Annotated in this window: 57 protein-coding genes (2 of these 57 only partly in view); 26 read left to right on the top strand and 31 right to left on the bottom strand. The window is 51.8% G+C overall.

Annotated features, from left to right (window positions below; translation table 11 throughout):
• Positions 1–1,654, bottom strand: partial view of an AsmA family protein gene (locus tag LH23_RS05375; RefSeq protein ID WP_039289134.1) — the 5' portion only. The gene continues 29 nt to the left of window position 1, outside the view; 1,654 of the gene's 1,683 nt are visible here — the first part of the coding sequence; the start codon lies at positions 1,652–1,654; the stop codon falls past the left edge of the window.
• 121 nt (positions 1,655–1,775) lie between these two features.
• Positions 1,776–3,167, bottom strand: coding sequence for a nucleobase:cation symporter-2 family protein (locus LH23_RS05380; RefSeq protein ID WP_039289135.1), 1,392 nt, complete (start codon positions 3,165–3,167; stop codon positions 1,776–1,778).
• Between the two features lie 229 nt (positions 3,168–3,396).
• Here LH23_RS05380 and gltS point away from each other — a divergent pair, with 229 nt between their 5' ends.
• On the top strand, positions 3,397–4,599 hold the full coding sequence (gltS, locus tag LH23_RS05385) for a sodium/glutamate symporter (RefSeq protein WP_039289136.1): 1,203 nt from the start codon (positions 3,397–3,399) through the stop codon (positions 4,597–4,599).
• Here the strand turns inward: gltS and recG are convergent.
• Genes recG through gmk form a run of 5 tightly spaced genes read right to left on the bottom strand, consistent with a single transcriptional unit; the run spans position 4,596 to position 10,467 of the window.
• Positions 4,596–6,677, bottom strand: a complete 2,082-nt coding sequence (gene recG / locus LH23_RS05390; protein ID WP_039289137.1) for an ATP-dependent DNA helicase RecG — start codon at positions 6,675–6,677, stop codon at positions 4,596–4,598. The two genes, gltS and recG, sit on opposite strands and share 4 nt — an antisense overlap.
• 3 nt (positions 6,678–6,680) lie before the next feature.
• Entirely contained in the window at positions 6,681–7,370 is a 690-nt protein-coding gene (trmH, locus tag LH23_RS23915; protein ID WP_039289138.1) for a tRNA (guanosine(18)-2'-O)-methyltransferase TrmH, read from the bottom strand.
• 4 nt (positions 7,371–7,374) lie between these two features.
• Positions 7,375–9,495: a bifunctional GTP diphosphokinase/guanosine-3',5'-bis pyrophosphate 3'-pyrophosphohydrolase gene (gene spoT, locus LH23_RS05400; RefSeq protein ID WP_039289139.1), complete on the bottom strand. Its 2,121-nt coding sequence runs from the start codon at positions 9,493–9,495 to the stop codon at positions 7,375–7,377.
• Between the two features lie 18 nt (positions 9,496–9,513).
• Positions 9,514–9,789, bottom strand: a complete 276-nt coding sequence (gene rpoZ, locus LH23_RS05405; RefSeq protein ID WP_008457417.1) for a DNA-directed RNA polymerase subunit omega — start codon at positions 9,787–9,789, stop codon at positions 9,514–9,516.
• A 54-nt stretch (positions 9,790–9,843) separates the two neighbouring features.
• The gene (gmk, locus tag LH23_RS05410) at positions 9,844–10,467 is read right to left on the bottom strand and encodes a guanylate kinase (protein ID WP_039289140.1); all 624 of its coding nucleotides are present in this window, start codon (positions 10,465–10,467) and stop codon (positions 9,844–9,846) included.
• 257 nt (positions 10,468–10,724) lie between these two features.
• Here gmk and ligB point away from each other — a divergent pair, with 257 nt between their 5' ends.
• A complete protein-coding gene (ligB, locus tag LH23_RS05415; protein WP_039296401.1) occupies positions 10,725–12,416 on the top strand; it encodes an NAD-dependent DNA ligase LigB in 1,692 nt (563 codons plus the stop codon).
• Here ligB and LH23_RS05420 read toward each other — a convergent pair.
• Entirely contained in the window at positions 12,410–13,027 is a 618-nt protein-coding gene (locus tag LH23_RS05420) for a trimeric intracellular cation channel family protein (RefSeq protein ID WP_039289141.1), read from the bottom strand. The genes ligB and LH23_RS05420 overlap by 7 nt on opposite strands.
• Before the next feature lie 186 nt (positions 13,028–13,213).
• Here LH23_RS05420 and LH23_RS05425 point away from each other — a divergent pair, with 186 nt between their 5' ends.
• Positions 13,214–13,603, top strand: a complete 390-nt coding sequence (locus LH23_RS05425) for a hypothetical protein (RefSeq protein ID WP_039289142.1) — start codon at positions 13,214–13,216, stop codon at positions 13,601–13,603.
• Positions 13,604–13,648: 45 nt separating this feature from the next.
• On the opposite strand, the gene LH23_RS05430 is transcribed toward LH23_RS05425, so the two are convergent.
• A complete protein-coding gene (locus LH23_RS05430; protein WP_039289143.1) occupies positions 13,649–14,512 on the bottom strand; it encodes a YicC/YloC family endoribonuclease in 864 nt (287 codons plus the stop codon).
• Between the two features lie 124 nt (positions 14,513–14,636).
• Between LH23_RS05430 and rph the strand changes: the two genes are divergently transcribed.
• Positions 14,637–15,353, top strand: a complete 717-nt coding sequence (gene rph / locus LH23_RS05435) for a ribonuclease PH (RefSeq protein ID WP_008457427.1) — start codon at positions 14,637–14,639, stop codon at positions 15,351–15,353.
• A 65-nt stretch (positions 15,354–15,418) separates the two neighbouring features.
• Complete coding sequence (pyrE, locus tag LH23_RS05440; protein ID WP_008457428.1) at positions 15,419–16,060, top strand: orotate phosphoribosyltransferase; 642 nt, start codon at positions 15,419–15,421, stop codon at positions 16,058–16,060.
• A gap of 37 nt (positions 16,061–16,097) precedes the next feature.
• On the opposite strand, the gene slmA is transcribed toward pyrE, so the two are convergent.
• From slmA to coaBC, 3 genes are all read right to left on the bottom strand, one after another.
• Positions 16,098–16,694 carry a nucleoid occlusion factor SlmA gene (slmA, locus tag LH23_RS05445; RefSeq protein WP_039289144.1) on the bottom strand — a complete coding sequence of 199 codons (597 nt, stop codon included), beginning with the start codon at positions 16,692–16,694 and terminating at the stop codon, positions 16,098–16,100.
• Between the two features lie 120 nt (positions 16,695–16,814).
• Positions 16,815–17,273: a dUTP diphosphatase gene (dut, locus tag LH23_RS05450; protein WP_034808728.1), complete on the bottom strand. Its 459-nt coding sequence runs from the start codon at positions 17,271–17,273 to the stop codon at positions 16,815–16,817.
• Positions 17,251–18,462, bottom strand: coding sequence for a bifunctional phosphopantothenoylcysteine decarboxylase/phosphopantothenate--cysteine ligase CoaBC (gene coaBC / locus LH23_RS05455; protein ID WP_156108083.1), 1,212 nt, complete (start codon positions 18,460–18,462; stop codon positions 17,251–17,253). Before coaBC ends, dut begins: the two co-directional genes overlap by 23 nt.
• Before the next feature lie 165 nt (positions 18,463–18,627).
• On the opposite strand from coaBC, the gene radC reads away from it, so the two are divergent.
• From radC to mutM, 4 genes are all read left to right on the top strand, one after another.
• Complete coding sequence (gene radC, locus LH23_RS05460; RefSeq protein WP_039289146.1) at positions 18,628–19,305, top strand: RadC family protein; 678 nt, start codon at positions 18,628–18,630, stop codon at positions 19,303–19,305.
• Between the two features lie 214 nt (positions 19,306–19,519).
• A complete protein-coding gene (gene rpmB / locus LH23_RS05465) occupies positions 19,520–19,756 on the top strand; it encodes a 50S ribosomal protein L28 (RefSeq protein WP_008457442.1) in 237 nt (78 codons plus the stop codon).
• A 20-nt stretch (positions 19,757–19,776) separates the two neighbouring features.
• Entirely contained in the window at positions 19,777–19,944 is a 168-nt protein-coding gene (gene rpmG / locus LH23_RS05470; protein WP_002436700.1) for a 50S ribosomal protein L33, read from the top strand.
• 68 nt (positions 19,945–20,012) lie between these two features.
• Entirely contained in the window at positions 20,013–20,822 is an 810-nt protein-coding gene (gene mutM, locus LH23_RS05475; protein WP_039289147.1) for a bifunctional DNA-formamidopyrimidine glycosylase/DNA-(apurinic or apyrimidinic site) lyase, read from the top strand.
• On the opposite strand, the gene coaD is transcribed toward mutM, so the two are convergent.
• Both coaD and waaA read right to left on the bottom strand, forming a co-directional pair.
• On the bottom strand, positions 20,823–21,302 hold the full coding sequence (gene coaD, locus LH23_RS05480) for a pantetheine-phosphate adenylyltransferase (RefSeq protein ID WP_039289148.1): 480 nt from the start codon (positions 21,300–21,302) through the stop codon (positions 20,823–20,825). It lies immediately after the preceding gene.
• Positions 21,303–21,310: 8 nt separating this feature from the next.
• Positions 21,311–22,588 (bottom strand): lipid IV(A) 3-deoxy-D-manno-octulosonic acid transferase, encoded by a 1,278-nt coding sequence (gene waaA, locus LH23_RS05485; protein ID WP_039289149.1) that lies wholly within the window; start codon positions 22,586–22,588, stop codon positions 21,311–21,313.
• Between the two features lie 434 nt (positions 22,589–23,022).
• Between waaA and LH23_RS05490 the strand changes: the two genes are divergently transcribed.
• The 4 genes from LH23_RS05490 to LH23_RS05505 are packed head-to-tail and all read left to right on the top strand — an operon-like array spanning position 23,023 to position 27,046.
• Complete coding sequence (locus LH23_RS05490; RefSeq protein ID WP_039289150.1) at positions 23,023–24,147, top strand: glycosyltransferase family 4 protein; 1,125 nt, start codon at positions 23,023–23,025, stop codon at positions 24,145–24,147.
• The gene (rfaP, locus tag LH23_RS05495; RefSeq protein ID WP_039289151.1) at positions 24,140–24,937 is read left to right on the top strand and encodes a lipopolysaccharide core heptose(I) kinase RfaP; all 798 of its coding nucleotides are present in this window, start codon (positions 24,140–24,142) and stop codon (positions 24,935–24,937) included. The genes LH23_RS05490 and rfaP overlap by 8 nt, the downstream gene beginning before the upstream one ends.
• A gap of 42 nt (positions 24,938–24,979) precedes the next feature.
• Positions 24,980–26,002: a glycosyltransferase gene (locus tag LH23_RS05500; RefSeq protein ID WP_039289152.1), complete on the top strand. Its 1,023-nt coding sequence runs from the start codon at positions 24,980–24,982 to the stop codon at positions 26,000–26,002.
• A gap of 42 nt (positions 26,003–26,044) precedes the next feature.
• On the top strand, positions 26,045–27,046 hold the full coding sequence (locus LH23_RS05505) for a glycosyltransferase family 8 protein (protein ID WP_039289153.1): 1,002 nt from the start codon (positions 26,045–26,047) through the stop codon (positions 27,044–27,046).
• Between the two features lie 46 nt (positions 27,047–27,092).
• Here the strand turns inward: LH23_RS05505 and LH23_RS05510 are convergent, their stop codons facing one another.
• From LH23_RS05510 to rfaD, 7 genes are read right to left on the bottom strand one after another with little or no spacing between them, the layout of a single operon-like run.
• The gene (locus tag LH23_RS05510) at positions 27,093–28,037 is read right to left on the bottom strand and encodes a glycosyltransferase family 8 protein (protein WP_039289154.1); all 945 of its coding nucleotides are present in this window, start codon (positions 28,035–28,037) and stop codon (positions 27,093–27,095) included.
• Entirely contained in the window at positions 28,038–29,093 is a 1,056-nt protein-coding gene (gene rfaQ / locus LH23_RS05515; protein ID WP_039289155.1) for a lipopolysaccharide core heptosyltransferase RfaQ, read from the bottom strand.
• Between the two features lies 1 nt (position 29,094).
• On the bottom strand, positions 29,095–30,105 hold the full coding sequence (locus LH23_RS05520) for a glycosyltransferase family 2 protein (RefSeq protein WP_039289156.1): 1,011 nt from the start codon (positions 30,103–30,105) through the stop codon (positions 29,095–29,097).
• Entirely contained in the window at positions 30,098–31,390 is a 1,293-nt protein-coding gene (locus tag LH23_RS05525; RefSeq protein ID WP_231560172.1) for an O-antigen ligase family protein, read from the bottom strand. The genes LH23_RS05520 and LH23_RS05525 overlap by 8 nt, the downstream gene beginning before the upstream one ends.
• A 19-nt stretch (positions 31,391–31,409) precedes the next feature.
• Positions 31,410–32,378 (bottom strand): lipopolysaccharide heptosyltransferase RfaC, encoded by a 969-nt coding sequence (gene rfaC / locus LH23_RS05530; protein WP_039289157.1) that lies wholly within the window; start codon positions 32,376–32,378, stop codon positions 31,410–31,412.
• Positions 32,378–33,427 carry an ADP-heptose--LPS heptosyltransferase RfaF gene (gene rfaF / locus LH23_RS05535; RefSeq protein WP_039289158.1) on the bottom strand — a complete coding sequence of 350 codons (1,050 nt, stop codon included), beginning with the start codon at positions 33,425–33,427 and terminating at the stop codon, positions 32,378–32,380. The genes rfaC and rfaF overlap by 1 nt, the downstream gene beginning before the upstream one ends.
• Positions 33,428–33,443: 16 nt before the next feature.
• A complete protein-coding gene (gene rfaD / locus LH23_RS05540; protein ID WP_039289159.1) occupies positions 33,444–34,376 on the bottom strand; it encodes an ADP-glyceromanno-heptose 6-epimerase in 933 nt (310 codons plus the stop codon).
• A gap of 215 nt (positions 34,377–34,591) precedes the next feature.
• Between rfaD and kbl the strand changes: the two genes are divergently transcribed.
• Entirely contained in the window at positions 34,592–35,788 is a 1,197-nt protein-coding gene (kbl, locus tag LH23_RS05545; RefSeq protein WP_039289160.1) for a glycine C-acetyltransferase, read from the top strand.
• Positions 35,789–35,798: 10 nt separating this feature from the next.
• The gene (gene tdh, locus LH23_RS05550) at positions 35,799–36,824 is read left to right on the top strand and encodes an L-threonine 3-dehydrogenase (protein ID WP_039289161.1); all 1,026 of its coding nucleotides are present in this window, start codon (positions 35,799–35,801) and stop codon (positions 36,822–36,824) included.
• 39 nt (positions 36,825–36,863) lie between these two features.
• Here the strand turns inward: tdh and LH23_RS05555 are convergent, their stop codons facing one another.
• The 3 genes from LH23_RS05555 to gpmM are packed head-to-tail and all read right to left on the bottom strand — an operon-like array spanning position 36,864 to position 40,622.
• Positions 36,864–37,754, bottom strand: coding sequence for a divergent polysaccharide deacetylase family protein (locus tag LH23_RS05555; protein ID WP_197062514.1), 891 nt, complete (start codon positions 37,752–37,754; stop codon positions 36,864–36,866).
• A gap of 48 nt (positions 37,755–37,802) precedes the next feature.
• On the bottom strand, positions 37,803–39,065 hold the full coding sequence (gene envC / locus LH23_RS05560) for a murein hydrolase activator EnvC (RefSeq protein WP_039289163.1): 1,263 nt from the start codon (positions 39,063–39,065) through the stop codon (positions 37,803–37,805).
• Between the two features lie 9 nt (positions 39,066–39,074).
• Positions 39,075–40,622, bottom strand: a complete 1,548-nt coding sequence (gpmM, locus tag LH23_RS05565) for a 2,3-bisphosphoglycerate-independent phosphoglycerate mutase (RefSeq protein WP_039289164.1) — start codon at positions 40,620–40,622, stop codon at positions 39,075–39,077.
• Positions 40,623–40,869: 247 nt separating this feature from the next.
• Between gpmM and LH23_RS05570 the strand changes: the two genes are divergently transcribed.
• The 5 genes from LH23_RS05570 to cysE all read left to right on the top strand — a co-directional run bounded on the left by LH23_RS05570 (position 40,870) and on the right by cysE (position 44,011).
• On the top strand, positions 40,870–41,301 hold the full coding sequence (locus LH23_RS05570) for a rhodanese-like domain-containing protein (protein WP_039289165.1): 432 nt from the start codon (positions 40,870–40,872) through the stop codon (positions 41,299–41,301).
• 21 nt (positions 41,302–41,322) lie between these two features.
• The gene (grxC, locus tag LH23_RS05575) at positions 41,323–41,574 is read left to right on the top strand and encodes a glutaredoxin 3 (protein WP_008457480.1); all 252 of its coding nucleotides are present in this window, start codon (positions 41,323–41,325) and stop codon (positions 41,572–41,574) included.
• A 56-nt stretch (positions 41,575–41,630) separates the two neighbouring features.
• Complete coding sequence (gene secB / locus LH23_RS05580; RefSeq protein WP_008457481.1) at positions 41,631–42,098, top strand: protein-export chaperone SecB; 468 nt, start codon at positions 41,631–41,633, stop codon at positions 42,096–42,098.
• Positions 42,098–43,117 carry an NAD(P)H-dependent glycerol-3-phosphate dehydrogenase gene (gene gpsA, locus LH23_RS05585; protein WP_039289166.1) on the top strand — a complete coding sequence of 340 codons (1,020 nt, stop codon included), beginning with the start codon at positions 42,098–42,100 and terminating at the stop codon, positions 43,115–43,117. The genes secB and gpsA overlap by 1 nt, the downstream gene beginning before the upstream one ends.
• Before the next feature lie 78 nt (positions 43,118–43,195).
• Positions 43,196–44,011 carry a serine O-acetyltransferase gene (cysE, locus tag LH23_RS05590; protein WP_008457483.1) on the top strand — a complete coding sequence of 272 codons (816 nt, stop codon included), beginning with the start codon at positions 43,196–43,198 and terminating at the stop codon, positions 44,009–44,011.
• On the opposite strand, the gene trmL is transcribed toward cysE, so the two are convergent.
• The 3 genes from trmL to cpxR form a co-directional block, all read right to left on the bottom strand.
• Positions 44,008–44,481, bottom strand: coding sequence for a tRNA (uridine(34)/cytosine(34)/5-carboxymethylaminomethyluridine(34)-2'-O)-methyltransferase TrmL (gene trmL, locus LH23_RS05595; protein WP_039289167.1), 474 nt, complete (start codon positions 44,479–44,481; stop codon positions 44,008–44,010). The genes cysE and trmL overlap by 4 nt on opposite strands.
• 94 nt (positions 44,482–44,575) lie before the next feature.
• Positions 44,576–45,946 carry an envelope stress sensor histidine kinase CpxA gene (gene cpxA / locus LH23_RS05600; RefSeq protein WP_039289168.1) on the bottom strand — a complete coding sequence of 457 codons (1,371 nt, stop codon included), beginning with the start codon at positions 45,944–45,946 and terminating at the stop codon, positions 44,576–44,578.
• Positions 45,943–46,641, bottom strand: a complete 699-nt coding sequence (gene cpxR / locus LH23_RS05605) for an envelope stress response regulator transcription factor CpxR (protein ID WP_039289169.1) — start codon at positions 46,639–46,641, stop codon at positions 45,943–45,945. Before cpxR ends, cpxA begins: the two co-directional genes overlap by 4 nt.
• A gap of 151 nt (positions 46,642–46,792) precedes the next feature.
• Between cpxR and cpxP the strand changes: the two genes are divergently transcribed.
• From cpxP to LH23_RS05630, 5 genes are all read left to right on the top strand, one after another.
• Positions 46,793–47,302, top strand: a complete 510-nt coding sequence (gene cpxP, locus LH23_RS05610; protein WP_039289170.1) for a cell-envelope stress modulator CpxP — start codon at positions 46,793–46,795, stop codon at positions 47,300–47,302.
• Between the two features lie 122 nt (positions 47,303–47,424).
• Positions 47,425–48,327, top strand: a complete 903-nt coding sequence (gene fieF / locus LH23_RS05615; protein WP_039289171.1) for a CDF family cation-efflux transporter FieF — start codon at positions 47,425–47,427, stop codon at positions 48,325–48,327.
• Positions 48,328–48,509: 182 nt separating this feature from the next.
• A complete protein-coding gene (pfkA, locus tag LH23_RS05620; RefSeq protein WP_008457500.1) occupies positions 48,510–49,472 on the top strand; it encodes a 6-phosphofructokinase in 963 nt (320 codons plus the stop codon).
• A gap of 152 nt (positions 49,473–49,624) precedes the next feature.
• Positions 49,625–50,614, top strand: a complete 990-nt coding sequence (locus LH23_RS05625; RefSeq protein WP_039289172.1) for a sulfate ABC transporter substrate-binding protein — start codon at positions 49,625–49,627, stop codon at positions 50,612–50,614.
• Between the two features lie 100 nt (positions 50,615–50,714).
• Entirely contained in the window at positions 50,715–52,019 is a 1,305-nt protein-coding gene (locus LH23_RS05630; RefSeq protein WP_039289173.1) for an SLC13 family permease, read from the top strand.
• A gap of 48 nt (positions 52,020–52,067) precedes the next feature.
• On the opposite strand, the gene tpiA is transcribed toward LH23_RS05630, so the two are convergent.
• Both tpiA and LH23_RS05640 read right to left on the bottom strand, forming a co-directional pair.
• Positions 52,068–52,835 carry a triose-phosphate isomerase gene (gene tpiA, locus LH23_RS05635; protein ID WP_039289174.1) on the bottom strand — a complete coding sequence of 256 codons (768 nt, stop codon included), beginning with the start codon at positions 52,833–52,835 and terminating at the stop codon, positions 52,068–52,070.
• 108 nt (positions 52,836–52,943) lie between these two features.
• The gene (locus tag LH23_RS05640; protein ID WP_039289175.1) at positions 52,944–53,543 is read right to left on the bottom strand and encodes a DUF1454 family protein; all 600 of its coding nucleotides are present in this window, start codon (positions 53,541–53,543) and stop codon (positions 52,944–52,946) included.
• A 117-nt stretch (positions 53,544–53,660) separates the two neighbouring features.
• Here LH23_RS05640 and LH23_RS05645 point away from each other — a divergent pair, with 117 nt between their 5' ends.
• A complete protein-coding gene (locus LH23_RS05645; RefSeq protein WP_008457512.1) occupies positions 53,661–54,080 on the top strand; it encodes a DUF805 domain-containing protein in 420 nt (139 codons plus the stop codon).
• Position 54,081: 1 nt separating this feature from the next.
• On the opposite strand, the gene fpr is transcribed toward LH23_RS05645, so the two are convergent.
• Complete coding sequence (gene fpr / locus LH23_RS05650) at positions 54,082–54,828, bottom strand: ferredoxin--NADP(+) reductase (protein ID WP_039289176.1); 747 nt, start codon at positions 54,826–54,828, stop codon at positions 54,082–54,084.
• Positions 54,829–54,927: 99 nt separating this feature from the next.
• A protein-coding gene (glpX, locus tag LH23_RS05655) for a class II fructose-bisphosphatase (RefSeq protein WP_039289177.1) crosses the window boundary here: on the bottom strand, positions 54,928–55,910 show its 3' portion. The gene runs 28 nt beyond the window's last position; 983 of the gene's 1,011 nt are visible here — the last part of the coding sequence; its start codon lies beyond the right edge, outside the window — the gene reads right to left on this strand; it ends in the stop codon at positions 54,928–54,930.

A 55,910-nucleotide genomic window follows, 5' to 3' on the forward strand; every position in this document is an offset into this window, starting at 1 on the left:
TAGTCTGCTGGATCTGTTGCCCACTGGCGCTGGTGGCCTGCAAGGTACCATTTACGGTGGGCTTCAGCGCACTGCCTGCGGCCATCTGACCGGTCGCCGAAAGCTGCAGATTTCCGTTCCCCTCCAGCGGCAGAGCAGGCCAGCCCCAGGCGTGCAACACATTCACCGGCACGCTCTGGCCCTTCAGGCTAACGCTCACTGCTCGCTGTGGCGTCTGGCTCACGTTTGCCGTGGCTTCCAGTAAGCCTTCACCCGCGAACGCACTTAGCTCCGTTATCGCCACCTGGCTCTGATTCGCCGTTAGCGACAGCGAAGGGCGCCGCACGTCAACGCGGTTAAAGGTGGCGGCCGCGGCATTAAACGAGGCATTGCCGGACCAGATACCCCACTGATGATCCCGTACCAGTTGGATATTTGTTGCGGTGCCATCCATCCCGGTGAGCTGGAATGGCCATGCCGGGTCGATATCGATAATCAGATTACGGTTAGCGGAGAATTTTTTCACCGTGACGCTGTTCAGCCAGTCAGGCAGTTTCTCCATCCACAGGGTCTTCCAGTTGGATGGGAGTGTGTATTCCAGCCCGCCCACGACCACTTCATCCATCACCGTTTGATTGCCGTCGCGTAACCATTGCCCGGAAGCACGAACCAGGCCGCCCTCCCAGCGTGAACTAAATTGCCGGAGTGTGGCACCTGCCGGGGCAAAATCGACGTTCACGATCGGATCCTGCAAATGCAGCGAGCCATTGATGAATTCGCTGGCGTTCATCGATAGCTGGCCGTCATCGCTTTGCCATCCCCCGTTTGCCAGCGTCAGATTCCGCAGGCTAAGGGCGAGGTCGCTTACCGCCCACTCTTTCCCTTCCAGCCGCGCATCGGTTATTTCAAGACGATCGATAGTTAATGAGGGAACAGATGTTACTGGCGCAAGAAAATCGGTGAGTGATTTTGCCGTTTGCAGACGAATGTCATTGAGGCGCAGGTTGCCCACCTGCCACGAGCCGTCGGCATTGCGGTGGGCATTGCCCGTCAGCGAGCCGCGAGCAACGTCCGCCCCGATAGTGGTCAGCGTGACCTGTTCATTATCCAGGTTTCCCTGCAGCAGGACGTTGCTGGCGTTGATGCCATTGAGTGTCAATGAGCCAGCGCTGAAGGCAACAGTCGCTTTATTCCCCAGCACTTTTCCCGCTTGAGGCTGCCAGGGTGAAACACCACCTTCAACGCGCTGGGCGCTGAGATCCCACTCGCTATCAGGGCTGTTAATAGCCATATCCTGCAATTGCAGTCTATCTGCCTCGAGTGGGAATGGTACGGCGTTTGCGCTGAGGTTCAGCGTGCCTTGCTGGAGCAAAATGGTGTCAACGTAGAGAGGCTGGGTGAACTGTCGCGTACTCAGGCCGATATCCACATTCTTTGCTACAAGCGTAGCGGGCTGGCCGGCGCGGCCAAAAGTAACGTTATGGAACACCAGATGGGTGGGCGAAGACCAGTCATGCGCCATCTCATTGAAAGAGAGGTGGTAATTCGTCTTTTCATTCACCCAACTGCTGATTTGGCCCGCGCCCCAGCGGGTTTGCAGCAGGATGTAAAAGGCAACCAGCGCCAGTATCACAAGGCCCAACAGGATAAGAACCAGCTTTCCGAGGAATTTCATTGCCTTCCACCCCTTTCAGTTTCGCTAAGGGTGTTATGCCCGATTTACCGGCGTAGCTCAAGGAGGGGATTGTCAAAGGAGATTTCGCGCCGGCAAAAATCATTGCCGGCGCGTGAGAGGATTATTCTTTTTCTGGCGGGAAAATCAGGTTCAGCACGATGGCCGTGATCCCACCGGCAGCAATGCCTGAAGAGAGCAGGGTTTTCAGCCAGTCAGGCGCGAACTGAAGGATCAGCGGCTGCTGGGACACGCCAAGGCCAACGGCGAGCGACAGGGCGATAATCATAATCGCACGGCGGTTCAGCGGTTCGCGGGAGACAATACGTACCCCGGAAGCGGCAATAGTGCCGAACATTACAATCGTTGCGCCGCCAAGAACTGGCTCAGGGATGTGCTGCACGAAGCCGCTTACAGCCGGGAACAGACCAAGCACGATCAGCATCAACGCGACAACAAAACCGACATAGCGACTGGCAACGCCGGTCAGCTGAATGACACCGTTATTCTGACCAAAGCAGGAATTCGGGAAGGTATTAAACACGGCAGAAACGCAGGAGTTGAGGCCGTTTGCCAGCACGCCGCCCTTGAGGCGCTTCATGTACAGCGGGCCGGAAACAGGCTGCTCTGATACGTCGGAGGTGGCGGTGATATCGCCGATGGTTTCCAGTGAGGTCACCATAAACACCAACATAAGCGGGATCAGCAGGCTCCAGTCGATACCAAGCCCGTAATACAACGGCGTAGGAACCATGATGAGGTCGGTGTTCGTGGCCTGAGTCGTGGCTGGCAGCATGCCCAGCGCCCAGGCGAGCAGATAACCCACGGCCATGGCGATGACCAGGGATGCGACGCGCAGGTACGGATTACGCTGGCGGTTCAGCAGGATTATCACCAGCAGAACGGCGCCCGCCAGCAGCAGATTTTTTGGTGCGCCAAAAGTATGATCGGCCATGGCGCCATAGCCACCGCCGATAGAAGTCAGCCCAACTTGAATCAGGGACAGACCGATAATCATGACCACCACGCCGGAAACCAGAGGGGTAATAATGCGGCGAGCAAGATGCAGTACGCGTGAAATCAGCATTTCTGTGCAACTGGCAAGCATCAGGGTGCCGAACAGCGCTGCCATCATCGTCGGCACGTCAGCACCGCCGTTTTTCAGCGCCATACCGCCCATAATCAGCGGTGAAACAAAGTTAAAGCTGGTGCCCTGAATCGACAGCAGACCTGAACCTACCGGGCCCCAGGCTTTGATTTGAATAATCGAAGCCACGCCAGAGGCAAATAAAGACATGCTGATAATGTGCTGAGTGTCCGATGCCGGTAATCCCAGGGCCTGGCAAATTAATAAAGCCGGGGTAATCACCGCCACAAACATCGCCAGCAGGTGCTGGCAGGCGGCGAAAAGCGTTTGTGGAAGCGGCGGGCGATCTTCAAGGCGATAGATTAGTTCGCTCGGATGAGTCTGCGCAACCGGTTGCGCATTTTCTGACTCTACGGCATTGACGGACATCAGAGGTATCTCGTGGCTGGAAAAGCGCTGATTTTAACGGACTGAACGGTAAAAGCAAACGATTGCTAGTCGGGGGTGATAAGAGCGAAATGTCATAAATTGAGCATTAGTTATAACGAAGGCGCATTTTTTGGTTAAAATGTGCCGGCTGATTTCATCCATGAAGGAAATAACAGCGAAGGATAATTAAGCGCGCGACCGATCGATGCGCAATAAAAGGAGCACTGCAATGTTTCATCTTGATACCCTTTCTACTCTGGTGGCCGCCACGTTAGTCCTGCTTCTTGGGCGTAAAATGGTCCACTCAGTCCCTATTCTCAAAAAATACACTATTCCTGAACCCGTAGCTGGTGGGCTACTGGTGGCGATCGCCCTGCTTGTCCTGAAAAAAAGCATGGGCTGGGAAATAGAGTTTGATATGAGCCTCAAAGATCCTTTGATGCTCGCTTTCTTCGCCACCATCGGCCTGAATGCCAATATCGCCAGTTTGCGCAAGGGCGGGAAAGTCGTGGGGATTTTCCTGTTTATCGTCGTTGGGCTGCTGATCATGCAGAATGCCATTGGCATCGGTATGGCCAGCATGTTGGGGCTCGATCCGCTGATGGGGCTGCTGGCAGGTTCGATAACGTTGTCCGGTGGGCACGGTACAGGTGCCGCCTGGGGCAAACTCTTTACCGAGCGATATGGTTTCCAGAATGCGACGGAAGTTGCTATGGCCTGTGCGACCTTTGGCCTGGTGCTGGGCGGTTTAATTGGTGGCCCGGTTGCTCGCTACCTGGTTAAACATTCGTCTACACCGAATGGTGCGCCTGAAGACAACGAGATTCCAGGCGCGTTTGAAAAGCCTGATGTCGGGCGAGTCATTACCTCTTTGGTGCTGATTGAAACCATCGCATTGATTGCTATCTGCCTGACGGCCGGGCGCGTTGTGGCGGGATTATTACAGGGCACAGCGTTTGAGCTGCCGACATTTGTCTGCGTGCTGTTTATTGGTGTGATTCTTAGTAATTTACTTGCGGCCGTGGGCTTCTATCGGGTCTTCGAACGGGCGGTTTCCGTATTGGGCAACGTTTGCCTGTCGCTGTTCCTGGCGATGGCGTTAATGAGCCTTAAACTTTGGGAACTGGCCTCTCTGGCGTTACCGATGCTGGCTATTCTGGCCGTACAAACGCTGTTTATGGCGCTGTACGCCATTTTTGTCACCTGGCGTTTGATGGGCAAAAACTATGATGCAGCGGTTCTGGCCGCCGGTCACTGTGGGTTTGGCATGGGCGCCACACCGACGGCGATTGCTAATATGCAGGCAATTACCGAGCGATTTGGCCCGTCCCATATGGCATTTTTGGTGGTGCCGATGGTGGGGGCGTTCTTTATCGACATCGTGAATGCGGTGGTGATCAAGCTGTTCCTGATGCTGCCGCTGTTTGCTTAAGCGTTGGAGTAACGTTCGGTTTCCGGCATCCAGCGTTCGATCAGCGCCTTAGCCTGTTCAGGATAGCGTTCGTGAATATGGCGCGCCAGGCGCTGAACCTGCGGGATCATCCCCTGGTCCCGCAGCAGGTCGGCCACCTTGAATTCTGCGTTACCCGTCTGGCGAGTCCCTAGCAGTTCGCCAGGCCCGCGGATCTCCAAGTCTTTTTGCGCAATCACAAAACCATCGTTGCTGTCTCTTAGCACCTGCAGGCGAAGCTGTGCCGTTTTGGATAGCGGGGATTTATACAGCAGCACGCAGTGAGAGGCTACTGCGCCACGGCCAACACGGCCGCGCAGCTGGTGGAGTTGCGCAAGCCCTAAACGTTCAGGGTTTTCGATGATCATCAGGCTGGCGTTCGGTACATCCACGCCGACTTCGATCACCGTGGTGGCGACCAGAAGATGCAGTTCACCCTGCTTGAAGGCCTGCATCACCGCCTGTTTTTCCTGCGGCTTCATTCGCCCGTGTACCAGGCCAACGTTAAGCTCCGGCAGGGCGGTTTTTAGCTCTTCCCAGGTCACTTCTGCAGCCTGGGCTTCCAGCAATTCAGACTCTTCAATCAGCGTACAAACCCAATATGCCTGGCGTTTTTCGTCGCGACAGGCGTTGCGTACCCGCTCGATTATCTCGCTGCGGCGGGTGTCCGCTATTGCTACGGTAGTGACTGGTGTTCGTCCCGGTGGTAGTTCATCGATGACGGATGTGTCGAGGTCGGCATAGGCGGTCATCGCCAGCGTGCGCGGAATCGGCGTTGCGGTCATGATCAGCTGATGTGGGTGGAAGCCCTGAATCTGGCCTTTTTCCCACAGCGCCAGGCGTTGGTGCACGCCAAAACGGTGCTGCTCATCAATGATGACCAACGCCAGCCCGGCAAACTGAACCTGCTCCTGGAAAATAGCGTGAGTGCCAACCACCATCGAAACCTGGCCGCTGGCGATGGCTTCCTGTTGCGCAATTCGGGCTTTGCCTTTTTGCTTCCCGGCCAGCCAGCCTACCTCGATTCCTAATGGTTCAAACCACTGACGGAAGTTATTCGCGTGCTGTTCCGCAAGCAACTCGGTGGGGGCCATCAGGCCAACCTGCTTGCCGTGTGCGATGGCACGAAGGGCTGCCAGTGCGGCAACCAGTGTTTTACCGGAGCCTACATCGCCCTGCACCAGACGCATCATGGGCACGTCCAGCGCCATATCACGCTCTATTTCTGCAACCACCCGTTCCTGAGCCCCGGTAGGCTTAAAGGGAAGGGCAGCAAGAAACTGGTTTTTTAGCTCGTCGTGATTCACCAGCGGCAGAGCATGGTAGCGTTGTGCCCCGGCTCGTAGCGCCAGCATACTCAGATTATGGGCCAGCAGTTCTTCAAGGATCAGTCTTTGCTGCGCGGGATGTTTGCCGGTTTCCAGATCGGCCAGTTTCATGTCCGGCGGCGGTCTGTGCAAGGTGCGTAATGCTTCCGGCAGGCTCATCATGCCCTGGCTCAGTTCTGCGGGCAGAAGTTCGGTAATCGCGCAGGTATCCAGCAGCTCAAGCGCCTGATCGGTCAACTTACGCAGCGTGGCCTGGCGGATGCCCTCGGTCGTCGGGTAAACCGGCGTGAGCGTTTCCTGCAGGTCCGGCGTGCTAAGATCGCCCTGAATGCGGTATTCAGGGTGGAACATCTCGGCACCGTATTTGCCTCGTTTGGCTTCACCGTAGGCGAGCACGCGCTTGCCGGCGGAAAGGCTGTTTTTCATTGCGGCGTTGAAATTGAAGAAACGCATCGTGAGGATGCCGGAGCCGTCGCTAATCTGGCAGGTCATCATCCGGCGGCCGCCGAAGGTGATATTGCTGTTCAGCACTTCGCCTTCCACCGTGGCGTACAGGCCTGGTTGAAGGTCGTTAATGGCGTAAAGATGGGTTCGGTCTTCGTAGCGAAGTGGCAGGTGCAGCAGCAAATCCTGGATTGTGTGCAGGCCGATTTTGGCCAGCTTGCCGCTCTGGCTGGCGCCCACTCCGGCAAGCGTGCTTAGCGGTATGGCATCCAGCAGGCGGCCTTTCATGACTTATTTCGCCGACTGCATCGTGGCCCACCATGCGGCATCAGCTTCTATCTCGCCCTGCTGATTCACATGTGGGTACGGTAAGCCTTTCCTGCGGGAAACGTTCGCCAGCACAGGATAGCCACCTTCAAATAACAGCCTCTGTTGCTCAGCTTCCGGTAACGTACTGTTTTCACGCTGATACATGCCTGCGTTTTGGCGCTGGCGCTGAGCTTCGTACAGAATTAGCGCTGAGGCGACGGACACGTTCAGGGACTGCACCATACCGATCATAGGAATGATAATGTCCTGGTCGGCAAGCGCGAGCGCCTCTTCGGTAATGCCGGTTTTTTCCTGCCCCATCAAAATGCAGGTAGGGCGCGTGTAGTCTATCTCACGGAAGTCGACGGCTTTATCTGAAAGATGAGTGGCCAGAATTTGCATGCCGTTGCTTTTGAGCTGCCGGACGGCTTCGCCGATAGTTTTATGCGTTTTAACTTCAACCCAGGAATTACTTCCTGCGGCGGAAGACGCCATCGTGCGCATACGGCTTCCCGGCCAAACGGCGTGCACTTCATGCACGCCCACGGCATCGGCGGTACGGATAATAGCGGAGACGTTATGGGGCTTGTGCACCTGCTCCATACAAACGGTCAGGTCCGGCTGGCGTCTGGCGAGCATCTCGCAAATACGCGCATAACGTTGAGGATTCATAACTCTAGTTTCTGTTGCGGGTCACTTTAATCACATCCGGCATCACGCGGATCTTGCGCATGATGTTCGCCAGATGGACGCGATCCCGGGCTGTCAGGCGAATGAAGGCGCTGTATACGCGGCCGTCTTTCTCTTCGGTATTCAGGCTCTGGATGTTAGAGCCCGCAGTGTTGATTGCTGCGGTCAGGTTCGCCAGTGCACCCTGGTGGTTAAACATGTCCACCTTGATCTCGGTGATAAATTCCTGCTCGGTCTCTTTATCCCATTCCACGGCCATAAACTTCTCGGGCTCTTTCTGGTAGCCACGAATGTTTCGGCAAGACTCATGGTGGATAACCAACCCTTTACCCGGGCTGACGTGAGCGACGATAGGATCTCCCGGAATCGGGCGGCAGCACTTGGCGAAGGTAATCAGAACGCCGTCTGCACCTTTGATTGGCAAGTTGCTGTGATTGGCTGCAGGCGCTGTGCCTGGCTGAGCAGCAACTGGCGATTCCCCCTGCAGATTTTTCGCCACGACGACGCTCATTGCGTTCCCGAGGCCAATTTCGGCCAGCAGGTCGTCAAGCGATGCAAGCTTCATGCGGTCCAACTCACGCTGGAGATTTTCGGCCGGAATTTCAGCCAGTTTACGGCTGCCACCGAGCGCATGATTGAGCAGGCGACGCCCTAAGCTAACGGAGTCATCACGCTTCAGGTTTTTCAGCATTTGGCGAATTTTGGCGCGTGCTTTGGAGCTGACGACAAAATTGAGCCATGCGGCGTTAGGACGCGCCCCCGGTGCGGTAATGATTTCGATAGTCTGCCCGCTGGTCAGCGACTGTGAAAGCGGATAAGGCTGGCGATCGACGCGTGCGCCCACGCAGGCGTGACCGATATCGGTATGTACCGCATAGGCGAAGTCCACCGGCGTTGCGCCTGCGGGCAGCTCTACAATGCGGCCTTCCGGGGTGAAAACGTAAATCTCATCCGGGAACAGATCGGATTTTACGCTCTCGATAAATTCAAACGAACTACCGGCACTTTGCTGCAGCTCCAGCAGGCTCTGCATCCAGCGTTGAGCGCGGATTTGTGCCGTCGTGCTGCTTTCGCCTTGCTCTTTATAAGCCCAGTGTGCAGCAACCCCCATTTCCGCCATCTGATCCATATCTTCAGTACGGATTTGCACTTCAACCGGAACGCCGTGCGGCCCAATCATTGAGGTGTGCAGAGACTGATAGCCGTTCGCTTTCGGGATAGCGATGTAGTCTTTCACCCGCCCTGGACGAGGTTTATAGAGGCTGTGCATCTGCCCGAGAACGCGGTAGCAGGTATCCATGTCGTGGACAATGACGCGGAACGCGTAGATATCCATGATTGAATGGAAACGCTGCTCTTTGAGCGTCATCTTGCAGTAAATGGAGTAAAGGTGCTTTTCGCGACCGCTCACGCGACAGGCAATGCCTGCTTCCTGAAGACGTCCGTCGATTTCAGAGAGGATTTTTTGAATCATCTCTTTGCGGTTACCTCGCGCCGCTTTTACCACTTCTTTAATGACGCGGTAGCGGTTCGGATAAAGCGCTTCAAAGCCAAGCTCTTCCAGTTCGGTTTTCAGGTGGTGAATACCGAGGCGGTGCGCGAGTGGGCTATAAATTTCGAGGGTTTCACGGGCAATACGGCGGCGTTTATCCGGGCGCAATGACCCAAGCGTGCGCATATTGTGCGTGCGGTCGGCAAGCTTGATCAAAATGACGCGGATATCCTGCACCATCGCCATGATCATTTTGCGGAAGTTTTCGGCCTGAGCCTCTTTCTTATCGCGGAACTTCAGTTTATCTAGCTTAGAAACCCCTTCCACCAGTTCGGCAACGCTTTTGCCAAACAGCTGTTCCATATCCTGGTAGGTGGCCGGGGTGTCTTCGATCACGTCATGCAGAAGCGCTGCCATTAGCGTTTCATGGTCGAGTTTCATCTCGGCCAGGATACAGGCAACGGCGACGGGATGGGTGATATAGGGTTCACCGCTTGAACGTGTTTGTCCCTCGTGAGCATCACGTGCGACAAGGTATGCCTGCCGGAGGCGCTTGATTTGCTCCTCTGGCAGATAGTTTTGAATCAGCTGATTCAGGCTTTCAAACAGATACAAGGGCTACCCGCAGGCTAATTAACGACGACCTTCAGCAATAGCAGTCACGGCCTGCAGTTCTGCGGCTTCCTGCTCTTGCTGTTCCTGGCGCTCACGAACATCGAGAATCTGGTTGGTGATCAACCCTTCTTCGATTTCACGCAGTGCGATAACGGTCGTTTTATCGTTTTCTTCCGGTACCAGCGGATCTTTGCCGCCAACCTGCATCTGACGAGCGCGACGCGCGGCCACAAGTACCAGGTCAAAACGGTTACCAATTTTCTCTACAGCGTCCTGAACGGTTACGCGTGCCATAATTAAAATGCTCCACAGGTGAAGAAATGACTGGGCATGATACTGAAACTGGTGTCAGTCTGCCAATAGTTTGCTGATTAAAGCGTCATGTCGCATCTTTTGGCGACCCATTCGTAGACGCTCGGCACGAATGATTATCTTTAAATCAGACAGGGCAGTGTCGAAGTCATCATTAACGATAAGGTAATCATACTCCGCATAGTGACTCATTTCTGCAACGGCTTGCGCCATGCGTTTTGCAATCACTTCTTCGCTATCCTGACCACGACCACGCAGGCGGCGGTCCAGCTCGTCTTTTGACGGCGGCAGAATAAAGATACTGCGGGATTGCGGCATTTTCTGACGAATTTGCTCTGCACCCTGCCAGTCGATATCCAAAAACACATCTACGCCGGTCGCCAGCACATTTTCGATCGCCTGGCGGGATGTACCGTAGTAGTTACCAAATACTTCCGCGTGCTCAAGGAAAGCGTCTTCCGCGATCATTTGCTGGAATTCGCCTTTGCTGACAAAGAAGTAATGTTCCCCGTGATTTTCACCTGGGCGTACACCACGAGTGGTGTGCGAGATGGAAACCTGGGTGTCATACAGCGGTTGTGTCTTTAACAAAGCCTGGATGAGGCTGGATTTACCCGCGCCACTTGGAGCGGAAACAATATAAAGCGTGCCTTGAGCCATGAGTTCTAACTTAATCGGTATGCATAAAGGGAAGAGCGTCTACCGGCATATTATACACGCCGTTGCCTCAGTACGTAGGTTTTGTCATTGCCAGGTACGTTTTTTCTCGTGTTTTACGTGATGTTTTCCACCTTTTTGTCATTCTCTATGCAACGAGATAAGTTTTTAGGGACGTATCTCGTACGTAGGATCTTTCATGCTCGTGATTGACGCGGGACAGGGTTATACCTCCACCGAGAAAGGAAATGGAGGGTGGTATGAAAGGGGGCGTGTTAGCAGTTTTTGTCATTTTACTGGGGATTTCATCTACGGTAACGGCATCGTGTCCAGCATGGTCTGATGTCAGAACACAGAAGGAGATTGAACGCCTTACGCACCAGCTATCTCTTTGGGATGACGCCTATTACCAGCAGGGTAAGAGTTTGGTGAGCGATGCCGTTTACGATGACTTAAGGGAGACACTGTCAGTCTGGCGGCGCTGCATTAAACAGGGACAAGAGGCAGAATCTGCAAGGATGGGAACAGCAGGAAACTCGTCCCATCCCGTTGCGCATACAGGGCTGAAAAAGTTACCGGATAAACGCGCAGTCGAGCTATGGGCTGCAGGCCGACAGAACTTATGGGTACAGCCCAAAGTAGATGGGGTGGCTATTACATTGGTCTATCAGCAAGGGCGGCTGGTGAAAATGCTAAGCCGTGGAAATGGTGTTAAAGGAGAGGACTGGACATACAAAGCTGCCGGTATTAATGCCATACCCCTTCATCTTGCCGGACCTCTTGCGAACAGCGTATTGCAAGGCGAGCTTTTCCTGAAACGGGAGGGCCATATTCAAAGCCAGGCCGGAGGCGTGAATGCGAGATCTAAAGTTGCCGGGGAAATGCTTCGCACCGGCAAGGTTAGCGATTCAAACGCGCTGGGCATTTTTATCTGGGCCTGGCCTGATGGCCCTGAAAGCCTTGTTGAAAAAGGCAATATATTACGTGACGCAGGATTTTCTCTGACCGCTCTATGGTCCCGGCCTGTAGCAAACATTGATGAAATTGCCCGTTTGCGAGAGGGGTGGTTTCGCCAGCCACTTCCCTTTGTCACGGATGGCATTGTGATTCGTCAGGAACGTGAACCTGAGGCTAAATTCTGGCAGCCGGGGCAGGGGGAGTGGGCCATCGCGTGGAAATATCCTCCTGCTGAGCAAATCGCGGTGGTTCGTAGCGTTGATTTTGCCGTGGGACGAACGGGTAAGGTGTCCGTCGTGCTTGAATTGGAAGAGGTTCAGCTCGACGATAAACGTGTTCGACGGGTGAATATCGGTTCACTAAAACGCTGGCAGGAATGGGATGTTGTGGCCGGTGATAAAGTAAAAATAAGTCTGGCGGGACAGGGAATACCTCGAATGGACGAAGTCGTCTGGCGCGTCAGCCAGCGAGACACATCCATACCGGAAATGGTGGCTTTTACACCGGTGACTTGCCTTTATGCTTCGTCTGAATGCGCAGAACAATTTATTGCCCGTCTGACGGGGATGAGCCAAAAGCGAGTTCTGGATTTGGCCGGCGTGAGTCAAAGCACCTGGCGGCATCTACACATGACGTCACGCTTTCAGCACATTTTTTCATGGCTGGAACTGAACAGAATGACGTTGTCTGGTTTACCGGGAATTTCAGTGAAAAAAGCCGAGCTGTTATGGCATCAGTTTTCTCTGTCCCGAAAACAGCCGTTTATTCGCTGGGTATTAGCCTTAGGGATGCCACTGCCGCGAAGTGCGCATGCCGTTCTTAAAGACAAACACTGGCAACAGCTTGGCGGCTGGGATCAGTCCCGATGGCAAACTTTACCCGGAGTGGGGGCTAAGCGGGCCAGGCAGTTAGTCGATTTTATGAAGCATCCACAGGTAGTCGCCCTTGCCGCCTTCCTTGGCCAGCATAACATCCCGGGTTTTGGTCATCAGTGATCGGCGTGCTTGTAATGAAATACGGGTAGCCCAAGCCGCAGACGCAGCGCCAGTAGCCGAGTGCTAAAGCCGAATAATAAGGTTGCTATCACCACGACGTCATGGCTACTGACGTAGTGCTGCAGCGCGATATACAGCACGGCTGAAGCAAAGGCGATACCGGCGTACAGTTCTTTCTGGAACACGAGGGGAATTCGTTTGCAGAACATATCCCTCAGTACCCCACCAAAGACGCCGGTAACAACGGCGGCAATGGTCGCAATGATTGGTCCTTCGCCCATATCCAGAGCAACCTGCGCACCGATAATAGAAAAGACAACAAGACCCAGCGCATCCAGTACCAAAAAGAGTTTGCGCAGGTGTGGCATTACGGGAGCCATGATGGTTGTGAGTACTGCCGCAACGGCAACAATCACTACGTATTCAGGGTGTTTCACCCAGCCGAGGGGATAGTGGCCCAGTAGAATATCGCGAACAGAACCACCGCCCAGCGCCGTGGCAGTGGCGATAATAATGACGCCAAACGTATCCATGCGACGGCGCCCGGCGGCCAGTGCCCCGGTCATGGCTTCCGCCGTAATACCAATCAAATAAAGAATGTGTAGCAGCATGTTAGTCCCCTCAGAATACCGGCAGAGGGTAACGTTTTGTGCACCACGTCACGATTGAGATTTTCTAAGTTGACTGATTATGGATTAGTTTAATTTATCCGAAATATAAAATTTATCCTTTGTATTTGGGTTTTGTCAGGTTCTTTTTGAATTAAATGGATTAGTAGAATTATTTAAGGAGGCGCAATGAAGATATCGGCGATGTTAAAAGCGCTAGCAAATGGCGTCAATCCAGAAACTGGAGAGGTGCTTGGCGCTGAATCAACGGCCAATAAGCCGGAAGCGATAAGAATGCTGTTTGCCCTGGCGGAGGAGCTGTTGGTGAGCCCGGAAAAACCGAAAAAATCCAGGCTAACACCTGAGGAGAGGCAGCAGCGTAACCTTGCCGAAGGGCGTCCGGCTAAGTCTCACTTTCCCTGGGCCGAAGAAGAGAAACAGATCCTCGCAGAGCGCTTTGAGCAAACTGGCACTATCGAAACCCTGGGGGATGAGTTTGAACGTTCTCCGAGAGCGGTAGCTATTCAGCTTGAAAAGATGGGGCTTATTACTGCGGAACAACTGTTGGCGTACACCTAGTACACATCAAAAGAAAAAGCCTGCTGAACGCAGGCTTATGTCACGCTATTCGATGTTCTGAATCTGTTCGCGCATCTGCTCGATCAGGACTTTCAGCTCGATAGCTGAATTGGTCACGTCGGCATTGATAGACTTGGAGGCCAGCGTATTCGACTCGCGGTTAAACTCCTGCATCATAAAGTCGAGGCGACGGCCAACGGCTTCTTTCTTTTTCAGGATGTTGTAGGTCTCTTTGACGTGGGCTTCCAGGCGGTCCAGCTCTTCCGCGACGTCAATGCGCTGTGCCATCAGCACCAATTCTTGTTCAAGGCGGTTGTTCTCAAGCTGAACTTCGGCCTCTTCCAGCTTGTTAACCAGGCGCTCGCGCTGCCATTTCACCACTTCTGGCATTTGAGCTCGGACTTTAACCACTTCGGCGCTGACGCCTTCCAGACGTTGTTCAATCAGCCCTTTCAGGGCCTGGCCTTCGGTCTCTCGGGCAACAATAAAGTCGTCCAGGGCGCCATCAAGAGCGGAAAGGATTTCAGCGGTAATCGCATCAAGATCCTGCTCCTGAGCTGCCATCACGCCTGGCCAGCGAAGAATATCAACCGGATTGATTTCGCCTTCATCGCTTTGCATTTTGACCCAGTTAGCGGCCTCAACCAGCTGCTTAGCCAGCTTTTCATTAAGGATCAGCGAGCCTTGTGCACGAGCGTCAGGCTCAAAGCGCAGGTTGCACTCAATTTTGCCGCGGGTGAGACGGTTGCGAATGCGTTCGCGAGCGACGGGTTCAAGACTGCGGAACTGTTCCGGCATGCGGATATACGTTTCGAGATAGCGCTGGTTTACCGAGCGTAATTCCCAGGAGGCGGAGCCCCATTCACCTTTTACTTCACGCCGGGCGTAGGCGGTCATACTGCGGATCATAGTACGTACCCGTTTTCAGCTAATGTATGGGGGGATTATAGCCATCAGGGGTCTTGCAGGATAGGAATAAGCGCCTGAAGTCCGTATAATGCGCAGCCACATTCGTTTTAGCCGGAGAAAGCCCATGCGTCCATCAGGTCGTAGCGCCGAACAAGTGCGCCCAGTTACCCTGACCCGTCATTACACTAAACACGCTGAAGGCTCCGTGCTTGTCGAGTTCGGTGATACCAAAGTGCTGTGCACCGCGACCCTTGAAGAAGGCGTGCCTCGCTTCCTGAAAGGCCAGGGGCAGGGCTGGATCACTGCTGAATACGGCATGCTGCCGCGTGCAACCCATAGCCGCAATGCCCGTGAAGCGGCAAAAGGAAAACAGGGTGGCCGTACTCTCGAGATTCAACGTCTCATCGCCCGTTCATTACGCGCGGCGGTGGACCTAAAAGCATTAGGTGAATTTACGATCACCCTGGATTGCGATGTTCTGCAGGCTGATGGCGGTACCCGCACCGCTTCTATCACCGGTGCCTGCGTAGCACTGGCCGATGCGTTAAACGGCCTGGTCGCTTCTGGCAAGCTGAAAACTAACCCAATGAAAGGGATGGTGGCGGCGGTTTCCGTTGGTATCGTCAACGGTGAAGCTCTCTGCGACCTGGAATATGTCGAAGACTCGGCAGCCGAAACCGACATGAATGTTGTCATGATGGAAGACGGGCGCATGATTGAGGTGCAGGGCACTGCGGAAGGCGAGCCGTTCTCCCACGAAGAGCTATTGGCGCTGCTGGCGCTGGCTCGAGGGGGAATTGATTCCATCATCGCGTCGCAGAAGGCGGCGTTAGAAAATTAATTTTTTAAAAGCGACTGAGAAGTCGCTTTTTTTATGTCCGTGTCACAATGCTAAGGAGCAAATCCATGAAACCGTATCAGCGCCAGTTTATTGAGTTTGCGCTTAACAAACAGGTACTCAAGTTTGGCGAATTCACGCTGAAATCCGGGCGCACCAGCCCCTATTTCTTCAACGCCGGGCTGTTTAATACCGGGCGCGATCTGGCGTTATTAGGGCGTTTCTATGCCGCTGCTCTGATGGACTCCGGCATCGATTTTGATCTGCTTTTTGGTCCGGCCTATAAAGGCATTCCTATTGCGACAACGACAGCAGTAGCGCTGGCTGAGCACCACGAGCGCGATGTGCCTTACTGCTTTAACCGCAAAGAAGCGAAAGATCATGGCGAAGGCGGTAATTTGGTGGGCAGTGCGCTTCAGGGCCGCGTCATGCTGGTGGACGATGTGATAACTGCCGGGACCGCTATTCGTGAGTCAATGGAGATCATTGCCGCTAACGGTGCTAGCCTTGCCGGGGTGCTTATTTCTCTCGACCGCCAGGAGCGTGGCCGTGCGGATATTTCCGCCATTCAGGAAGTTGAGCGTGACTATCAGTGCAAAGTCATTTCGATCATTACACTCAAAGACCTGATTTCTTATCTGGAAGAGAAGCCAGAAATGGCGGACAAGCTGGCGGCAGTACGTAAATATCGCGAAGAGTTCGGTGTCTAAGTCGGGATATAAATAAGGGCCTTCCGGCCCTTATTTACTAGTAAAGCTGAGCGGCAATCAGCGGCCAGCGGGTATCAAAATCATCCGTAGGCAGATAGCGGAAATCACTTCTCACAAATCGTGAGAGCATTCCTTCACAGAAAGCCAGTAGCTGGCTCGCCAGCAAGGCTTCATCGGTACTAAACCCTTCGCCTTCGCGCATTTTCTTTTCACGCATAACCTGACGCAGCTGAACCTCAATGCGTTCAAAAAGCTGGTTGATGCGATCCTGCAGGCGATCCTGCTCAAACATCAGCGCGTGCCCGGTGAGGATACGCGTCAGGCCTGGGTTCCGTTCACCAAAACCCAACACCAAAAGTACGATCAACCGCAGACGGGCCAGCGTGTCTTTTTCATCTTTCAGAATCAGGTTAATGCGGGTAATCAGGCTATCTTCGATAAACTCAATCAGGCTATCGAACATTTTCATTTTGCTGGGAAAATGCCGATAAAGTGCGGCTTCGGACACGCCAACGGTTGCCGCTAGTTTAGCGGTCGTAATGCGTTGGCTGCCGTCGCTGGATTCGAGCATTTGGGCCAGAGACTGAAGTATTTCCTCGCGACGATTCCTTTTCGCGGTCTGTTTTTCTGCCATGTTCTAAAATACCCCTGAAAAATACCTTGTCAGGTAAGCACCGAACCGCGCCCGCAAACGCCTGGTTTGCGGTCTGTTTTAACGTTATCTGCGCGGTAGGGTTACGTTGATAAAACGGTATTACTGGCGGCCTGAATGACCAAATCCGCCTTCGCCACGGTCGCTGGCGTCAAAATCTTCAACCAGGTTAAATTCTGCCTGCACAACGGGTACAAAGACCATCTGCGCAATGCGTTCACCAGGCTGAATGGTGAAGCTGTCCTGGCCGCGGTTCCAGACAGAAACCATCAACTGGCCTTGATAATCGGAGTCAATCAGCCCCACCAGGTTACCCAGCACAACACCGTGTTTGTGGCCCAGGCCGGAACGAGGCAGGATGACCGCTGCCAGAGAGGCGTCAGCAATGTGAATAGCCAGGCCGGTTGGCAGCAGCGTTGTTGCACCAGGTGCAAGTTCTACGGCGTCATCCAGGCAAGCGCGCAGGTCAAGACCGGCAGAGCCGGAGGTGGCGTAAGTTGGTAATGGGAATTGCTGACCAACTCGCGGGTCCAGAATTTTAACGTCGATTTTTTTCATCATAGCGGGTAACGATCTCGTCCAGTAAAAGGTGGCCAAGGAGTGCTTTACGCTCAAGCGGTAAGACTTTGTCTCCCTCCTGCCAGAAAAGGTGCAATGCGTTATTGTCGCTATTAAACCCTTGATTATTCTGAGATACGTCATTGGCGCAGATCAGATCCAGGTTTTTAGCGGCACGCTTTTTCCGGGCGTATTCTTCCACATTATTTGTTTCGGCGGCAAACCCTACAACATAGGGACGCCCTTCTGAAAGTGCCGCAACACCCGCAACAACATCCGGGTTTTTGACCATTTTTAGCGTAATTTCATCGCCTTGCTTTTTAATTTTCTCGTCAGCAACCACGGCTGCTCGATAGTCGGCAACGGCGGCACAGCCAATGAATATATGCTGCCCGGCGACGCGTTGTTGGACCGCCTCATTCATTTCCAGCGCCGTAGTGATGTCAATGCGGTTGACCCACGCCGGAGTAGGCAGATTTACCGGGCCTGAAATCAGGGTTACGTTTGCCCCGCGCGCTGCCGCTGCCGCAGCGATAGCAAACCCCATTTTTCCAGAGCTGTCGTTCGTAATATATCTGACGGGATCAAGGCGTTCACGCGTTGGGCCGGCGGTAATCATGACGTTCAGATGTTGCAGATCTTTGACTACGGAGAAATGTTCAACGGCCATATCAACCAGCGTTAGCGGATCCAGCATGCGACCAGGCCCAATATCGCCGCAGGCCTGGCTCCCGCTATCCGGGCCCCAAATCAGGAGACCACGAGCGCTTAGGACATCCAGATTATGTTGAGTGGCAGCCGCGCGGAACATTTGTTGGTTCATTGCCGGAACAACGGCAACTGGGGCGGCTGTTGCCAGGCAGATGGTGCTGACCAGGTCGTTTGCCATGCCTGCAGCCACGCGCGCGATAAGGTCTGCTGTCGCAGGGGCGAGTATCACTAAGTCTGCCCATTTGCCGAGTTCGATGTGGCCCATGGCGGCTTCTGCTGCGGGGTCTAGCAAACTGTCGGACACCGGATAACCGGACACTGCTTGCAAACTTAGTGGCGTGATGAAGGCCTTCGCCGCCTCGGTCATTACCACTCGTACATCCGCTCCGCGATCGCGCAGACGACGAACCAGCTCAGGTGTTTTATAGGCAGCAATACCACCGCTCACACCAAGAACAATTTTCTTGCCGGAAAGTCCCATCATGATTTTTATCCGTTGGAAGTCACAGTCGAATGGCCATTTTATCACAATCCCTGGCAGGCGACTTTTTGCAGTTTGCGAGGCGCTACGCAAGACCAAAACCCGCTCATCGCCTGACAATAAAAAAGGTCGCATTATGGGGGAGTTAAGAGAGGGAGAGGTGCGATGGACAGGGATAATGAGATTGAAAACGCGTATTTACCCAGGGAAAAACTGCTGCAATTCGGTGTAGGTTCTCTTACCGACACTGAACTGCTGGCGCTCTTTTTACGTACGGGCCACCAGGGAATGCACGTTTTGGTTTTTGCCAATATGCTGCTGCGTGAGTTTGGTTCCCTGCACCGCTTGTTGTCGGCAGATTATTCCCATTTCAAGGACGTGAAGGGGATTGGCGAAGCGAAATACACTCAACTAAACGCGATTGCCGAGCTGGCGAGGCGTTATTACTCATCTCAGGGGGTCAAAGAACTCTCTTTGCTTACGCCAGGAAAGGTGCGGGAGTATGTTCAGAGTCAGTTGACGACCGAGCAGCGTGAAATATTTATGGTGCTGTTTTTGAATAATCAGCATCAGGTTATTAAATGTGAACGGTTGTTTGCCGGAACGCTAAGTCACGTTGAAGTTCACCCGAGAGAAATTGTCCGTGAAGCGATGAAATGCAACGCCGGTGCCATTATACTGGCGCACAACCACCCATCAGGTAAGGCCGAACCCAGTAAAGCAGACCGGGCTATTACGGAACGCATCGTGAAAGTTTGCCTGTTTATGGAAATTCGAGTGCTTGATCATTTGGTTATTGGTCACGGAGAATACGTTTCTTTCGCTGAACGAGGGTGGATTTAAGCCATCAGGCGCGATCCATTGGGATCTTTGTCTGTTCGGGACTTGAGCACATGCCTCACACAGCGTATACTACGCCACCTTTGAGAATCTCGGGTTTGGCATTATGCGCCTGGCACTGTGGTTCACATTGAACCGCCAGGGACCAGGCTTGCAGCCTGACGAGGCGCCTAACCCTATACGAAGCTCGAGCTAATTTGATTTTTGGAGAATAGACATGTCCCGAGTCTGCCAAGTTACTGGCAAGCGTCCGGCGACCGGTAATAACCGTTCCCACGCACTGAACGCGACTAAACGCCGTTTCCTGCCGAACCTGCACTCTCACCGTTTCTGGGTTGAGAGCGAGAAGCGTTTTGTCACCCTGCGTGTATCTGCTAAAGGTATGCGTGTAATCGATAAGAAAGGCATCGATACAGTTCTGTCCGAACTGCGTGCCCGTGGCGAAAAGTACTAAGTACTTAGAGGAAATAAATCATGGCTAAAGGTATTCGTGAGAAAATCAAGCTGGTTTCTTCTGCTGGTACTGGTCACTTCTATACCACCACGAAGAACAAACGTACTAAGCCGGAAAAACTGGAACTGAAAAAGTTCGATCCAGTTGTCCGTCAGCACGTTGTATACAAAGAAGCCAAAATTAAATAATTCTGGTAACTTTGTTGAAGAAACCCGGCTCAGGCCGGGTTTTTTTATGCCTGCTTCCCGGAGGAGAGATGCCTGAATTACCAGAGGTAGAAACCAGTCGTCGCGGTATTGAGCCGCACCTGGTGGGTGAAACCATCCTGTATGCCGTTGTGCGCAATGCTCGACTGCGCTGGCCGGTTTCTGATGAAATACATGCTCTGAGCGATAAGCCCGTGCTGAGCGTGCAGCGGCGGGCGAAGTATTTGCTGCTGGAGCTACCGGATGGCTGGATCATCATTCACCTGGGAATGTCCGGCAGTCTGAGGATCCTCGCGGAAGAACTTCCTGCGGAAAAGCACGATCATGTCGATCTGATCATGAGCAACGGCAAAGTCCTTCGCTACACCGATCCGCGGCGTTTTGGTGCCTGGCTATGGGTCAAAGAGCTTGAGGGGAGTAACGTATTGGCTCATCTCGGGCCAGAGCCGCTGAGCGAGGCATTCAGTGCAGAATACCTGCGTGAAAAATCGGCCAAAAAGAAAACGGCTATCAAGCCCTGGCTGATGGATAACAAACTGGTTGTCGGGGTGGGGAATATCTATGCCAGCGAATCCTTGTTCGCGGCGGGGATCCATCCCGACCGTAGCGCGCAGTCGCTATCAAAAAAAGAGTCTGAAACTCTGGTCGCGGCGATCAAAGCGGTATTGCAGCGCTCAATAGAGCAAGGTGGAACGACTTTAAAAGACTTCCTTCAGTCCGATGGCAAACCTGGCTATTTTGCTCAGGAGCTGCAGGTATATGGGCGGGAAGGAGAACCTTGCAGGGTATGTGGTACGCCGATTGCTGCCGCTAAGCACGCTCAGCGTAGCACCTACTATTGCCGCCGCTGTCAGCGATAGCTATTTAAGCCTTTCGATAAGCGCTTTACAGACGTGCTCTGGCAGGAAGTGAGCGACATCCCCGTGATGGCGCGCCACTTCTTTGACCAGAGAAGAAGAAACAAATGACCACTCTTTAGATGGCATCAGGAAGACGCTTTCCAGTTCTGGCATGAGATGGCGATTCATGTGGGCCAGCTGCATTTCATATTCAAAATCAGCCGCGGTACGCAACCCACGCACCAGCACGTTTGCCTGCTGCTTGCGCGCAAAGCTTGCCATTAAATCGCTGAAACCGAGAACCTGAACGTTGGGTAAATGTGCAAGCGCCTGCTGCGCCAGCGCAACGCGTTCATCCAGCGTAAATAAAGCATTCTTGCTGGGGCTTGCTGCAATGGCAAGGATCACCTGGTCAAACATACTGGCTGCACGGGTAACGATATCAATATGGCCGTTGGTGATAGGATCGAAAGTCCCCGGATAGATTGCCCGCTTTTGCATATCTGACCTTAGTGTGTTTTAGGGGGGAGATAAGGTTCCAGTAGCTGCAACAGGCGCTGTAATGCACCCTGGTTCTGGTAAAGCACTTCCACAGCATGGCGCCCGTAGAAGTTACGATAATCCTCATCTGTGAGCAAAGACGCAATCTCTTTTACTAATGACTGTTCGTCGTTCACGGTGATTAGGCCATCTGCCTGCGACAGGCGCGCGCAGATATCTTTGAAGTTAAAGGTATGTGGGCCCATTAACACGGGAATAGCGTGTGCGGCGGGTTCGAGCGGATTATGGCCACCGCGCTCAACTAACGAGCCGCCAACAAAAGCCAGATCGGCAATTCCGTACAGTAACATTAACTCACCCATAGTATCGCCAATGACGACCTGCGTACTGGAAGACGGCACCTCTCCAGAAGAACGGGTGATGTAGCTTAATCCTGCATTTCTGACCAGATTGATAGCATCCGGGAAGCGTTCCGGGTGACGTGGTACAAGGATCAGCAATAAATTAGGAAACTGTTTTAAAAGTGACTGATGGGCCTGAACGACAATACTTTCTTCACCTTCATGCGTGCTGGTGGCTATCCAGACTGGGCGGTGTGGTGCCCACTGCCGGCGAAGCGTTACGGCACGAGCAGCAAGTTGCGGCGTCACAGAGATATCAAATTTAAGGCTTCCGGTGACCGTCAATTGACTTCGTTTTGCACCTAGCGAGATGAAGCGCTCACCGTCTTCTTCGTTCTGCGCGGCAATAAGCGTAATGCGCTGCAGCAGCGTTCGGACAAAGTCACCAAGTTTCGCGTAGCCTTTTGCCGAGCGTGCGGAAAGCCTGGCATTGGCAATCACTAATGGGATATAGCGTTTGTGCAGCGCGGCTATCAGGTTTGGCCAAAGTTCGGTTTCCATAATAAGCACTAGCTTCGGATCGACTTTATCCAGAAAACGGTTTAGCGCACACGGTAAATCATAAGGTAGATAGACGTGCTGGACGTCTTCTCCGAACGCGGACATGACCCTTTCTGAGCCGGTTGGTGTCATTGTCGTGACGGTAATCGGCAGCTCTGGATAGCGATGGCGAAGCGCGCGAACCAGAGGGATGGCGGCTAGCGTTTCCCCAACGGAAACCGAATGCAACATAATGCCACCTGGCTTGAGCGGCTTTTTATAGAAGCCGTAGCGCTCGCCAATGCGTTTGCGGTATGCAGGAGCTTTACGACCGCGCACCCATAATCGCAGCCAGATGAGTGGCTGTATGAGGTAAAGCAGTATGGTGTAAAGCAATTGGAGCATAGGACACGGCTGGCGTTATGAATGTGCTGGGGATTCTATGTATTTAACCTGAGCTTTGCCATTACTTTTGCGGAAATTGCCTGAAATCACCCCTGATTGTTCCTGGTGATATTAACCATGATGTTTTTTTCAATTTTTATTGAATACAGGATGGTGAATCTTGGGTTAGCAAACCGTGCTGGCAAGGTACTGTGCCGATGAAAATTGGAATTTATTTTCTTATTTTATAAATGGTTGCGTATCGCTTTATACGATTGATATTCATATCGGATTGCCCTCTGATAAATGCTACACTATGCAACGTTTTCAAAGGAATTTGGAACTCGTCAGTGTTGGAAAATTGAGCATTTTCCTTCCGGCATCATCGACCTGACCAGAAGGGTTTCTCCCTGTGGTTTGTCTGACTTCGGTTTAGGCCTCGCGGATATGAGTACATGATCATTGCTTTTTGCTTATACAAATACTTTCCCTACGGCGGCCTGCAGCGCGATTTTATGCGTATAGCTCAAACCGTTGCTGCTCGTGGTCATCACGTTAAAGTGTTTACCCAACAGTGGCAGGGAGAGCATCCTAAGCAGTTTGAAATTGTGCTTGTTCCGGTGACAGCTCGTACAAATCATGGGAAGAATGCGCAGTATCATCAATGGGTTGAGAATGAGCTGAAGATACATCCTGTCGATCGGGTTGTCGGATTCAATAAAATGCCCGGTCTTGATGTTTATTACGCGGCTGACGTCTGTTATGCCGAAAAGGTTGAGCGTGAAAAGGGCTTTTTCTACAAATTAACCGCACGTTATCGACATTATGCGCAGTTTGAGAAAGCCACGTTCCTGCGAGGAAAAAAAACTCAACTGTTGATGTTAACGCCGACGCAAGTAGCTGATTTTAAAAAACACTATCAGACAGAATCCGATCGCTTCCATATTATGCCGCCGGGGATTTATCCGGACAGAAAGTACAGTAACCAGATTGCCGACAGCAGGCGAGTATATCGCCAAAAAAACGGCATTGATCCGCAGCAGTTCGTGGTGCTTCAGGTTGGCTCGGATTTTAAGCGAAAAGGCGTATTTCGTTCTCTGGAGGCGATAGCCGCCTTGCCGGAAGCCCTACGTAAAAAAACACGTTATCTGGTCGTTGGGCAGGATAAACCAGGGCGTTTCGAAGCGAAGGCGCAGCAGCTTGGCATTGCAGATAATGTGCAGTTCTTTTCTGGAAGGGATGACGTTGCCGAGTTGATGGCGGCAGCAGATATTTTGATTCATCCAGCGGTTCAGGAAGCGGCTGGGATTGTCCTGTTAGAAGCTATCGTTTCCGGATTGCCAGTACTGGTTACGGAAGTTTGCGGTTATGCCCATTATATCGAGTCTGCTCACTGTGGTGAGGTCATCCCAGAGCCGTTTAATCAGGCGACGTTGAATCATGCACTTTCCAATGCTTTAGAGAACGAGGCGTTGCGTAACCAATGGGCCGAGCATGCACGGCATTATGCCGACAGTGAGGATCTGTACAGTTTGCCTGAGAAAGTGGCTGATATTATTTTAGGTTGTGAACATGATTGAGCTTAAAGAGCCGTTTGCTACGCGATGGCGTGGAAAAGACCCTTTTGCTGAGGTTGTAAAGCTGGAGGGTGAAGTGTTCCGTGCCCTGGAGTCCCGCCGGACGATCCGTTTCGAGATGGAGGGTAAAGGCTATTTTCTTAAGTATCATCGCGGCACAACGTTAAAAGAAGTGGTGAAAAACCTGATTTCACTACGTATGCCCGTGCTGGGCGCAGACAGAGAATGGTTTGCTATTCATCGGCTCAAAGCGCTTGGTGTCGACACGATGAATGGCGTCGCGTTTGGCCAAAAGGGACTGAATCCTTTAGAACGAACTTCTTTTATTATTACCGACGATCTCTCCCCGACGATCAGCCTGGAAGACTATTGTGCTGATTGGGCTGTTAAGCCACCCAAAGTTAGCGTCAAACGTGCGATTATCCAACGCGTAGCCGAAATGGTTAGAGAGATGCATCGAGGAGGCGTGAACCATAGGGACTGCTACATATGCCATTTCCTTTTGCATTTGCCGTTTGAATCGCCAGAAGCACAGTTCAAAATCTCGGTGATCGATTTACATCGGGCTCAAATTCGTCGCGCTGTGCCTCGCCGTTGGCGAGACAAAGATCTTATCGGTCTTTATTTTTCCTCTTTGCATATAGGCTTAACTTCGCGCGACATTTACCGATTTCTGAGTATTTATTTTTCAGTGCCACTACGGGACATCATTAAAAATGAGTCAGCTTTGTTTGCAACCGCGCACGTAAAAGCACAAAAAATACAGAAAAGAACGGTAAGAAAGTCATTATAATTTATTAAAATTAAAAGCTCTGTAGGCATGAGGCAAAAAAGAATGAAAATTAATTTCGATAAAGCGATACTCAAAGAAATTATTTGCGATCGTTCTATCCATACAAAAGAAAAAAAACTTAACATAGCTTATGGTATTGATCGTAATTTTTTGTTTGGGTCAGGCATCTCAATGACCTCCGTACTGATCAATAATCCAGAGATGGAGTTTAATTTCTATGTTTTCACCGATTTTGTTGATGATGATTATATAAGTTGCGTAGAGCGTTTAGCGGAAAAATATCATACGTCAATTACGGTTATTGTGTTTGATAATGAAGCATTTCGTGATCTCCCAAGTACTAAAGCATGGACATATGCAATGTACTACCGTTACTTTGCGTTTGAATATTTAAGTAACAATCTTGATTCAGTTCTCTACCTTGATGCAGATATCATCTGTAAAGGCTCATTGGACGAATTGACAGGTATACAATTTGACGGCGAATATGCCGCCATTATTCATGATATTGATGAAGTCCGTCTCAAATCAGGAGCACGTCTTGGGATTCCAGAGCTTTCACACGGATACTTTAACTCTGGTGTTGTGCTCGCAAATCTGGTTCTTTGGAAAGAACAAAAGTTACTGAGTAAAGCATTTGGTGTTTTTTCAGAAAAGAAAGACGGACTGCTTTATTTTGATCAAGATGTATTAAACATTTTGTTTGTGGGTAATACTATTTCATTACGTAGAGACTTTAACTGTATCTATGGTGTTGATCAGGAATTAGTAAATAAAAATATTAATGACGATTATAAAGATTTTATTACTGACGATACCATTCTTATTCACTATGTTGGCGTGACAAAGCCCTGGCATAGGTGGGCTAAGTATCCAGTTTCTAAGTTCTTTATAGCAGCATATGAAAAATCAACATGGTCAGGAAAAGCATTGCTTAACGCAAATACGGCTAAGCTTTATAAACGAAAATCACGACATGAAAGAGTCCAGCACAAGTATGTACTGTCTGTTTTGAGTCATATAATGTATATCAAGAGCAAACTTTTTGGTTCCCATTTGCGCTGAGTAGCATAACCCGTTAATTTTTGTGTTTAAAAGGTATGTCAGATGAATTTTGATTGTCGCCAGGCTATAAAGGAAATTGTTGCTTTCAACAACGCACCTGCTGAATATAAGCCGCAACTACATGTTGCATGGGGTGTCGATAAGAATTTCATGTTTGGTGCGGCAATATCTATGATGTCAGTGTTGCAGAATAATCGAAATGTTCCCATTCACTTTCATCTTTTTACTGACTATATTGATGATGATTATAAGACCCGTGCAGCAGAACTATCTAAGATATTTTCTACAAAAATCACGATTTATGTTATCGATGCGAACGAACTAAAAATATTACCTTTTAGCCACGCATGGTCCCATGCAATGTACTTCCGGTTTGTTGCGTTCGAGTATCTTAGCGAAGACGTTGATGCCTTACTTTATATTGATGCTGATGTTATATGTAAAGGTTCTCTTCAGGATCTGATTGATATTGATTTTGAAGATAAAGTGGCAGCGGTTGTTCGGGATGTTGATGATAGTCCAGCACGAAGAGCTGGAACACCAGACTTTAATGAGAACTATTTTAATTCTGGTGTAATGTACACTAATCTTGTTGCGTGGAGAAAATTCAATTTTCTCAGTGCAGCATTTGATATGTTGTTAGACGAAAAGCAAAAACATTCATTTCCCGATCAAGATGTTTTGAATATTCTTTTCAAAGACAAAGTCATATTTCTGCCGCGTATTTATAATGCTATTTATGGCATTAAGCAGGAACTAAAAAATAAGGATATTAATCGCTATCGGGACTATATCAAGCCGGAAACCATTTTAATCCACTATATCGGTGTGACTAAACCATGGAATTCCTGGGCGAATTACCCTTCAGCACAATATTTCACGACGGCCTGGCAAGCATCTCCTTGGGCAAATGTTCCTCTGCTTGGGCCTAGAACACCTAAGCAATTTAAGAAAAAGTCCCGACATGAAAGGTTACAAGGAAAAATGCTGGCATCTATTGTGAGTTATATCGGCTATCTTATTGCCAAACTGAAAAGTAAATAACAAAAAGCTCCCATTGGGAGCTTTTTATTTTTGAGTCATACGCATTTTACTTGCGCAGTTTGCTCTGCAAATACTTCAGATACCAACCGGCGGCAACCAGGTACTGTCTTTTACGGGCATTCTGTCGGGCATATACTCGATAATCCGTTGGTCGCATCCGTGGTGCATAGGAACGCAATGGGGCGTTTCGCCATGGCGTAAAGTGATGATAGAAAGAGTAGAGTTGCTGGGCCAGGCCAGTATGTTCCCGGTACCATGGTTTTCTGCCACCGGTGAAGTGGACGATTTTAGGTGTTGTATTTTCGTGATATAAAAACGTCTCTTTTTGTTCCTCAGTGAACCAGTTGAAAAGGAAGTTCCACTGGTTATCGATGAAGCGTATATTGCCATCCATCGCGATATTCAATGCATCCTGATCAAAATAGGGAAGGGTGTTTCCTTTTTCGAATAATACTTCGTTTGCTTTATTTTCGACGTCATGTTCTATCCAGTTATTGACATTGATATAAAGAAACCCTGCATTGAAATAATGCTTTGTTTTTAGGCCGAGACGTTTGGCATGTTTGTCGTTCTGTGTATCGAGCGAATCATGGCTGGCAGCGCAGATAACATTGCTGATATCAATATCATTTATGCTGCTGATATCGTCGAAACACAACGTATCGGCATCAAGATAAATGAAGTTTTCAACTTTTCCCTGAAGTAACCGGGGCACTGCAAGACGCATATAAGTGGAGCGGTTAAGGTGTTTAATAGCGAAATCATTGCTGTATTTCTCAATCGCGCCTTTTTCTATTTTTACCACTTGAACGCCATCACAGGTTGCTTTCAGCTTTTCGATTTCCTCATCGCTTACATCATAAACAAATACGTAGAATGCCAACTCTTGATTTAGGTTGTTCATTTTTACGGATATCATTGAGGTAGCGACATACTCCAGATAATTGGCATCCGTACACCAGGCAACATTGATTATTGAGTTATTAGCCATTTATTTGTTCTCATTGTCTTGGGTTGCCGCATTTTTCAACGTGGTATCGACAGCGTCGATGACGGCCTGCGCTGGGATCCAGGAAAGATACTTCTGCGAACGATCCAAATCTTTTCTTTCGGGCATCGGATGATAACTGCCCGCCCAAATCAGCGTTGCTTTATCTGACCACGGTCGCCATTGCTGATAGTTGGTTGCACCGAACAGGCATACTTGAGGTTTATTCAGTGCTGCAGCCATGTGCATCGGAGCGGAATCAACACCGATATAAAGGGTTGCATGGTCGAGCAGCGCTGCAAGCTGCAGGAATGATGTTTTTCCTGCAAAACGGAGGTCTGGAGATATATCGCAGAGGCCGGCAATCCGCTTTACTTGTTCCTGTTCAGTGGCTGCTGGCCCGCAGGTTAAATAGACCTTCAATCCCTGGCTATGCAGATGATTAATGACCTCAGCGAATTTATCCTCATCCCAGCACTTAAACGACTGCCGTGCGGTGGGTTGAATAACCACATAAGGCTGCAACATTAGCTCGGGATCAAGAGCACATAGCGCCTGAACATCATTTTCCTGATAACTCAGCTGCATTTGTGGCTTCAGATCACTATCGGTAAAGCCGATGCCTTTCAGTAGAGACAAATTTTGCTCAACGATGTGAGTTCCTGTCATAGGCACTACCCGGCTAAAGAGCTTGTTCCAGAGCTTTTTTTCTCGCTGAAAGGCGACAGAAGGCCGACCTAATGAAGCGACCAGTGCACCAATAGGCCACTGCTCAGTCAGGTTCACAATCAGGTCGTAGCGATTTTTTCTAAGTTCGCGCTGCAGGGTGAGGTAGTTTTTGATTGTATCGAGCAGCCCGAGCTTTTTTTCGACCAGATAAAATTGATGAATACGGTCATCTGCCGCGAGAATGGCTTTGGTATCTTTGTACAATAACAAATCAATTTTAGCGTGCGGATAGCGTGCCTGCAGACTCGCTATGACGGGAGTAATGAGCAATACATCGCCATAAAACTTAAGCTTGCAAATTAAAATGCGATCTACATGTTGTTGAGCCATCTTAACTTTCCTTGTTGATCTTTTTCTTGCAAAGCTTAAATACCTGATTGCGAGTAGCAGAAATAAATGTATCTACCCAAGGGTGTCGCATTTTATAGATTATTTTTTTATTCATGACGCTTTCGTCGCAATACTGTAATACTGTTTTTATATCGCTTAACATTTGCTCATCATAGGCATAGTAGCCTTTCTTTTTGCGTACAATTTTTCGCCCTTCAAGAAAACAATTAACAATCATCAGCGTTGCAACCGAGCGTTTTTCTGGATTGTTTTTTATATAGTCACACATTTTTCTCATGGCAAAAAAGATGTGCTGAGCGTCACTTTCTCTGAGATTTTCAGTGATGCTATGGGAATTTAGCCGGTAGTAATAAAGTTTAACGTTGAGATTCAGGATGTTACGGCATTTAAAGTACTGGAACGGGCTGAAAATAATATCTTCATAGCGGCGATTAGCTTCAAATCTGTCATTGCCAAGAATATCCCGGAGAAATATTTTTGTGACTAAATGCCACTGTGCAGCGCTAAACGTAGGCATTAATGGCAAACATTGAGTATCCTGCAGAATGAGTTCATTTCTTTCAATATTTTCATTGCTGGCGCCTTGCGATGTGTATAGTTTTTCTTTATCGCGAGTTAAGCCAAATTCTACAATGTCATATTTACGTTCACGCAGGACGGGCAGTAAAAGAGTGAAATAATCGGAACTGATAATATCGTCACTGTCCACAAAAGCGATGTATACACCCGTTGCGGATTCTAGCCCTTTATTTCGGGCAATCGCTACGCCTTGGTTACTCTGATGTATTACCTTAACGTTATCACTGGGGCTGAACCGGTAAAATTCTGCGATCTTTTCATCGGTATGATCGGTCGAACCATCATTAATGATGATGATTTCAACTTCATCTGTGATCCCGGCCTGCAGGGATGTCAGGGTTGAAGTGATAAATTCGGCATTATTATATGTCGGAATAATAATGCTCAGAAGGTAATGATTTTTATCACACATGAGATTGCTCTCTTTTGGTGTTAGAAACCAGTATTAGTGCAAAAGAAAGTGCCAGCATGCTACTTAAGGATTCACCTTTGGCATACAGCAATAGATCACTTAGGCCGTAGATAGCGATAGCACCTGAAACAATCAGTAACAGCGCATTTTTCTCTTCAAATGCCATATATACCATTGAGGCATATAAGAGTGCGAGGAGCACAACGCCCAATACGCCTTTGAGAGAAAACGTATCCATCATTTCATTATGTAGATGGATGTTCATATACATCAATGCGCCGCTGAGCGAGGGATCAGTTTTTTCCAGAATATTAAGTGAGGCGCTGCGCTGCTCCAGAGACTCGCCTCCGGGCTGCAATTTCCCCGTCTCAAACCCTACACGTTGCATGGCAAACCTCGCCCCAATCGACGTATTACTGTTCTCACTCTTGTATGCCGCTATGTCATCTTTGAAATCCATATACCGTTGTTCCAGCACCGATTTCAACGGGACCAGAGCCAAAACGCCGAGGACGATAAAACTCGTTATGGAGACTGCCAGAACTTTATGGTTACGACGATAATGTAATAAAAATAAGGCAATACATAATATCGGATAAACTAAAATAGCTGCTCGCGTTTGCGTGGTGACAATGGCCATAGAAGATAGCGCAAAATGTAGAAAATAAAGCGGAATAACCCAGCGACCACGTAAATTTAGTATTGCCTGCGAGGCCAGTAATGCAATAAACGTCAAGGCATATGCAGTGCCAGTTGCAAATTCAAAACCTAGCGAAACCCTGTATGCAAGTAGGTTCATCGCGCCGATACTATAGAGTTGGTAAGCTGCCCACCCATATAGCGAGAGCCCAATGGCGATGATCAGATAGTTAACAGCCTGCCTAATGCAGGGAGAAAATGCCTTTTGGCAACCGATCGCTGTTATGACAAATGACGCAAAAATAAGCGTCTTACCCCCATTCTGGTAAGAGCGATAGGCTGCTGTAAAAGGTGAGCCCTGTTGTTTAAAGATCGCCACCCAAATAATTTGCATTAGCCCAAACGCAAAAAGAGCGAGCGGCAGCATTAGCATTTTTTTATTTTTCAATAAGTTATGGCGGTTATTGAAAATAACAGGAAATGAAAGGACGGTACTGAAAATGAAGACCTTGATTGCCTGATCGGGATTAATAAGCACCATAGCCAATGAAAGCAGGCAACCCGCAAGAAACAGGCCGTCGACGATGCTGAAGAAAGTATCTTTTCTCTTGCTATCATGCAGAGAAATAATTGGGCTATCAGGCATAAATATACTCTTAAAAGAATTATAGTATGTTTGAATGTTGAAGTAATTGTCGGACATCGTTTGCTGATGTTGAAGCCATTGCATGATCCCCATTTTTTAGCGCCTGCTGATGTAGACCATACCCACCAATTAGCCCCGGATCAGTCGGTCCGTACAGCGTCACATTCGGCCGGTCTAATGCTGCGGTAAGGTGGCTTAATCCTGTATCAACGGAAACCACATATTTTGCTCCCGCCAATACTTTAGCCACTTCTTCAAGCGTCATTTTCGGTAAGACGTCAACGAAATCAAACCCTTCCGCCAGCCGCTTAGCCCTTGCTTCTTCATGTGGCGCTCCCCACGGAAGCTTAATGCGAACCCCTGAACCCTCCAGCAGGCTAATTAGCTCACGCCAGTGCGTTTCCGGCCAGTGTTTATCATCTCGTGTCGTCGCATGTAAGAATACGGCATACTGACCATTATCCGCGTTCAGATAGTTCAGGAAATGCGATGCGATTGCATAATCACCCTGCCGATCGGGTTGGATATATCCCAAACTCTTAGCAAAAAGCTCACGCACGCGCTCCACCGCGTGTTGCTGTCTGGCCACGCTGTGTCTTACGTTGTAGAACAGACTGGCTAATGGCTCACGTGCGCTGTTCCAGTTCATGCCGTGCTTTATGCCACGCGCCTTACGAGTGACCAGTGCAGCACTTTTTACTAGCCCCTGGGCGTCGATAATGCAGTCATATTCTCTGGCCTTCAGCTCTTCATAGAACACTTCACGTTCGGCGCGTGTTTTAGAAGCAAACCAGCTTTTACGCCAGCGACGGATTGCAACCGGAAATACTTTATCCACGGCGGGGTGCCAGCTCGGGATCTGGGCAAAGCCTTCTTCAACAACCCAGTCGAATTTGATTCCTGGAATAGCATGCATCGCATCCGTCAGGGCTGGAAGCGAATGAAGCACATCGCCCATCGAAGATGTTTTAACGAGAAGAACACGCATCAGTCTTCCTTGCTGCTGGTTAACAGTTCAGTCAATGCAACCAGCACGCTTTCGGGCGTGATATCGATCAGGCTTTGATGATAGCCCTCAGCGGCATCGCCTTTACGCACTTTATGGTATCCGCTGATCAGGCGAATAACCTTCGCTTTATGGGAAAGTGGTGGGGTGAAATCCGGGCTGCTGGGGCCATAAAGTGCGACCAGTGGGCGGTCGAGTGCGGCTGCAACATGCATCAGGCCAGAGTCATTAGTGACTACACCCTGGCAAGCTGCAAGCAAAATAACGGCCTGCTCAAGCTGGGTATCCCCGGCAAGGTTACGGCACCATGCCTGTTGCTCACTGCTGAGGGCAGCAAGAATCTCTTTACCCGCGTCCTTATCCTTGGCAGAGCCGAAAAGCACAACCTGATATCCGGCATCAATGAGTTTTGCCGCGAGCGCGGCGTAATGATAGTGCGGCCAGCGTTTTGCCGGGCCGAACTCTGCGCCAGGGCAGAAACCTATCATTGGGCGCTGTGGCTCAAGGTTAAAGGCAGCACAGGCCTGTGTTTTTTCACCTTCACTGACGTGCAGCTGAGGCCACAGCAGTGGCTGCGGGAGATCTTTCGCCGACTGCATTACGCCCCTGTCGTAACCTAAAGCGACATAGCGTTCTACCATTAAAGGCCAGGCTTGTTTATCCAGCTTGCGGCTGTCATTCAGCAGGCCATAGCGCATTTCGCCCAGCCAACCCGTGCGATGAGGAATGTTGGCAAAAAAAGGCACCAGCGCGGACTTAAACGAGTTTGGCAGGACGTAAGCACGATCGTAGCGCTTATCTCGAAGGCTATGACCGAGACGGCGACGTTCTGCGATTTGCAGCGCACCGTGGCCCAAAGGCATGGCGATGGCTTCGTTCACTTCCTGCATACGCGATAATAGCGGACGGCACCACGCGGGTGCCATCACGTCAATTATCGCCTGGGGATAACGCGCCTTGAGCGTGCGATAGAGACTTTGCGACATCATCATGTCGCCCACCCATGACGGGCCAATCACCAGAATTTTCATACTTTCCCTGTGCAGCTTATGCGTCGCGATTTAACCATGTCATGTATTCCGCAACGCCTTCGGCTACGGTTTTGAACGGCTTGTCGTAACCTGCAGCGCGCAGATTGGTTAAGTCGGCTTCGGTATAAGCCTGGTAGCGACCTTTCAGTTTGTCCGGGAAAGGAATGTACTCGATGCTGCCTTTGTTGTGATAAGCCAGCGCAGCGTCTGCCACGGCCTGGAAGGATTCTGCACGGCCGGTACCGCAGTTGAAAATACCGGAAACGCCATTTTGCCAGAACCACAGATTAACGGCGGCCACATCACCCACATAGATGAAATCACGCTTGAAGCCGTCACTGCCTTCGAAGAGTTTAGGATTTTCACCGTTGTTCAACTGGGTGTTGAGGTGGAAGGCGACGCTCGCCATGCTGCCTTTGTGACCTTCACGCGGCCCGTAGACGTTAAAGTAGCGGAAGCCGGTCACCTGAGAGTTCGCTTCTGGCAGGATCTGGCGCACATATTCATCAAACAGGAATTTTGAGTAGCCGTATACGTTCAGCGGCTGTTCATATTCGCGAGATTCGATGAAATCTGCATTGCGCCCGCCGTAGGTGGCGGCAGAAGAGGCATACAGGAACGGAATTTCACGCTCCAGGCAGTAGTGCAGGATTTCTTTAGAGTACTGATAGTTGTTGTCCATCATGTACTTGCCGTCCCACTCGGTGGTGGAAGAGCAGGCACCTTCATGGAAGATGGCGTCGATATCACCGAACTCTTCCCCGGCCATAATCTGGATCAGGAAGTCTTCCTTGTCCATGTAGTCGGCGATGTCCAGATCAACCAGGTTAACAAACTTAGTCCCGTCTTTGAGGTTATCCACGACCAGGATATCGCGGTAGCCTTGCTCATTCAGAGATTTAACAATGTTGCTGCCGATCATGCCGGCGCCGCCAGTAACGATAATCATAATTTCAACCTTTAAAAAGTGGGGCTTTCAGGCCATAAACCTGATGCACTAATGGCTCTTATCATACCATTACAATTAAAGACCCGCCTAATGAGCGGAAGTTTTTCACCCTCGTGATTTATCCTGCAAAAATCATATTCCCTGAAGCGTAATCTCGTCTCCTGGTATAGGTTTGGGTAATATATGCCGAAATTTGCCATGCCTGGAGAATCGCGATGCGCGAAGATTTTTACAAGCAGTTGACCTCCCAGCTCGAGACGGCTCGTGTGGAAGGGTTATTTAAAGAAGAGCGTATTATCACCTCCGCCCAACAGGCGGACATCACCGTCTCGGACGGCAGCCACGTTATTAACTTCTGCGCCAACAACTATCTGGGTCTTGCTAACCATCCGCAGCTGATTGAAGCAGCTAAACAGGGGATGGATAAACACGGTTTTGGTATGGCTTCGGTCCGCTTTATCTGTGGTACTCAGGACAGCCATAAACAGTTGGAAAGCAAGCTGGCCGATTTCCTGGGAACGGACGACGCGATTCTTTACTCCTCCTGCTTCGACGCCAATGGCGGCTTGTTTGAGACGCTGCTCGGGCCGGAAGATGCCATCATTTCTGACGCACTGAACCATGCCTCAATTATCGACGGTGTGCGCCTGTGCAAAGCACAGCGTTATCGCTATGCCAACAACGATATGCAGGAACTGGAAGCTCGTCTGAAAGAGGCTCGTGCTGCAGGTGCTCGTCACGTGATGATCGCCACCGACGGCGTATTCTCAATGGACGGTGTGATTGCCAACCTGCAGGGTGTTTGTGACCTGGCGGATAAGTACAATGCGCTGGTTATGGTCGATGACTCCCACGCCGTGGGCTTTGTAGGTGCCAATGGGCGCGGTACGCACGAATACTGCGATGTCATGGACCGCGTTGATATTATTACCGGCACGCTGGGTAAAGCACTGGGCGGCGCTTCTGGTGGCTATACCGCAGGTCGCAAAGAAGTTATCGAATGGCTTCGCCAGCGTTCCCGTCCTTACCTTTTCTCAAATTCACTCGCACCAGCCATTGTTTCCGCCTCTATCAAGGTACTGGAAATGCTGGAGTCTGGCGAAGAGCTGCGTGAGCGCCTGTGGTCAAACGCTCGTCTGTTCCGTGAAAAAATGAGCGCTGCCGGGTTTACGCTTGCAGGTGCAGATCACGCCATTATTCCAGTGATGCTTGGCGAGGCGGTTGTCGCCCAGAACTTTGCGCGCGAACTGCAAAAAGAAGGTATTTACGTCACCGGTTTCTTCTACCCGGTGGTGCCAAAAGGTCAGGCGCGTATTCGCACCCAAATGTCGGCGGCGCATACCCCTGAGCAAATTGAACGTGCGGTAGATGCGTTTACGCGCATCGGTAAGCAATTAGGCGTTATCGCTTAAGGGAGCGGTCATGAAAGCATTAGCAAAACTGAAGGCGGAAGAAGGCATCTGGATGACGGATGCCCCCAAGCCGGAAATGGGTCATAACGATCTGCTGATCAAAATTCGTAAAACGGCGATTTGCGGGACCGACGTCCATATTTACAACTGGGACGAATGGTCGCAAAAAACTATTCCTGTTCCTATGGTTGTGGGCCACGAATACGTGGGTGAAGTGGTAGGCATTGGCCAGGAAGTGAAAGGCTTCAAGATTGGCGATCGCGTTTCCGGCGAAGGGCATATCACCTGTGGGCACTGTCGTAACTGCCGCGGCGGGCGTACCCACCTCTGCCGTAACACCACCGGCGTGGGTGTGAACCGCCCCGGCTGTTTTGCTGAGTATTTGGTTATCCCGGCGTTTAATGCGTTCAGGATCCCGGACAATATCTCAGACGACCTGGCTTCCATCTTCGACCCGTTCGGCAACGCCGTGCACACGGCGCTTTCGTTCGACCTGGTAGGCGAAGATGTGCTGGTCTCCGGCGCAGGCCCTATCGGGATCATGGCGGCGGCAGTAGCGAAGCACGTCGGCGCGCGTAACGTGGTGATTACCGACGTGAACGAATACCGCCTTGAGCTGGCGCGTGAAATGGGTATTACTCGTGCGGTCAACGTCAGCAAAGAAAGCCTGCAGGACGTGATGAGCGAGCTGGGGATGACCGAAGGGTTTGACGTGGGTCTGGAGATGTCCGGCGCGCCACCGGCGTTCCGCACCATGCTGGATACCATGAATCACGGTGGCCGGATTGCGATGCTGGGGATCCCGCCGTCAGATATGTCTATCGACTGGACAAAAGTTATCTTTAAGGGGCTGTTTATTAAAGGTATCTACGGTCGCGAGATGTTTGAGACCTGGTACAAGATGGCAGCCCTTATTCAGTCTGGTCTGGATTTGTCTCCGATCATCACCCACCGCTTCTCTATCGATGAGTTCCAGAAAGGCTTTGACGCGATGCGCTCCGGGCAGTCGGGCAAAGTTATCCTGAGCTGGGATTAATCATTAAACCAGAGGGCATTGCGCCCTCTGGTTTTTCAATCAGGCCTGTTTGGCCCAACCCTGCCACTGATGCTGGAGATATTTCACCAGCGCGCTCTCGGCAATGCTTTCACTGATGACTTTAAAGTAGGTGGTGGCGTACACCGGCTCAAGAGGCTGTTTCGGTTTACACACCTTCACGCCCCGGAACGGGTTACGTGGCGGTGGCTGTTTGCCCGGCTGAGTATTATTCGGCGTTGAGGTATCTACCTGTGGCTCATTAAGCAGGCTGCTCGGCCGCACCAGCGTGATGTCCGGTGGCAGGTTGTACACCATCTGCTGGAGGACGCGAACGGTCGAAGGGTGAGGGTGACCGATGGCGATAGCTGACCCGGTTTTGCGAGCAAGCTGGATAGCGCGATTGAACTGAAAGCGGATATCCGCCTCGTTCTGAGTATCGTCGAGGAACACTTTCCGCTTAATCACTTTGACTCGAGTGCCGGCTGCGGCGCGAGTGGCCTGGCTGTTACCGATGGTCATGCTGTCCAGGAAATAGAGATTGTACTGCTCCAGCGACTGCATCACCTTTTGCATGCCGAACAGGTTGGAGGTCATCGCGCTGCCCATATGGTTATTCATCCCAACGGCATAAGGGACTTTGTTCACCGCGTCGCGGATAATTCTCTCGATTTCGCTGCTGCTCATGTCCGGACGGAGCGTATCTTTCTCTAGCGGTTGTTTGCTGAGTGGTGCCATCGGCAGATGGATCAGAACTTCATGCCCGGCGTTATGGGCTTTGGTCGCCATTTCGCGAGCGTGGGGTGCGTTGGGTAGCACGGCGACAGAGACGTTAGTTGGCAGGGCCAGCACCTGGTTTTCCTGCTGAGGACGATAGCCAAAGTCATCAATGACTATCGAGAGCTTACCGGCCCAGGCGGAGGTTGCCAGCATTAGCCCGCTGGCGGCGGCGAAAAAAACGGTGCGGAACTGAGGCAAAACTTATCTTCCCAACCACGGTTGTGGATTCACTGCCTGGCCCTGGCGACGAATTTCGAAATAGAGTGACGGACGGCCCTGGCCGCCACTGCTACCGACCAGCGCAATAGGTTGCCCGGCACGTACCTGGGTGCCGACGCTGACCAGCGCGCTCTGGTTGTAGCCGTAGAGACTCATATCGCCTTTGCCGTGTTCAATGACGACAACAAGACCATAGCCCTGAAGCCAGTCGGCAAGGATCACACGTCCGTCGGCAATGGCTTTAACTTCCGTGCCTTCCGACGCCGCAATAACGATACCTTTCCAACGTAGTTCACCTTGCAGCTGTTCGCCATAGCGATGCAGTAACGAACCGCGAACCGGCCAGTATGCCTGCCCACGTGGCGCACCCAGGCCACCTGTTCTCGACATCAATGAACGCTCGCTTTCGGTTGGCTTGTAGGTTGTGCCTTTGTTGGAGGCTTCCTGCTGTTTATTGCGAACCTGCTCTGCTTCGCGTGCCTCACGCTCGGCTCGAGCTTTTGCCGCTGCTTCTGCGCGGGCGATCTGGCTCTGCAGTCGCGCCTGGTTCTGGCGCATTTCACTCAGCTTCTGCTGATCCTGCTGGATGGAGGATTCCAGGCCTGCCAGCGTCTTTTTGCGTTCGTTGCGGGCGCTCTCCAGCCTGGCCTGTTGCGCCTGCTGGTCATACAGCAAAGTTTGCTGTTCGCTTTGCTTACTTTCCAGCTCGGTTTTCTGCTGTGCAGCTTCCGCTTTGGTCTGTTTTAACTCTTCGATAGTCTGCTGACGCGCAGCGTTAAGGTAACCGAAATAGGCCTGCAGGCGCTGGCCACGCTGGCTTTCTTCGCCGCTAAGAATCAACTGAATACCGGTATGCTGACCCTGACGAAACGCCGCATCCAGCTGAGCGGCCAGGTTACGTTCCTGAGTCGCTTGCTGTTTTTGAAGTTTTGCGAGGGAGTTGTTCAGCGTCGCGATTTGATTGTTTAAATCCGCGAGAGTGTTCTGGGTTTCGCGCAGCTTACGGCTGGCCGCGGAAATTGCTTCTTCTTGCGCTTTTAGCTGAGCGAGTAAAACGGAACGTTGCTGCTGTTGCTGACGCACCGCGCGCTCTTTGGCCGCGATATCCTGTTGAATGGATTGCAGCTGCTGCTTGTCGTCAGCGTGGCTGGAAAAAGGCAATAACAAGACGCCAGCGCTAAACACGCTGGCGTAGATAACGGGCTTCACAGCCCATGTCTTTGAAAAAATCACCTTTCCCCTCATGGGGAGGGATTATTCCACGATGAACAGCGGCTTGCCAGTCATCTCGTGCGGGATTTCCATTCCCATCAGGCTCAACATGGTTGGCGCGATGTCAGAAAGCTTGCCGCCAGCGACAGCTTTCAGGTTTTTTTCACCTACGTAGATCAGCGGAACCGGCAGGCTGGTGTGCGCGGTATGGGCCTGGCCGGTAGCCGGGTCGCGCATTTGCTCTGCGTTACCGTGGTCTGCAGTGATCAACAGCTGACCGCCAACGGCCTCAACGGCTTTAACCACCTGAGCGACGCAGTTGTCGAGGGCTTCAACGGCGGAAATCGCAGCATCATAGACGCCAGTGTGGCCAACCATATCACCGTTCGGATAGTTGCAGATGATGGTGTCGTATTTGCCGCTGTTGATGGCGCTCAGCAGCTTATCGGTCAGTTCAGCAGAGCTCATTTCAGGCTGCAGATCGTAGGTCGCCACTTTCGGAGAATTTACCAGCACGCGGTCTTCACCCGCGAACGGCTCTTCAACGCCGCCGTTGTAGAAGAAGGTTACGTGAGCGTATTTCTCGGTTTCGGAGATGCGCAACTGGGTTTTATTGTGTTTCGCCATCCACTCGCCGAAAGTATTGGTCAGTGACGCTGGTGGGTAAGCGCAGGCCGTTTTAATGTCTGCGGCATATTCAGTCAGCATCACGAAGTCGCCAAACTGCACTACTTTTTTGCGGCTGAAACCATCGAAATTGGCGTTAACAAAGGCGCGGGTGATCTGACGGGCACGGTCAGCACGGAAGTTCATGAAGATCAGCGCATCGCCATCATTCATAGTCGAGTCGGCTTCACCTGCGGCGCAAATCACGGTTGGCTTAACGAATTCATCGTTTTCGTCACGAGCGTAAGCGGCTTCCAGGCCAGCAACCGCATTGTCTGCCTGGAATTCACCTTTGGCCTGAGTCATCAGGTCGTAAGCCAGCTCAACACGATCCCAGCGGTTGTCACGATCCATTGCGTAATAGCGGCCAATAAGGGTGGCAACTCGGCCTTTGCCCAGCTCAGCGAACTTGTCGGCAAATTTCTTCAGGGAGGACTTTGCGCTGCGTGGCGGCGTGTCACGGCCATCAAGGAAAGCATGCAGATAAATAGCTTCCGCACCTCGTTCGGCCGCCAGCTCTATCATCGCCAGAATATGGTCTTCATGGCTGTGAACGCCGCCAGGAGAAACCAGGCCCATGATATGTACCGCTTTACCGGCGGCAACGGCTTTGTCTACTGCCCCGGTCAATACCGGGTTAGCAAAGAAACTACGTTCTTTAATTTCAACGTCGAGGCGAGTCAGATCCTGATAAACGATACGGCCTGCACCGAGGTTGACGTGGCCGACTTCGGAGTTACCCATTTGCCCGTCTGGTAAACCGACTTCCAGCCCTGATGCGTTGATCAAAGTATGCGGGCGCTGGCCCCACAGGCTATCCATCACCGGCGTTTTAGCATTAAGAATCGCGTTATCCTGCTGCTCTTCGCGGTGGCCATAGCCATCGAGAATCACCAGGACCATAGGTTTTTTAGTAACCGACATTGCAACAACCTCTGAGTCTAAGACAAAATTTGCGTAATTTTACTACAGCCGATCCCGACGAATAGCCGCAGAAGATCAAAGAAAGGGGCTGGAGCGCGATCGGATTGCATCAGTCTGGTTCTTTTTTTTCGTAACAGCCCGCAGAATCCACATAACATTATTCAGACTGGCTGTAATTGCCACAACGCGAAGGTATACTCCCCACCTGGTTTTCTCATCATTACTTAGTCGGGAGTTATTACCCCCCATGCAAGAAATTATGCAATTCGTTGGTCGCCACCCCATACTTAGTCTGGCGTGGGTTGGTCTGCTGGCCGCGGTACTTTTCATGACCTTTAAAGGCCTGGCCTCTAAAGTCAAAGTGATCACACGCGGTGAAGCCACTCGCTTAATTAACAAAGAAGATGCAGTGGTTGTTGATGTGCGCCAGCGTGATGATTTCCGTAAAGGCCACATTGCGAATTCACTGAACGTGCTGCCAACAGAAATCAAAAGCGGCAACTTGGGTGAACTTGAAAAACACAAAGCTAAACCCATTATTGTGGTGTGCGCTAACGGTGTTTCTTCACAAGAATCAGCGGCTTTGTTGAACAAAGCTGGTTTTGAGCAGGTTGCGCTGTTAAAAGAAGGTATTGCTGGCTGGAGCGGGGAAAACCTGCCGCTGGTTCGCGGTAAATAATCTGGAACACTGAGGTAAACCATGGCGAATATTGAGATCTATACCAAAGCGACTTGTCCTTTTTGCCACCGTGCAAAAGCCCTGCTGAACGAAAAAGGCGTGGCGTTCCAGGAATTACCTATTGATGGTGATGCCGCTAAGCGGGAAGAGATGATCAAACGCAGTGGCCGTACCACGGTACCGCAGATTTTTATTGACGCACAGCATATTGGCGGTTGCGATGACTTGTACGCACTGGATGCGCGTGGTGGACTCGATCCCCTGCTGAGCTAGTGCGGTTTGTCTGCCGTGTATCGCAGAGTAAGGACGTTTAAATTTAAGGGTTAACAATGTCAGAACAAAACAATACAGAAATGGGTTTCCAGATTCAGCGTGTTTACACCAAGGATGTCTCTTTCGAAGCACCTAACGCACCGCACGTATTCCAGAAAGACTGGCAGCCAGAAGTAAAACTGGATCTGGATACTGCATCCAGCCAGCTGGCTGAAAATGTTTATGAAGTTGTGCTGCGCGTAACCGTGACCGCTACGCTGGGCGAAGACACCGCTTTCCTGTGCGAAGTTCAGCAGGCGGGTATCTTCTCCGTTGACGGTATCGAAGGCACGCAGTTGGCGCATTGCCTGGGCGCATACTGCCCGAACATTCTGTTCCCATATGCGCGTGAATGTATCACTAGCCTGGTTTCTCGCGGTACTTTCCCTCAGCTGAACCTTGCACCGGTTAACTTCGATGCGTTGTTCATGAACTATCTGCAGCAGCAAGCTGGCGAAGGTGCTGAAAACCATCAGGATGCCTGATGAACAGCCTTAATGCTTCAATGACTGTTATCGGTGCCGGCTCTTACGGCACCGCTCTCGCTATCACCCTTGCGAGAAATGGCCACCACGTAGTGCTGTGGGGTCATGACGCTAAACATATCGCTACGCTGCAGGCCGATCGCTGCAATGTTGCTTTCCTGCCCGATGTCCCTTTTCCCGATACCTTGCATCTTGAGAGTGATTTAGCCGTAGCGCTGGCTGCCAGCCGTAATATTTTGGTGGTCGTACCGAGCCATGTGTTCGGGCAAGTGTTGCGTCAAATCAAGCCGCTGATGCGCCCAGATGCACGTATTGTGTGGGCGACAAAAGGGCTGGAAGCTGAAACGGGTCGTCTATTGCAGGATGTTGCCCGTGAGGCGCTGGGAGATGATGTTCCTCTGGCGGTCATTTCTGGCCCGACATTTGCGAAAGAGCTGGCAGCAGGTTTACCGACGGCGATTGCGCTTGCGGCAACCGATGACCAGTTTGCGGATGATCTCCAACATCTTCTGCACTGCGGTAAAAGCTTCCGTGTCTACAGCAATCCCGATTTCATCGGAGTTCAGCTTGGTGGGGCGGTTAAAAACGTTATCGCTATTGGCGCAGGGATGTCGGACGGCATCGGGTTTGGTGCCAATGCTCGTACCGCGCTTATCACCCGTGGTCTCGCGGAGATGACTCGCCTTGGCAGTGCACTCGGTGCTTCTCCGGAAACCTTTATGGGCATGGCCGGCTTGGGCGATCTGGTGTTGACCTGTACCGATAATCAATCTCGTAACCGTCGCTTTGGCATGATGCTCGGTCAGGGAATGGATGTGGATGGCGCACAGCAGAAGATTGGCCAGGTGGTTGAAGGCTATCGCAATACCAAAGAAGTTCGCGAGCTGGCGGCTCGGGTAGGCGTCGAAATGCCAATAACCGAGGAAATTTATCAGGTATTGTATTGCGGAAAAAATGCGCGCGAGGCAGCATTAACGTTGCTTGGTCGTACTCGTAAGGATGAACGAAGCGGCAAATGAAGGATCGCCTAATACACCGCAATAACTGAAACGTCCCGACCCTGGTGTCGGGCGTTGTTTTTATGTCTGGAGAGAGCAATGTCGTCAGAAGAACTGGATTTGGTGTGGAGCAATATTAAAGCCGAAGCGCGAGCGCTTGCGGATTGTGAACCCATGTTGGCCAGTTTTTATCATGCGACGCTCCTCAAACACGATAATCTTGGGAATGCGCTCAGCTACATGCTGGCCAATAAGCTGGCTTCGCCGATTATGCCGGCCATCGCCATTCGTGAGGTTGTTGAAGAGGCCTACGCGGCCGATCCGCAGATGATTGCCTCTGCAGCTTGCGACATCCAGGCGGTGCGCACGCGTGACCCTGCAGTAGACAAGTATTCAACGCCGCTGCTTTATCTTAAAGGCTTTCATGCGCTGCAGGCGTATCGCATTGGCCATTGGCTTTGGCTGCAGGGAAGACAGGCACTGGCTATCTTCCTGCAGAACCAGGTCTCCGTTTCTTTCCAGGTTGATATTCACCCTGCGGCAAAAATCGGTTGTGGGATCATGCTCGACCACGCTACCGGGATTGTCATTGGTGAGACGGCGGTCGTTGAAAACGATGTCTCTATTCTGCAATCGGTCACCCTGGGCGGTACCGGTAAAACCAGTGGCGATCGCCATCCGAAAATCCGTGAAGGCGTGATGATTGGTGCGGGTGCTAAGATCCTCGGTAATATTGAGGTCGGAACCGGCGCAAAAATTGGCGCAGGCTCCGTCGTGCTACAGCCTGTTCCGCCGCACACTACGGCAGCCGGCGTACCGGCACGCATCGTGGGCACGCCTGGAAGTGACAAGCCAGCGATAGATATGGATCAGCACTTCAACGGCGCTGGCTTTGAATACGGTGACGGCATTTAGCTTCTGAGAACGGCGCCCTGATACCCCAACTGGCGCCAGGCCTCATAGACCACCACGGACACCGAGTTAGAGAGATTCATGCTGCGGCTGTCCGGCATCATGGGAATGCGAATCTTTTGCTCGGGTGGCATCGCGTCCAGTATCTCCGCTGGCAGCCCACGGGTTTCCGGACCAAACATCAAATAGTCTCCTGCCTGATAACTCACAGCGCTGTGGGCGGGTGTTCCCTTGGTTGTTAAGGCAAACAGGCGTTGAGGGTTTTCGGTTTCCAGAAAGGCGTTATAGTCGCGATGGCGTAGCACTGTCGTAAATTCGTGATAATCCAGCCCGGCACGACGCAGGCGTTTATCATCCCAGGGAAAGCCCATTGGCTCAATGATATGCAGGCGGAAACCAGTGTTGGCGCACAGGCGGATAATGTTCCCGGTATTGGGTGGAATTTCTGGCTCAAACAAAACGATATTTAACATACAACCCCCATCAACTAGGGGCGCAGAATAGCACCTGAGCAGAAACGAAAACAGGCTCCGTAGAGCCTGTTATTGATAATGTTAATCTTGTTTGTCAGCGATGATAAAGCGGCAGCCAGAGCGTCAGACGCAGGCCACCCAGTGGACTGTCGTCAGCTTTTACCCAGCCACGATGTTGCTGCACGGCCGTTTCCACGATAGCCAGACCGAGACCTGTACCACCGGACTCGCGGTCGCGCGCCTCATCCGTACGATAAAACGGACGGAAAATTTGCTCTCTGTCTTCCGGACTGACGCCCGGGCCGTCATCGTCAACGGTGACGGTAATACCTTGATTATCGACTGAGAAGTTGACCGCTATTTTGGTGTGCGAGTAGCGCAGGGCGTTACGGACAATGTTCTCTAGCGCGCTTTCCAGTGCATTTGGGTTACCGTACATCAGCCACGGACCCGGCGGGTAGGTGACTTCCAGCGACTTGCCCATTTGTTCGGCTTCAAAAGCGGCGTTATCCAGCATTTCTGTCCAGATTTGGTTCGCTTTCATCGTCTCGCTAACCAGCGCGTTTTTTTGCTGATTGCGCGACATCACCAGCAGATCATTGATCATGCCGTCCAGGCGTTGGGCTTCGGTTTCAATGCGCCCAAGCTCTTTGCTTTCGCCGCTGCGGCGGCGCAGTAGCGCTGTACCGAGCTGCAGTCGGGTCAACGGCGTGCGGAGCTCATGGGAGATGTCCGACAGCAGCCTCTGTTGTGCCGTCATCATTCGCTCCAGCGCAGTCACCATTTGGTTAAAGCTCGCGCCCGCTGCCTGGAATTCCTGTGGTCCAGCCTCGAGTTCCGGATGTTGGCGCAAGTTGCCCTGGGCGACTTCATCTGCTGCATTCTTAAGCTTACGGGCAGGTTTCGCAAGGCTCCAGGCCAGCCAAAGTAACAGCGGAGAACTTACCAGCATTGTGACAATTAGCAGTAAAAGAGGGCGATCGAACAGCAGGTTGATAAAGTCAGATTGCGAGCTGCTGGCCGGGCGAATCAGATAAAGTTGGTAGTTATCTTCTCCATCTCGCACCGAAAATGGGCCAACTAGCTCAACTCGCCCATATTTCTTTTTCTGGGGATGATCGGCGTTATCGGACTGGCCGATAAAGTTACGGATGATCTGCATTTCGTTGCGTTGGGCGCCAATGACGCGCCCTTCGCTGGTGACCAGCAGCAGACGCTGGCCAGGAGGTGCCCATTTGTCGATTGCACGGAACAAGCGCCGCCACCACATCAAATCATTCGGTGGATCGGTTGCCAGTTCAGCTTCGACGTGTTGCTCAATCATGTAGCCTTGACGTTGCTCATTTTCCATCAGCTCGGTCATCTGGCGTGAATCCAGCTTCGGCAGCATCAAAACTAACATCAGTACCAGAGCCAGCGTCAGCCAGAAGATGGCAAAAATGCGCGCGGTAAGGCTACTTATCATGAAGCGGAAACCATCAGATAGCCACGGCCACGCAGCGTTTTAAACCACGGATGGCCGTCTTTGCGATCCGGCAATTTACGACGCAGGTTGGAAATATGCATGTCAATTGCACGGTCAAACGGCGTTAAGCGTTTACCCAGGACTTCCTGGCTAAGGTGTTCACGAGACACCACCTGACCCAGATGCTGGGCAAGGAGATATAGTAGCGTGAACTCGGTACCGGTTAAGTCCAGTGCTTGCCCATCGAAGCTGGCTTCCTGGCGGCCTGGATTGAGGCTCAGTCCATCGACTTCTACCGTCGGTGAACTGCTATCGCTGTTTTGTTGCTGCTCGCTCCAGTGTGAACGACGCAGGATGGCGCGAATGCGGGCAACCAGCTCACGATCGTTAAAAGGTTTTGGTAAATAGTCATCTGCACCCAGCTCAAGGCCGAGTACGCGGTCAAGCTCGCTACCGCGTGCGGTAAGCATAATGACGGGTGTCTGGTGTGTCTGGCGAAGTTCTTTCAACGTATCAATGCCGTTTTTCTTGGGCATCATTACGTCAAGCAATAACAGGTCGATGCTGTCGTCCAGAAGCGTCAACGCTTGCTCACCATCGTGAGCAACAACTACGTCAAAACCTTCCATGTCGAGCAATTCCTTTAACAGGGAAGTCAGCTCTCGGTCATCATCAACTAACAGGATTTTATTCATTGTGAAATTACCTCCGAGGCAGAAATTACGTCATCAAGGCGCGCTAATCCATGACTTTACGTTGTTTTACACCCCCTGACGCTAGTTTGCAGCGGGAATCGTAGACTGGCTCTCGTTGAATCGCAGCACACACAGATTTCGGGAGCAAGTGATGCGCAATGTTACCGCTGCCGTCATGGCCTCAACACTGGCATTTATCTCGTTCGCCAGCCAGGCCGCTGATTTGCCGACCGGCGTTAACTGGCCACAAAGCGACAATCTGGCGAAACGAAACAACGCTCAGAATCACATGTTTGACGGCATAAGTTTGACTGAGCAACAACGCCAACAGATGCGAGATCTTATGCACCGGGCAAGGCATGATAGCCCACCCGTTAATGTTAGCGAAATGGAGATCATGCATCGCCTGATCACCGCTGATAAATTTGATGAAGTGGCAGTGAAAGCTCAGGCTGAAAAAATGGCACAAGAACAGGTTGCCCGCCAGGTCGAGATGGCAAAAGTACGCAACCAAATGTACCACTTACTCAGTCCAGAGCAGCAAGCCGCTTTAAATGAGAAACACCAGCAGCGCATGGACCATCTCCGTGAACTGTCGGAACTGCAGCAGGGTGTTTCGCTGCAGGCCATGAGTAGTAGCAGTACCCGTAGTAACCAGTAACAAACCCTGTTTTCCTTGCCATAGACACCATCCCTGTCTTCCCCGCCTCACCAGGCGGGTTTTTTTTGCCCGACGCTCAGGCCTGTCCGCTATACTACCGGCATTCACCTGCGGGAGCCCCCATGAATCAACAATATGGGCAGCTGGTTAGCCGGGCTGCAATCGCGGCGACCGTTATGGCGTCGTTGCTACTTTTAATAAAAATTTTCGCCTGGTGGTATACCGGCTCGGTCAGTATTCTGGCGGCACTGGTGGACTCGCTGGTTGATATCGCAGCTTCATTGACGAACTTGCTTGTGGTGCGTTATTCACTTCAGCCCGCAGACGAAGAACATACATTCGGCCACGGCAAAGCGGAATCGCTGGCCGCTCTCGCACAAAGCATGTTCATTTCTGGATCGGCACTGTTCCTGTTTTTAACCGGTATTCAGCACCTGGCTGAGCCTTCCCCGATGAAAGAGCCTGGGATTGGCGTTGCGGTAACGGTTGTGGCCCTGATAAGCACCTTAGTTTTGGTGACGTTCCAGCGCTGGGTAGTGCGAAAAACGCAAAGCCAGGCCGTCCGGGCCGATATGCTTCATTATCAGTCTGATGTTATGATGAATGGCGCAATTCTTATTGCGTTAGGCTTATCCTGGTATGGTTGGCATCGTGCTGATTCGCTGTTTGCTTTGGGTATTGGCGTGTACATTTTGTATAGCGCGCTGCAAATGGGCTATGAAGCCGTGCAATCGCTGCTTGATCGGGCGTTACCAGACGAGGAACGTCAGGCTATTATTGATATCGTGAATGCGTGGCCCGGCGTCAGAGGAGCCCACGATCTCCGAACGCGGCAGTCAGGGCCGACCCGCTTTATACAGCTTCATATTGAGATGGAAGATAATTTACCGCTGGTTCAGGCGCACGTTGTGGCTGAACAGGTGGAGCAGGCGATTCTGCAGCGTTTCCCAGGATCGGATGTGATTATCCACCAGGATCCTTGCTCTGTTGTCCCGACGGGACGGCAGGGGCATTTCGAGCTTTAGTTTTACGTTGGAAAGTTGGCGCTGACTGGCAGTTTTTGCATAATGTACCGCCATTTGGCCTGACCTGAATCAATTCAGCTGGAAGCCGTTGTTATACTATTTGGGCAGCGTCGAAGCTTCGGATTGCCCGCAGCGTTTTCCGGCAACAGGATTAATTTTGCTTTCAAAGTTCAGAGGTAGTCATGATCAAAAAAATTGGTGTGTTGACGAGTGGCGGTGATGCGCCGGGCATGAACGCGGCGATCCGCGGTGTGGTGCGTGCAGCGCTGTCAGAAGGTCTGGAAGTCATGGGTGTCTATGATGGCTACCTGGGTCTGTACGAAGATCGCATGGTGCAGCTGGACCGCTATAGCGTGTCCGACATGATCAACCGTGGTGGTACATTCCTCGGCTCCGCTCGCTTCCCTGAGTTCCGCGATGAAAACATTCGCGCCGTGGCTATCGAAAACCTGAAAAAACGCGGCATTGATGCGCTGGTGGTTATTGGCGGTGACGGTTCTTACATGGGGGCGATGCGCCTGACCGAAATGGGCTTCCCTTGTATCGGCCTGCCGGGCACCATCGATAACGATATCAAAGGCACCGACTACACGATCGGTTACTTCACCGCACTGGAAACCGTGGTTGAAGCGATTGACCGCCTGCGCGATACCTCCTCTTCACACCAGCGTATTTCCATTGTTGAAGTGATGGGGCGTTACTGCGGTGACCTGACCCTGGCGGCGGCTATTGCCGGTGGCTGTGAGTTTGTGGTTCTGCCGGAAGTTGAATTCAGCCGTGAAGACCTGGTGGCAGAAATCAAAGCCGGTATTGCCAAGGGTAAGAAACACGCCATTGTGGCTATCACCGAGCACATTTGCGATGTTGATGAACTGGCTAAATACATCGAAACCGAAACCAAACGCGAAACCCGTGCTACTGTTCTGGGCCACATCCAGCGCGGTGGTTCCCCGGTAGCGTATGACCGTATCCTTGCATCTCGTATGGGGGCTTACTCCATCGAGCTGCTGCTACAGGGCTTTGGCGGTCGCTGCGTCGGTATTCAGAACGAAAAACTGGTTCACCATGACATTATCGACGCGATTGAAAATATGAAGCGTCCGTTCAAAGGTGACTGGCTGGATTGCGCTAAAAAACTGTACTAAGTAGAGCTCTTGTTAGCGAAAACCGGGCATTGCCCGGTTTTTTTATTGCCTGTTATATCGCCAAAAGTTATAGCCAATCTTTTTTTATTCTTTAATCCTTGAAATAGTTTCTGGCAGGCTGGTCGCATCAAACTTCATAAAGAGAGCGGGCGATGAACAAGTGGGGCGTGGGTTTAACATTACTTTTGGCTTCTGGTGGCGTACTGGCGAAGGATATTCAGTTACTCAACGTGTCTTACGATCCGACTCGTGAACTGTATGAAGAATACAACAAAGCGTTCAGTGCTCACTGGAAGCAGCAAACCGGTGATACGGTCACCGTGCGCCAGTCACACGGCGGATCCGGGAAACAGGCAACGTCAGTCATCAATGGTATTGAAGCCGACGTCGTAACCCTGGCGCTGGCCTATGACGTGGATGCCATCGCTGAGCGCGGGCGCATTGATAAAAACTGGATCAAGCGCCTGCCGGACAATTCTGCGCCATATACCTCCACCATCGTATTCCTGGTGCGCAAAGGCAACCCTAAACAAATTCATGACTGGAACGACCTGATTAAACCGGGTGTTTCTGTCATCACGCCAAACCCGAAAAGCTCCGGCGGTGCGCGCTGGAACTATTTAGCTGCATGGGGTTATGCGCTGCACCACAACAATAACGATCAGGCGAAGGCGCAGGACTTCGTTAAAGCTTTATTCAAAAACGTAGAGGTGCTGGACTCCGGCGCTCGTGGTTCGACCAACACCTTTGTTGAGCGCGGCATTGGCGATGTGCTGATTGCGTGGGAAAACGAGGCGTTACTGGCTACCAATGAATTGGGCAAAGACAAATTTGAGATTGTGACCCCGAGCGAATCTATCCTTGCGGAACCGACAGTGTCCGTAGTGGACAAGGTTGTTGAGAAGAAAGGGACTCAGGCCGTGGCGGAAGCCTATCTGAAGTATCTTTACTCACCTGAAGGTCAGGAGATTGCGGCGAAGAATTACTACCGTCCGCGCGATCCTGAAGTCGCGAAGAAATACGAAAAAGAATTCCCGAAACTGAAGCTCTACACGATTGATGAAGAGTTTGGCGGCTGGGCGAAAGCGCAGAAGGACCACTTCTCCAACGGCGGCAGCTTCGACCAAATCAGCAAGCGTTAACGTTAAATGGCCCTACGGGGCCATTTTTGTTTCCACGGTCTGACATTTACTCGCAGAATATCTTCCCGTAGAGTGCTGAAAAACTCTACAGGAGACAGGTATGTCGCTCTGGTTGTCAGACCCTCTGATCCTGCCCGGCATTATTATCCTCATCACTATTGTCCTTTGGGCCACATCTGCGCTGCCTGAATACCTGACTGCACTGTTATTTTTCGCCGCGGCGATGGTGGCGAAGATAGCCCCGGCCGAAGCGATTTTTAGCGGTTTTGCCTCATCGGCTTTCTGGCTGGTATTCAGCGGTTTTGTGTTAGGCATAGCGATTCGCAAAACGGGTCTGGCCGATCGGGTTGCGCGGGGACTTTCCGCCCGGCTGACGGACTCCTGGCTCCATATGGTAGGCAGTGTTGTACTGTTAAGCTATGCGCTGGCATTTGTTATGCCTTCAAATATGGGACGTATTGCCCTGCTGATGCCGATTGTTGCCGCGATGGCGAAAAGAGCGTCCGTCGGCGAGGGTACTCGAGCCTGGTACGGCCTGGCGCTGGCCGTGGGGTTTGGTACTTTCCAGCTCTCGGCGACGATTTTACCGGCGAACGTGCCGAATCTGGTGATGAGTGGGGCGGCGGAAGGGTCTTATGGCCTGCATCTTAACTATCTGCCTTATTTGCTGCTACACACGCCGGTGCTCGGCATTCTTAAAGGCGTCGTGCTGATCGGCCTGATTGCCTGGTTATTTCCCGGCAAGCCGTTGCCACCAACGCAAATTGAGCACCCTGGGCCGATGAGTGGCGAAGAAAAGCGGCTGGCGTGGCTGCTGGCTGTGGTGCTCGGGTTATGGGTGACGGAAAGCTGGCACGGCATTGGTCCCGCATGGATAGGGCTGATGGCCGCCTGCGTGACGCTCTTGCCGCGTATTGGATTTATCAGCGGCGAGGAGTTTGCCAGCGGCGTGAATGTGCGCACCTGTTTTTATGTCGCGGGCATTCTGGCTCTGGCCACGACCGTGACGCATATCGGCCTTGGGGCGCTTGTGGGCGAAAAGCTAATGGCGATTATGCCGCTGGATATCAGCATGCCGTTCACCAGCTTTGCAGCGTTAACCGGTATCACCAGCCTGCTCAACTTCATCGTCACTGCGAACGGCGTTCCAGCGCTCTATACCACGTTTGCCGAGAGTTTTTCGCAGGCGACCGGCTTCCCACTTTTGACGGTGATTATGATCCAGGTGCTGGGCTACTCAACGCCGCTCCTGCCGTATATGGCGTCGCCGATTGTGGTGGCTATGGGGTTGGGAAAAGTGCCGGCAAGGGAAGGGATGAAGCTTTGCCTGGCGCTGGCCGTGGTGACGTTTTTGATTTTACTGCCGCTGGATTATGGCTGGTTCCAGTTGCTGCATAAACTGTAAAAAAAACGGCTCCGCAAGCGGAGCCGTTCATCAATACTGTTCGCGTAATTACGCTTTTTTCGCTTCAGCTGCTGCTTTAACGATAACCGCGAAAGCGTCCGCTTTCAGGGATGCACCGCCAACCAGAGCGCCGTCGATGTCCGGCTGAGCAAAGAGCTCTGCTGCGTTTTTATCGTTAACGGAACCGCCGTACTGGATGATCACTTGCTCTGCTACTTTCGCGTCTGCTTTAGCAATGTGGTCACGGATAAATTTGTGAACTGCCTGAGCCTGAGCTGGGGTTGCAGATTTACCGGTACCGATAGCCCAGATTGGTTCGTAAGCGATTACCGCGCCTTCGAACGCTGCTGCGCCCTGAGTTTTCAGCACGGCGTCGATCTGGCGTGCACAAACTTCTTCGGTTTTGCCCGCTTCGTTCTCAGCTTCGCTTTCACCGATGCACAGAACTGGCACCAAGCCTGCTGCTTTCAGCACGGCGAATTTCTTAGCGATGAACTCGTCGGACTCTGCGTGATAGGTACGACGCTCAGAGTGGCCGATGATGATGTATTTAGCACCGATATCTTTCAGCATGTCTGCAGAAACTTCACCGGTAAACGCGCCGGACAGGTTAACGTCTACGTTCTGCGCGCCAAGAATGATGTGGCTACCGGAAGCAGCGTGTTTTGCCAGGTCCAGGTACATGGTTGGTGGGGCGATAGCCACGCCGCAGCCTTCCACGCCAGACAGCTCTTTACGCAGGTTAGCAACAAGCTCGTTAACCATGTGTTTGCTGCCGTTCAGTTTCCAGTTACCCATCACTAAAGGATGTCGCATTTTAATTCTCCACGCGGTAAGCAATAAAAAGAATCACTGCCCGTCGGGCAGCTTGGTCTGTGAAACAGTATAGAGAGTCGGCGGGCGAAAGGCTTTGCTTTTTGTCATTTATTCGCCGCTGTTTAGCGTCTCAGATAGCGTTAGCTTAATCGGTTCAACGGCGAAAGTTAGCCCTTTTTCGCCGTTATCTGCCACGACATAGCGAATGGCGCCGTCGTTCTGAGCGAAATAGCGCTTATTTTTGCCGTCGCTGAGCAGTTTGGTCAGTTTCTGCTGGCTTTGTACTTTGGAAAGCGTTGGCGTGAAGCTGCGGATAATCGCGGCCATGTACTCCAGCGCCTTGCCACGGGCGGCTTTTTGCTCCGGTCCCTGAATGGGGAGCCAGGTTATCTGCATCGACTTAATTTTTAGGGTGCCGAGTTCCAGCGCCGCAGAAGCATAGAGGTTTTCGTTGATCTTGGTCGCGGCGCGGGTCAGGTTGGCTTTATCGCGGCTCTTCTCCACGGCGCGAAATTCGTTCAGCGGCAGCGAAGGATTATCGATATCAAATTTGCCGCGAAACTGGGTAATGGTCAGGTCGAAAGTGGGCGCGCCTGGCAGCAGATAGGGCGCCGCCGGAAGCTGAGATGCTGCGTCTGACGCAGGATCTGCCCGGCTCACCGCCAAAGGCAGCGCCAGCAGCACGAGGGCAGGCAGCAGGTATTTCATCGACACACTTCTCCTGATGGGTTCATCATCCCGATTAAATCGGCAATCCGTTGGCTTGTCAAAACGGGCGGTGACCAGGGTACACTACGCCGCGATAAAATAATAAGGACCTTACCCATGACCATACAGCAATGGTTGTTCTCTTTTAAAGGGCGTATTGGACGCCGCGATTTTTGGATTTGGATCGGCGCATGGATAGTCGGACTGATTATTCTGTTTACCCTGGCTGGAGCCGAAATCATGCCGTATTCCACGGCGGGCTTCTTCCTCACCGGCTCGCTGATTCCAACTGCGGCGGTGATTGTGAAGCGCCTGCACGACAGGGATAAAAAAGGCTGGTGGGCGCTGCTGTTTATTCCTGCCTGGCTGCTGGTGGCGGGAAACTGGGAAACCTTTGGCACTCTGTGGCAGTGGGGATTGGGGCGTTTTATCCCGACTCTTATTTTTGTCATGGTGTTGATGGACCTGGGCGCTTTTGTGGGCACCCAGGGCGAAAACCGTTTCGGAAAAGAGACCAGCGAAGTTAAATTCCGCTGATTTACCAGTAATGCTCGGCGGTCATATGGCCAGGCCTGCGGCGCAGGTGTTTGGCCATTTGCCGGGTATCTTTCAGAAGCTGTTGCGTGTCACGCACCATTTGCGGGTTACCGCATAGCATCACGTGGCTGGTTTCGGTATCCATCGGTAAACCTACGGCCGCCTCAAGCTCACCGCTTTCAATCAGCGCCGGAACGCGCCCGGTAAGCGAACCTGCGACCGTTTCACGGCTGACCACGGTTTGAATACGCAGTTTCCCCTGATAGCGCTCTTGCAGCTCAAGCATGAGCGGGAGATAGCTTAAATCGCTGGCGTAGCGAACCGCATGGAGCAGCACGATATTCTCGAAGCGCTCAAGATCTTTGCCTTCCTGCAGAATAGAAAGATAAGGCCCTAGTGCGGTGCCGGTTGCCAGCATCCAGAGCGTTTTGCACTCAGGGATTTCTTCCAACACGAAGAACCCGGCGGCCTCGCTGACCAGCTGCACTTCATCGCCAGGCTGGAGTGCATGCAGACGAGGGCTGAGTTTGCCTTCCGGCACAGTGACCAGGTAGAACTCGAGATCGGGATTGCTTGGGGCGTTAACGTAGGAGTAAGCGCGCTGCACGCGTTCGCCGTCAATTTCCAGCCCAAGCTTGGTAAATTGCCCGGCGGTAAACGCATGCACCGGCGCATGAACCGTCAGGCTGAAGAGAGAATCCGTCCAGTTTTGAACTCTGGTAACTTTACCTGTAACCCACTCCGCCATGTTGTACTCCCGTCGTCGCTTTTTACCTATCTTCACCAGAATGTGGCAGCATTTCCAGCCCAAACGAGCCGGAAAGCTCGAACCAACAAACGAGAAACGTTACAGAATATGCTTCTGTACCTCGGTATCTTTACGATCGAGATAGTGAATAGACTGAATACGGCGAATCGTGCGGGATTTACCGCGAATCAGTAACGTCTCCGTGGTGGCCATATTGCCTTTACGGGTGATCCCTTCCAGCAGGTCGCCTTTAGTGATGCCGGTAGCAGAGAAAATAACGTTGTCGTTACGCGCCATTTCATCAAGCCTCAGCACGCGTTCAGCTTCGATGCCCATTGCTTTGCAGCGCGCCAGTTCCTGCTCGCCGATGCGGCGATTCTCTTCGCTGTCGCCTTTTACGTGGTGACGGGCCAGCAGACGGCCCTGCATGTCGCCGTCCAGCGCGCGGATCACTGCCGCTGAAACCACACCTTCCGGCGCACCGCCGATGCCGTAGAGGACATCAACTTCGCTGTCCGGCATGCAGGTCAGGATAGAAGCTGCCACGTCGCCATCGGGAATAGCAAACACGCGCACGCCAAGCTTCTGCATCTCTTTGATCGTGTCATCATGACGTGGTTTGGCAAGAATGGTCACGGTCAATTCGCTCAGCGGTTTTTCCAGCGCAGCGGCGATGCGGCGCAGGTTGTCCTCGAGGCTGAGATTAAGGTCGATGACGCCTTTGGCTCCCGGCCCCACAATCAGTTTTTCCATATACATATCGGGCGCATTGAGGAAGGTGCCTTTGTCGCCCACCGCGAGCACTGCCAGAGCGTTGGCCTGGCCCATCGCAGTCATGCGCGTACCTTCGATGGGGTCAACGGCGATATCGACCGCGTCGCCTTTGCCGGTCCCGACTTTTTCGCCGATGTAGAGCATTGGCGCTTCATCGATTTCACCTTCGCCGATGACGATTTCGCCGTCAATATTGATTTGGTTAAGGACGATACGCATGGCGTTTACCGCTGCGCCGTCGGCGACATTTTTATCGCCACGGCCAAGCCATTTGTAGCCAGCAAGGGCGGCGGCTTCGGTCACGCGGG

It is taken from the genome of Cedecea neteri (genome assembly GCF_000758305.1).
GTDB lineage: Bacteria > Pseudomonadota > Gammaproteobacteria > Enterobacterales > Enterobacteriaceae > Cedecea > Cedecea neteri_C.

What these genes read in the sequence shown, in the direction of transcription:
- gmk (WP_039289140.1), bottom strand. Translation starts at nt 10,467, where the DNA reads ATGGCTCAAGGCACGCTTTATATTGTTTCCGCTCCAAGTGGCGCGGGT.
- LH23_RS05525 (WP_231560172.1), bottom strand. Translation starts at nt 31,390, where the DNA reads ATGCCTGATAGCCCAATTATTTCTCTGCATGATAGCAAGAGAAAAGAT.
- pyrE (WP_008457428.1), top strand. Translation starts at nt 15,419, where the DNA reads ATGAAACCGTATCAGCGCCAGTTTATTGAGTTTGCGCTTAACAAACAG.
- LH23_RS05645 (WP_008457512.1), top strand. Translation starts at nt 53,661, where the DNA reads ATGACCATACAGCAATGGTTGTTCTCTTTTAAAGGGCGTATTGGACGC.
- gpmM (WP_039289164.1), bottom strand. Translation starts at nt 40,622, where the DNA reads ATGTCGGTTACTAAAAAACCTATGGTCCTGGTGATTCTCGATGGCTAT.
- rfaD (WP_039289159.1), bottom strand. Translation starts at nt 34,376, where the DNA reads ATGATTATCGTTACTGGCGGCGCCGGCATGATCGGCAGCAACATTGTT.
- kbl (WP_039289160.1), top strand. Translation starts at nt 34,592, where the DNA reads ATGCGCGAAGATTTTTACAAGCAGTTGACCTCCCAGCTCGAGACGGCT.
- fieF (WP_039289171.1), top strand. Translation starts at nt 47,425, where the DNA reads ATGAATCAACAATATGGGCAGCTGGTTAGCCGGGCTGCAATCGCGGCG.
- envC (WP_039289163.1), bottom strand. Translation starts at nt 39,065, where the DNA reads ATGAGGGGAAAGGTGATTTTTTCAAAGACATGGGCTGTGAAGCCCGTT.
- coaD (WP_039289148.1), bottom strand. Translation starts at nt 21,302, where the DNA reads ATGCAAAAGCGGGCAATCTATCCGGGGACTTTCGATCCTATCACCAAC.
- secB (WP_008457481.1), top strand. Translation starts at nt 41,631, where the DNA reads ATGTCAGAACAAAACAATACAGAAATGGGTTTCCAGATTCAGCGTGTT.
- LH23_RS05555 (WP_197062514.1), bottom strand. Translation starts at nt 37,754, where the DNA reads ATGCTGGCAACCTCCGCCTGGGCCGGTAAGCTCTCGATAGTCATTGAT.
- LH23_RS05640 (WP_039289175.1), bottom strand. Translation starts at nt 53,543, where the DNA reads ATGAAATACCTGCTGCCTGCCCTCGTGCTGCTGGCGCTGCCTTTGGCG.
- rfaF (WP_039289158.1), bottom strand. Translation starts at nt 33,427, where the DNA reads ATGAAAATTCTGGTGATTGGCCCGTCATGGGTGGGCGACATGATGATG.
- recG (WP_039289137.1), bottom strand. Translation starts at nt 6,677, where the DNA reads ATGAAAGGCCGCCTGCTGGATGCCATACCGCTAAGCACGCTTGCCGGA.
- cpxR (WP_039289169.1), bottom strand. Translation starts at nt 46,641, where the DNA reads ATGAATAAAATCCTGTTAGTTGATGATGACCGAGAGCTGACTTCCCTG.
- rfaP (WP_039289151.1), top strand. Translation starts at nt 24,140, where the DNA reads ATGATTGAGCTTAAAGAGCCGTTTGCTACGCGATGGCGTGGAAAAGAC.
- rpmB (WP_008457442.1), top strand. Translation starts at nt 19,520, where the DNA reads ATGTCCCGAGTCTGCCAAGTTACTGGCAAGCGTCCGGCGACCGGTAAT.
- radC (WP_039289146.1), top strand. Translation starts at nt 18,628, where the DNA reads ATGGACAGGGATAATGAGATTGAAAACGCGTATTTACCCAGGGAAAAA.
- LH23_RS05570 (WP_039289165.1), top strand. Translation starts at nt 40,870, where the DNA reads ATGCAAGAAATTATGCAATTCGTTGGTCGCCACCCCATACTTAGTCTG.
- tpiA (WP_039289174.1), bottom strand. Translation starts at nt 52,835, where the DNA reads ATGCGACATCCTTTAGTGATGGGTAACTGGAAACTGAACGGCAGCAAA.
- grxC (WP_008457480.1), top strand. Translation starts at nt 41,323, where the DNA reads ATGGCGAATATTGAGATCTATACCAAAGCGACTTGTCCTTTTTGCCAC.
- rph (WP_008457427.1), top strand. Translation starts at nt 14,637, where the DNA reads ATGCGTCCATCAGGTCGTAGCGCCGAACAAGTGCGCCCAGTTACCCTG.
- fpr (WP_039289176.1), bottom strand. Translation starts at nt 54,828, where the DNA reads ATGGCGGAGTGGGTTACAGGTAAAGTTACCAGAGTTCAAAACTGGACG.
- coaBC (WP_156108083.1), bottom strand. Translation starts at nt 18,462, where the DNA reads ATGGGACTTTCCGGCAAGAAAATTGTTCTTGGTGTGAGCGGTGGTATT.
- ligB (WP_039296401.1), top strand. Translation starts at nt 10,725, where the DNA reads ATGAAAGGGGGCGTGTTAGCAGTTTTTGTCATTTTACTGGGGATTTCA.
- mutM (WP_039289147.1), top strand. Translation starts at nt 20,013, where the DNA reads ATGCCTGAATTACCAGAGGTAGAAACCAGTCGTCGCGGTATTGAGCCG.
- trmH (WP_039289138.1), bottom strand. Translation starts at nt 7,370, where the DNA reads ATGAATCCTCAACGTTATGCGCGTATTTGCGAGATGCTCGCCAGACGC.
- LH23_RS05425 (WP_039289142.1), top strand. Translation starts at nt 13,214, where the DNA reads ATGAAGATATCGGCGATGTTAAAAGCGCTAGCAAATGGCGTCAATCCA.
- LH23_RS05420 (WP_039289141.1), bottom strand. Translation starts at nt 13,027, where the DNA reads ATGCTGCTACACATTCTTTATTTGATTGGTATTACGGCGGAAGCCATG.
- rpmG (WP_002436700.1), top strand. Translation starts at nt 19,777, where the DNA reads ATGGCTAAAGGTATTCGTGAGAAAATCAAGCTGGTTTCTTCTGCTGGT.
- tdh (WP_039289161.1), top strand. Translation starts at nt 35,799, where the DNA reads ATGAAAGCATTAGCAAAACTGAAGGCGGAAGAAGGCATCTGGATGACG.
- LH23_RS05625 (WP_039289172.1), top strand. Translation starts at nt 49,625, where the DNA reads ATGAACAAGTGGGGCGTGGGTTTAACATTACTTTTGGCTTCTGGTGGC.
- rfaQ (WP_039289155.1), bottom strand. Translation starts at nt 29,093, where the DNA reads ATGGCTCAACAACATGTAGATCGCATTTTAATTTGCAAGCTTAAGTTT.
- cysE (WP_008457483.1), top strand. Translation starts at nt 43,196, where the DNA reads ATGTCGTCAGAAGAACTGGATTTGGTGTGGAGCAATATTAAAGCCGAA.
- LH23_RS05490 (WP_039289150.1), top strand. Translation starts at nt 23,023, where the DNA reads ATGATCATTGCTTTTTGCTTATACAAATACTTTCCCTACGGCGGCCTG.
- waaA (WP_039289149.1), bottom strand. Translation starts at nt 22,588, where the DNA reads ATGCTCCAATTGCTTTACACCATACTGCTTTACCTCATACAGCCACTC.
- gpsA (WP_039289166.1), top strand. Translation starts at nt 42,098, where the DNA reads ATGAACAGCCTTAATGCTTCAATGACTGTTATCGGTGCCGGCTCTTAC.
- gltS (WP_039289136.1), top strand. Translation starts at nt 3,397, where the DNA reads ATGTTTCATCTTGATACCCTTTCTACTCTGGTGGCCGCCACGTTAGTC.
- LH23_RS05505 (WP_039289153.1), top strand. Translation starts at nt 26,045, where the DNA reads ATGAATTTTGATTGTCGCCAGGCTATAAAGGAAATTGTTGCTTTCAAC.
- pfkA (WP_008457500.1), top strand. Translation starts at nt 48,510, where the DNA reads ATGATCAAAAAAATTGGTGTGTTGACGAGTGGCGGTGATGCGCCGGGC.
- slmA (WP_039289144.1), bottom strand. Translation starts at nt 16,694, where the DNA reads ATGGCAGAAAAACAGACCGCGAAAAGGAATCGTCGCGAGGAAATACTT.
- LH23_RS05500 (WP_039289152.1), top strand. Translation starts at nt 24,980, where the DNA reads ATGAAAATTAATTTCGATAAAGCGATACTCAAAGAAATTATTTGCGAT.
- trmL (WP_039289167.1), bottom strand. Translation starts at nt 44,481, where the DNA reads ATGTTAAATATCGTTTTGTTTGAGCCAGAAATTCCACCCAATACCGGG.
- LH23_RS05510 (WP_039289154.1), bottom strand. Translation starts at nt 28,037, where the DNA reads ATGGCTAATAACTCAATAATCAATGTTGCCTGGTGTACGGATGCCAAT.
- rfaC (WP_039289157.1), bottom strand. Translation starts at nt 32,378, where the DNA reads ATGCGTGTTCTTCTCGTTAAAACATCTTCGATGGGCGATGTGCTTCAT.
- LH23_RS05380 (WP_039289135.1), bottom strand. Translation starts at nt 3,167, where the DNA reads ATGTCCGTCAATGCCGTAGAGTCAGAAAATGCGCAACCGGTTGCGCAG.
- LH23_RS05430 (WP_039289143.1), bottom strand. Translation starts at nt 14,512, where the DNA reads ATGATCCGCAGTATGACCGCCTACGCCCGGCGTGAAGTAAAAGGTGAA.
- LH23_RS05630 (WP_039289173.1), top strand. Translation starts at nt 50,715, where the DNA reads ATGTCGCTCTGGTTGTCAGACCCTCTGATCCTGCCCGGCATTATTATC.
- rpoZ (WP_008457417.1), bottom strand. Translation starts at nt 9,789, where the DNA reads ATGGCACGCGTAACCGTTCAGGACGCTGTAGAGAAAATTGGTAACCGT.
- cpxP (WP_039289170.1), top strand. Translation starts at nt 46,793, where the DNA reads ATGCGCAATGTTACCGCTGCCGTCATGGCCTCAACACTGGCATTTATC.
- cpxA (WP_039289168.1), bottom strand. Translation starts at nt 45,946, where the DNA reads ATGATAAGTAGCCTTACCGCGCGCATTTTTGCCATCTTCTGGCTGACG.
- LH23_RS05520 (WP_039289156.1), bottom strand. Translation starts at nt 30,105, where the DNA reads ATGTGTGATAAAAATCATTACCTTCTGAGCATTATTATTCCGACATAT.
- dut (WP_034808728.1), bottom strand. Translation starts at nt 17,273, where the DNA reads ATGATGAAAAAAATCGACGTTAAAATTCTGGACCCGCGAGTTGGTCAG.